Annotated in this window: 58 protein-coding genes and 1 pseudogene (1 of these 59 only partly in view); 23 read left to right on the forward strand and 36 right to left on the reverse strand. The window is 64.8% G+C overall.

Annotated features, from left to right (window positions below; translation table 11 throughout):
* The 3 genes and pseudogenes from AB6724_RS17095 to AB6724_RS17105 all read right to left on the reverse strand — a co-directional run.
* Positions 1-107, reverse strand: a pseudogene (locus tag AB6724_RS17095) (electron transfer flavoprotein subunit beta/FixA family protein); the annotation flags it as partial.
* Between the two features lie 311 nt (positions 108-418).
* Complete coding sequence (locus AB6724_RS17100; RefSeq protein WP_439329884.1) at positions 419-1,198, reverse strand: enoyl-CoA hydratase; 780 nt, start codon at positions 1,196-1,198, stop codon at positions 419-421.
* Between the two features lie 51 nt (positions 1,199-1,249).
* Positions 1,250-2,209, reverse strand: a complete 960-nt coding sequence (locus AB6724_RS17105; RefSeq protein ID WP_369339734.1) for a histone deacetylase family protein — start codon at positions 2,207-2,209, stop codon at positions 1,250-1,252.
* Between the two features lie 36 nt (positions 2,210-2,245).
* Between AB6724_RS17105 and AB6724_RS17110 the strand changes: the two genes are divergently transcribed.
* From AB6724_RS17110 to mltB, 4 genes are all read left to right on the forward strand, one after another.
* Entirely contained in the window at positions 2,246-3,166 is a 921-nt protein-coding gene (locus tag AB6724_RS17110) for an AAA family ATPase (protein ID WP_369339735.1), read from the forward strand.
* 32 nt (positions 3,167-3,198) lie between these two features.
* Positions 3,199-4,245 carry a DUF58 domain-containing protein gene (locus tag AB6724_RS17115; protein ID WP_369339736.1) on the forward strand — a complete coding sequence of 349 codons (1,047 nt, stop codon included), beginning with the start codon at positions 3,199-3,201 and terminating at the stop codon, positions 4,243-4,245.
* A gap of 88 nt (positions 4,246-4,333) precedes the next feature.
* Complete coding sequence (locus tag AB6724_RS17120) at positions 4,334-6,433, forward strand: transglutaminase TgpA family protein (protein WP_439329885.1); 2,100 nt, start codon at positions 4,334-4,336, stop codon at positions 6,431-6,433.
* Positions 6,430-7,557, forward strand: coding sequence for a lytic murein transglycosylase B (mltB, locus tag AB6724_RS17125; RefSeq protein ID WP_369339738.1), 1,128 nt, complete (start codon positions 6,430-6,432; stop codon positions 7,555-7,557). The genes AB6724_RS17120 and mltB overlap by 4 nt, the downstream gene beginning before the upstream one ends.
* 130 nt (positions 7,558-7,687) lie before the next feature.
* Here the strand turns inward: mltB and AB6724_RS17130 are convergent, their stop codons facing one another.
* The gene (locus AB6724_RS17130; protein ID WP_369339739.1) at positions 7,688-8,980 is read right to left on the reverse strand and encodes a branched-chain amino acid ABC transporter substrate-binding protein; all 1,293 of its coding nucleotides are present in this window, start codon (positions 8,978-8,980) and stop codon (positions 7,688-7,690) included.
* A 91-nt stretch (positions 8,981-9,071) separates the two neighbouring features.
* Here AB6724_RS17130 and AB6724_RS17135 point away from each other — a divergent pair, with 91 nt between their 5' ends.
* Positions 9,072-9,455 (forward strand): Hsp20/alpha crystallin family protein, encoded by a 384-nt coding sequence (locus tag AB6724_RS17135; RefSeq protein ID WP_369339740.1) that lies wholly within the window; start codon positions 9,072-9,074, stop codon positions 9,453-9,455.
* Positions 9,456-9,625: 170 nt separating this feature from the next.
* Here the strand turns inward: AB6724_RS17135 and metE are convergent, their stop codons facing one another.
* On the reverse strand, positions 9,626-11,932 hold the full coding sequence (gene metE / locus AB6724_RS17140; RefSeq protein WP_369339741.1) for a 5-methyltetrahydropteroyltriglutamate--homocysteine S-methyltransferase: 2,307 nt from the start codon (positions 11,930-11,932) through the stop codon (positions 9,626-9,628).
* Positions 11,933-12,033: 101 nt separating this feature from the next.
* Between metE and AB6724_RS17145 the strand changes: the two genes are divergently transcribed.
* Both AB6724_RS17145 and wrbA read left to right on the forward strand, forming a co-directional pair.
* Positions 12,034-12,930, forward strand: a complete 897-nt coding sequence (locus tag AB6724_RS17145) for a LysR family transcriptional regulator (RefSeq protein WP_369339742.1) — start codon at positions 12,034-12,036, stop codon at positions 12,928-12,930.
* Between the two features lie 132 nt (positions 12,931-13,062).
* Complete coding sequence (gene wrbA / locus AB6724_RS17150; RefSeq protein ID WP_369339743.1) at positions 13,063-13,665, forward strand: NAD(P)H:quinone oxidoreductase; 603 nt, start codon at positions 13,063-13,065, stop codon at positions 13,663-13,665.
* 167 nt (positions 13,666-13,832) lie between these two features.
* On the opposite strand, the gene AB6724_RS17155 is transcribed toward wrbA, so the two are convergent.
* The 3 genes from AB6724_RS17155 to AB6724_RS17165 form a co-directional block, all read right to left on the reverse strand.
* Positions 13,833-14,816, reverse strand: coding sequence for a helix-turn-helix transcriptional regulator (locus AB6724_RS17155; RefSeq protein WP_369339744.1), 984 nt, complete (start codon positions 14,814-14,816; stop codon positions 13,833-13,835).
* A gap of 115 nt (positions 14,817-14,931) precedes the next feature.
* Positions 14,932-15,702 carry a protoglobin domain-containing protein gene (locus AB6724_RS17160; RefSeq protein WP_369339745.1) on the reverse strand — a complete coding sequence of 257 codons (771 nt, stop codon included), beginning with the start codon at positions 15,700-15,702 and terminating at the stop codon, positions 14,932-14,934.
* 10 nt (positions 15,703-15,712) lie between these two features.
* Positions 15,713-17,245 (reverse strand): methyl-accepting chemotaxis protein, encoded by a 1,533-nt coding sequence (locus AB6724_RS17165; protein WP_369339799.1) that lies wholly within the window; start codon positions 17,243-17,245, stop codon positions 15,713-15,715.
* Positions 17,246-17,779: 534 nt separating this feature from the next.
* Between AB6724_RS17165 and AB6724_RS17170 the strand changes: the two genes are divergently transcribed.
* Positions 17,780-18,082: a cupin domain-containing protein gene (locus tag AB6724_RS17170; RefSeq protein WP_369339746.1), complete on the forward strand. Its 303-nt coding sequence runs from the start codon at positions 17,780-17,782 to the stop codon at positions 18,080-18,082.
* A gap of 206 nt (positions 18,083-18,288) precedes the next feature.
* On the opposite strand, the gene tsaD is transcribed toward AB6724_RS17170, so the two are convergent.
* From tsaD to AB6724_RS17200, 6 genes are all read right to left on the reverse strand, one after another.
* Positions 18,289-19,329 carry a tRNA (adenosine(37)-N6)-threonylcarbamoyltransferase complex transferase subunit TsaD gene (tsaD, locus tag AB6724_RS17175; RefSeq protein WP_369339747.1) on the reverse strand — a complete coding sequence of 347 codons (1,041 nt, stop codon included), beginning with the start codon at positions 19,327-19,329 and terminating at the stop codon, positions 18,289-18,291.
* 115 nt (positions 19,330-19,444) lie between these two features.
* Positions 19,445-19,894 carry a CBS domain-containing protein gene (locus tag AB6724_RS17180; protein WP_369339748.1) on the reverse strand — a complete coding sequence of 150 codons (450 nt, stop codon included), beginning with the start codon at positions 19,892-19,894 and terminating at the stop codon, positions 19,445-19,447.
* A gap of 154 nt (positions 19,895-20,048) precedes the next feature.
* Positions 20,049-20,735, reverse strand: coding sequence for a DUF937 domain-containing protein (locus AB6724_RS17185; protein WP_369339749.1), 687 nt, complete (start codon positions 20,733-20,735; stop codon positions 20,049-20,051).
* A gap of 262 nt (positions 20,736-20,997) precedes the next feature.
* Complete coding sequence (locus AB6724_RS17190; RefSeq protein ID WP_369339800.1) at positions 20,998-21,966, reverse strand: Bug family tripartite tricarboxylate transporter substrate binding protein; 969 nt, start codon at positions 21,964-21,966, stop codon at positions 20,998-21,000.
* Between the two features lie 38 nt (positions 21,967-22,004).
* Positions 22,005-22,724 carry a hypothetical protein gene (locus AB6724_RS17195; RefSeq protein WP_369339750.1) on the reverse strand — a complete coding sequence of 240 codons (720 nt, stop codon included), beginning with the start codon at positions 22,722-22,724 and terminating at the stop codon, positions 22,005-22,007.
* On the reverse strand, positions 22,721-23,770 hold the full coding sequence (locus tag AB6724_RS17200; RefSeq protein WP_369339751.1) for a zinc-dependent alcohol dehydrogenase: 1,050 nt from the start codon (positions 23,768-23,770) through the stop codon (positions 22,721-22,723). The genes AB6724_RS17195 and AB6724_RS17200 overlap by 4 nt, the downstream gene beginning before the upstream one ends.
* A 131-nt stretch (positions 23,771-23,901) precedes the next feature.
* Between AB6724_RS17200 and AB6724_RS17205 the strand changes: the two genes are divergently transcribed.
* Genes AB6724_RS17205 through cobA form a run of 3 tightly spaced genes read left to right on the forward strand, consistent with a single transcriptional unit; the run spans position 23,902 to position 26,706 of the window.
* The gene (locus AB6724_RS17205; protein WP_369339752.1) at positions 23,902-24,849 is read left to right on the forward strand and encodes a LysR substrate-binding domain-containing protein; all 948 of its coding nucleotides are present in this window, start codon (positions 23,902-23,904) and stop codon (positions 24,847-24,849) included.
* A 58-nt stretch (positions 24,850-24,907) separates the two neighbouring features.
* A complete protein-coding gene (gene ybiB / locus AB6724_RS17210; RefSeq protein ID WP_369339753.1) occupies positions 24,908-25,903 on the forward strand; it encodes a DNA-binding protein YbiB in 996 nt (331 codons plus the stop codon).
* A gap of 11 nt (positions 25,904-25,914) precedes the next feature.
* Entirely contained in the window at positions 25,915-26,706 is a 792-nt protein-coding gene (cobA, locus tag AB6724_RS17215) for a uroporphyrinogen-III C-methyltransferase (RefSeq protein WP_369339754.1), read from the forward strand.
* Between the two features lie 64 nt (positions 26,707-26,770).
* Here the strand turns inward: cobA and AB6724_RS17220 are convergent, their stop codons facing one another.
* Positions 26,771-27,277 (reverse strand): acyl-CoA thioesterase, encoded by a 507-nt coding sequence (locus AB6724_RS17220; RefSeq protein ID WP_369339755.1) that lies wholly within the window; start codon positions 27,275-27,277, stop codon positions 26,771-26,773.
* A gap of 132 nt (positions 27,278-27,409) precedes the next feature.
* Between AB6724_RS17220 and AB6724_RS17225 the strand changes: the two genes are divergently transcribed.
* Complete coding sequence (locus AB6724_RS17225) at positions 27,410-28,648, forward strand: BaiN/RdsA family NAD(P)/FAD-dependent oxidoreductase (protein ID WP_369339801.1); 1,239 nt, start codon at positions 27,410-27,412, stop codon at positions 28,646-28,648.
* Positions 28,649-28,736: 88 nt separating this feature from the next.
* On the opposite strand, the gene AB6724_RS17230 is transcribed toward AB6724_RS17225, so the two are convergent.
* Positions 28,737-29,786, reverse strand: coding sequence for a BMP family protein (locus tag AB6724_RS17230; RefSeq protein WP_369339756.1), 1,050 nt, complete (start codon positions 29,784-29,786; stop codon positions 28,737-28,739).
* 506 nt (positions 29,787-30,292) lie between these two features.
* Here AB6724_RS17230 and rpsU point away from each other — a divergent pair.
* Positions 30,293-30,505 (forward strand): 30S ribosomal protein S21, encoded by a 213-nt coding sequence (gene rpsU, locus AB6724_RS17235; protein ID WP_003052999.1) that lies wholly within the window; start codon positions 30,293-30,295, stop codon positions 30,503-30,505.
* A gap of 116 nt (positions 30,506-30,621) precedes the next feature.
* Entirely contained in the window at positions 30,622-31,068 is a 447-nt protein-coding gene (locus AB6724_RS17240) for a GatB/YqeY domain-containing protein (protein ID WP_369339757.1), read from the forward strand.
* Between the two features lie 144 nt (positions 31,069-31,212).
* Here AB6724_RS17240 and AB6724_RS17245 read toward each other — a convergent pair whose 3' ends face one another.
* Positions 31,213-32,136, reverse strand: coding sequence for a LysR substrate-binding domain-containing protein (locus tag AB6724_RS17245; RefSeq protein WP_369339758.1), 924 nt, complete (start codon positions 32,134-32,136; stop codon positions 31,213-31,215).
* Positions 32,137-32,230: 94 nt separating this feature from the next.
* Here AB6724_RS17245 and AB6724_RS17250 point away from each other — a divergent pair, with 94 nt between their 5' ends.
* Positions 32,231-33,319, forward strand: coding sequence for a tartrate dehydrogenase (locus AB6724_RS17250; RefSeq protein ID WP_369339759.1), 1,089 nt, complete (start codon positions 32,231-32,233; stop codon positions 33,317-33,319).
* 63 nt (positions 33,320-33,382) lie between these two features.
* Here AB6724_RS17250 and AB6724_RS17255 read toward each other — a convergent pair whose 3' ends face one another.
* Entirely contained in the window at positions 33,383-33,988 is a 606-nt protein-coding gene (locus AB6724_RS17255) for a DJ-1/PfpI family protein (protein ID WP_369339760.1), read from the reverse strand.
* Positions 33,989-34,109: 121 nt separating this feature from the next.
* Here AB6724_RS17255 and AB6724_RS17260 point away from each other — a divergent pair, with 121 nt between their 5' ends.
* A complete protein-coding gene (locus AB6724_RS17260; protein ID WP_369339802.1) occupies positions 34,110-35,426 on the forward strand; it encodes an aminotransferase-like domain-containing protein in 1,317 nt (438 codons plus the stop codon).
* Positions 35,427-35,497: 71 nt separating this feature from the next.
* Here the strand turns inward: AB6724_RS17260 and AB6724_RS17265 are convergent, their stop codons facing one another.
* The 7 genes from AB6724_RS17265 to AB6724_RS17295 form a co-directional block, all read right to left on the reverse strand.
* Positions 35,498-36,160 (reverse strand): YoaK family protein, encoded by a 663-nt coding sequence (locus tag AB6724_RS17265; RefSeq protein ID WP_439329888.1) that lies wholly within the window; start codon positions 36,158-36,160, stop codon positions 35,498-35,500.
* Positions 36,161-36,305: 145 nt separating this feature from the next.
* Entirely contained in the window at positions 36,306-37,007 is a 702-nt protein-coding gene (locus AB6724_RS17270; RefSeq protein WP_369339762.1) for a YoaK family protein, read from the reverse strand.
* Positions 37,004-37,450, reverse strand: a complete 447-nt coding sequence (locus AB6724_RS17275; RefSeq protein ID WP_439329886.1) for a DoxX family protein — start codon at positions 37,448-37,450, stop codon at positions 37,004-37,006. Before AB6724_RS17275 ends, AB6724_RS17270 begins: the two co-directional genes overlap by 4 nt.
* A gap of 192 nt (positions 37,451-37,642) precedes the next feature.
* The gene (locus AB6724_RS17280) at positions 37,643-39,541 is read right to left on the reverse strand and encodes an amidohydrolase (RefSeq protein WP_369339763.1); all 1,899 of its coding nucleotides are present in this window, start codon (positions 39,539-39,541) and stop codon (positions 37,643-37,645) included.
* A gap of 195 nt (positions 39,542-39,736) precedes the next feature.
* Positions 39,737-40,009 carry a XapX domain-containing protein gene (locus tag AB6724_RS17285; protein WP_369339764.1) on the reverse strand — a complete coding sequence of 91 codons (273 nt, stop codon included), beginning with the start codon at positions 40,007-40,009 and terminating at the stop codon, positions 39,737-39,739.
* Between the two features lie 85 nt (positions 40,010-40,094).
* Positions 40,095-40,790 carry a hydrolase gene (locus AB6724_RS17290; protein WP_369339765.1) on the reverse strand — a complete coding sequence of 232 codons (696 nt, stop codon included), beginning with the start codon at positions 40,788-40,790 and terminating at the stop codon, positions 40,095-40,097.
* A gap of 47 nt (positions 40,791-40,837) precedes the next feature.
* A complete protein-coding gene (locus AB6724_RS17295; RefSeq protein WP_369339766.1) occupies positions 40,838-41,548 on the reverse strand; it encodes a pirin family protein in 711 nt (236 codons plus the stop codon).
* 168 nt (positions 41,549-41,716) lie between these two features.
* On the opposite strand from AB6724_RS17295, the gene AB6724_RS17300 reads away from it, so the two are divergent.
* Complete coding sequence (locus tag AB6724_RS17300; protein WP_369339767.1) at positions 41,717-42,652, forward strand: LysR family transcriptional regulator; 936 nt, start codon at positions 41,717-41,719, stop codon at positions 42,650-42,652.
* 6 nt (positions 42,653-42,658) lie between these two features.
* Here AB6724_RS17300 and AB6724_RS17305 read toward each other — a convergent pair whose 3' ends face one another.
* The 5 genes from AB6724_RS17305 to AB6724_RS17325 form a co-directional block, all read right to left on the reverse strand.
* Positions 42,659-43,300 carry a Vgb family protein gene (locus tag AB6724_RS17305; protein ID WP_369339768.1) on the reverse strand — a complete coding sequence of 214 codons (642 nt, stop codon included), beginning with the start codon at positions 43,298-43,300 and terminating at the stop codon, positions 42,659-42,661.
* A gap of 32 nt (positions 43,301-43,332) precedes the next feature.
* The gene (locus AB6724_RS17310) at positions 43,333-44,553 is read right to left on the reverse strand and encodes a helix-turn-helix domain-containing protein (RefSeq protein ID WP_369339769.1); all 1,221 of its coding nucleotides are present in this window, start codon (positions 44,551-44,553) and stop codon (positions 43,333-43,335) included.
* A gap of 105 nt (positions 44,554-44,658) precedes the next feature.
* On the reverse strand, positions 44,659-45,009 hold the full coding sequence (locus AB6724_RS17315) for a carboxymuconolactone decarboxylase family protein (RefSeq protein ID WP_369339770.1): 351 nt from the start codon (positions 45,007-45,009) through the stop codon (positions 44,659-44,661).
* A gap of 58 nt (positions 45,010-45,067) precedes the next feature.
* Positions 45,068-45,265: a YgaP family membrane protein gene (locus tag AB6724_RS17320; protein ID WP_369339771.1), complete on the reverse strand. Its 198-nt coding sequence runs from the start codon at positions 45,263-45,265 to the stop codon at positions 45,068-45,070.
* Positions 45,262-45,480: a hypothetical protein gene (locus AB6724_RS17325; protein WP_369339772.1), complete on the reverse strand. Its 219-nt coding sequence runs from the start codon at positions 45,478-45,480 to the stop codon at positions 45,262-45,264. The genes AB6724_RS17320 and AB6724_RS17325 overlap by 4 nt, the downstream gene beginning before the upstream one ends.
* 25 nt (positions 45,481-45,505) lie before the next feature.
* On the opposite strand from AB6724_RS17325, the gene AB6724_RS17330 reads away from it, so the two are divergent.
* Positions 45,506-45,757: a VF530 family protein gene (locus AB6724_RS17330; protein ID WP_369339773.1), complete on the forward strand. Its 252-nt coding sequence runs from the start codon at positions 45,506-45,508 to the stop codon at positions 45,755-45,757.
* A gap of 14 nt (positions 45,758-45,771) precedes the next feature.
* Here AB6724_RS17330 and AB6724_RS17335 read toward each other — a convergent pair whose 3' ends face one another.
* Both AB6724_RS17335 and AB6724_RS17340 read right to left on the reverse strand, forming a co-directional pair.
* The gene (locus AB6724_RS17335; protein ID WP_439329889.1) at positions 45,772-46,659 is read right to left on the reverse strand and encodes an EamA family transporter; all 888 of its coding nucleotides are present in this window, start codon (positions 46,657-46,659) and stop codon (positions 45,772-45,774) included.
* An 84-nt stretch (positions 46,660-46,743) separates the two neighbouring features.
* Positions 46,744-47,274, reverse strand: a complete 531-nt coding sequence (locus tag AB6724_RS17340; protein WP_369339775.1) for a hypothetical protein — start codon at positions 47,272-47,274, stop codon at positions 46,744-46,746.
* Between the two features lie 113 nt (positions 47,275-47,387).
* Between AB6724_RS17340 and AB6724_RS17345 the strand changes: the two genes are divergently transcribed.
* Positions 47,388-47,741 (forward strand): winged helix DNA-binding protein, encoded by a 354-nt coding sequence (locus AB6724_RS17345; RefSeq protein WP_369339776.1) that lies wholly within the window; start codon positions 47,388-47,390, stop codon positions 47,739-47,741.
* A gap of 253 nt (positions 47,742-47,994) precedes the next feature.
* Here the strand turns inward: AB6724_RS17345 and AB6724_RS17350 are convergent, their stop codons facing one another.
* The 4 genes from AB6724_RS17350 to pmbA all read right to left on the reverse strand — a co-directional run bounded on the left by AB6724_RS17350 (position 47,995) and on the right by pmbA (position 51,991).
* Positions 47,995-48,438 carry a helical membrane plugin domain-containing protein gene (locus AB6724_RS17350; protein WP_369339777.1) on the reverse strand — a complete coding sequence of 148 codons (444 nt, stop codon included), beginning with the start codon at positions 48,436-48,438 and terminating at the stop codon, positions 47,995-47,997.
* A 32-nt stretch (positions 48,439-48,470) separates the two neighbouring features.
* Positions 48,471-49,661, reverse strand: a complete 1,191-nt coding sequence (locus tag AB6724_RS17355; protein ID WP_369339778.1) for an NAD(P)/FAD-dependent oxidoreductase — start codon at positions 49,659-49,661, stop codon at positions 48,471-48,473.
* A gap of 77 nt (positions 49,662-49,738) precedes the next feature.
* Positions 49,739-50,338: a TetR/AcrR family transcriptional regulator gene (locus AB6724_RS17360; RefSeq protein ID WP_369339779.1), complete on the reverse strand. Its 600-nt coding sequence runs from the start codon at positions 50,336-50,338 to the stop codon at positions 49,739-49,741.
* 231 nt (positions 50,339-50,569) lie between these two features.
* The gene (gene pmbA / locus AB6724_RS17365) at positions 50,570-51,991 is read right to left on the reverse strand and encodes a metalloprotease PmbA (protein WP_369339780.1); all 1,422 of its coding nucleotides are present in this window, start codon (positions 51,989-51,991) and stop codon (positions 50,570-50,572) included.
* A gap of 65 nt (positions 51,992-52,056) precedes the next feature.
* Between pmbA and yjgA the strand changes: the two genes are divergently transcribed.
* From yjgA to AB6724_RS17385, 4 genes are all read left to right on the forward strand, one after another.
* The gene (gene yjgA / locus AB6724_RS17370; RefSeq protein WP_369339781.1) at positions 52,057-52,749 is read left to right on the forward strand and encodes a ribosome biogenesis factor YjgA; all 693 of its coding nucleotides are present in this window, start codon (positions 52,057-52,059) and stop codon (positions 52,747-52,749) included.
* Entirely contained in the window at positions 52,742-53,353 is a 612-nt protein-coding gene (mog, locus tag AB6724_RS17375; protein ID WP_369339782.1) for a molybdopterin adenylyltransferase, read from the forward strand. The genes yjgA and mog overlap by 8 nt, the downstream gene beginning before the upstream one ends.
* Before the next feature lie 348 nt (positions 53,354-53,701).
* Complete coding sequence (locus AB6724_RS17380; protein ID WP_369339783.1) at positions 53,702-54,910, forward strand: ABC transporter substrate-binding protein; 1,209 nt, start codon at positions 53,702-53,704, stop codon at positions 54,908-54,910.
* Positions 54,911-55,099: 189 nt separating this feature from the next.
* A protein-coding gene (locus tag AB6724_RS17385; RefSeq protein WP_369339784.1) for a DUF2625 domain-containing protein crosses the window boundary here: on the forward strand, positions 55,100-55,149 show its 5' end (the start). 583 nt of this gene lie beyond the right edge of the window; 50 of the gene's 633 nt are visible here — the first part of the coding sequence; the start codon lies at positions 55,100-55,102; the stop codon falls past the right edge of the window.

Raw genomic sequence — 55,149 nt, forward strand, 5'->3', positions numbered from 1 at the left:
TTCATGCTCATCTTGACGTTGGCGATGTCCACACCCGTGCCGTCCGACTTCACGCGGACCTTGACGTTGTAGTCCACCACGCGCTTGACAGGGACCAATACCTTCATTGCTGCGGCTCCTTAATGATTACTGCATTGACGTTTACGTAAACTGGATTCATTTTATGCGGCGCTGCAACACACTCCACACAATTCCGGGCATTCTTTCCGGAGATGTGCGGGCTCGCATTGCATCGACTGCACACAACAAAAAGAACGACCGTTCTATTTTATGCATGACTTTGCCGAAACACGAGGTCATTCACGAGTCAGACTAGGGTAAAACCTAGGTTCGAAAGTGAGCGAACGCCGCGCCTGCTCCCAGCCAGCCCACACGCTAACACTGTGGCTGACGGCTCTCGTCGTTCAAATGGACGGGCTCAGGACGACCACTGCGGCTTGCGCTTCTGCGCAAAGGCCTGGGCACCTTCCTGCGCATCCACATCCATCATATTGGTGGCCATGGTCTGGCCCGCCAGCTGATAGGCCGACTCCAGCCCCATCTCGCGCTGGCGGTAAACCAGTTCCTTGCCCATGCGGATTGCCATGCGCGGTTTGCTCACAATCGCCGCCACCAAAGTCTCGACTGCCGCGTCCAGCTGTTCTGCGGGCACGGCACGGTTGAGCAGGCCGTGGTGCAGAGCCGTCGCCGCATCGATGAATTCGCCGGTCAGCAGCATCTCCATGGACTGCTTGATGGGCATGTTGCGCACCAGGGGCACGCTGGGGGTGGCACAGAACAGGCCGTACTGGATGCCGCTGGTCGCAAAGCGCGCCTCGCTGGCGGCCACGGCCAGATCGCACTGCGCCACCAGCTGACAGCCCGCCGCCGTCGCAATCCCTTGCACTCTGGCAATGACGGGCACGGGCAGCTTCTGTATCGACAGCATCACGCGGCTGCACTGGGCAAACAGCTGCTGGTAATAGGCGAGCTCGGAGTTGGCCGCCATGTCCTTGAGATTGTGGCCCGCGCAAAAAGCCTTGCCTTCGGCGGCCAGCACCACCACGCGCGCCTGCTCGTCCCGGGCCACAGCGTCCAGAGCGCTTTGCAGGGCCGCGAGCATTTCCGCGCTCAGCGCATTGAAGCGCTGCGGATCGTTGAGCGTCAAACGCACTACGCCGCGCTCGTCCCGGTCCAGTTTCACCAACGAATCATTCACCGCCGCCTCCATTCATGAGAGCAAAGTCCGGCCCGCATCCATCTCCTGGGACTAGATATCGGCCAACACCCTGATATGCGCCTCCACACTGCGCGCCAGCGGCTCCATCACATAGCCGCCTTCAAGGCAGGAAACAATGCGCCCCTTGGCAAAGCGCCGCGCGATGTCCTTCACCCGCGCCGTGATCCAGGCAAAGTCGTTTTCCGTCATGCCCAGCTGGCCCATATCGTCCTCGCGATGCGCATCGAAGCCGGCGCTGATGAAGATCAGCTCGGGCTTGAAGGCTTCCAGGCGCGGGATCCACATCATCTCCACGATCTCGCGGATATCCATGCCCTTGGTGTAAGCGGGCACGGGGACGTTCACCATGTTCGGCGCGGGATCCTTGTCGCCGCTGAACGGGTAGAACGGATGCTGGAATATGCCGCACATGAGCACGCGCTCGTCGCCCGCCAGAATGTCTTCCGTGCCGTTGCCGTGATGCACATCAAAGTCGATCACCGCCACGCGCTTGAGCTGATGGCGCTCCAGCGCATACTTGACGCCGATGGCCACATTGTTGAAAAAACAAAAGCCCATGGCCTGGTTGCGCGTCGCGTGGTGACCCGGCGGGCGCACCGCGCAGAACGCATTCTCCAACTCGCCGGCCAGCACGGCATCGGTCGCGGCCAGCGCCGCCCCCGCGGAGCGCAGCGCCGCCTTGAAGGTGTAGCGATTGATCGAGGTATCGGTATCCAGCTGTCGATGCTCGGGCCCGCCCGCAGCCAGTTCCTGCACCAGCCTGTCGGTCAGCCCCTGCAGGGCCGCGATATGCATGGGGTCGTGGGCCAGTTCGATATCGGCTAGCGAAGCCTCGGGCACCTCGCAGCGCTCCAGCGCATCGCCGACCCCCGTGATCAGCAACCGGTCCTCGATCGCGTCCAGCCGTGCCGGGCATTCCGGGTGACCCGGCCCCATCTCATGCAACCAGCAATCCCGGTGGGAGAAATATCCTGTCTTGCCCACTGTCATGTCTCCGCTATCGCCTATTTAGGATATGTTCGCTCCATGCATGCACAGAACACCATTGATGCGCTTTTAAGTCAGCTTAACACGGTAATGGAAGGCAAACCGGATCAGGTCAGGGATGGAGTCGCCTGCCTGCTGGCCGGGGGACATCTGCTGATCGAGGACGTGCCCGGCGTCGGCAAAACCACGCTGGCCCATGCTCTGGCCCACAGCTTCGGTCTGCAGTTCTCGCGCGTGCAGTTCACGGCCGATCTCATGCCCAGCGACCTCACGGGCGTCTCCATCTACGACCGCGGCCGCGAGGCCTTTGTGTTCCACCCGGGCCCGGTGTTCGCCCAGGTGCTGCTGGCCGACGAAATCAACCGCGCCAGTCCCAAGACGCAGAGCGCACTGCTGGAAGCCATGGAAGAGCGCCAGGTCACGGCCGAAGGCCGCACACACAGCCTGCCCGCGCCGTTTTTCGTGATCGCCACCCAGAATCCGCTGGAGCAGCTGGGCACGTTCCCCCTGCCCGAAAGCCAGCTGGACCGCTTTCTGATGCGCATCAGCCTGGGCTACCCTTCGCGCGATGCCGAGCGCCGGCTGCTGGCCGGCAACGGCCGCCGCGCCGCCGCCGATGCGCTGCAGCCCGTCATCACCCAGGAGCAGCTGCAGCAGTTGCAGGCCGCGGCCCTGGCCGTGCACACCAGCGATGCGCTGCTGAACTATGTGCAGGACCTGATAGAGGCCACGCGCAGCGGCCAGTGGTTTGCGCAGGGCCTGTCGCCGCGCGCCGGCATTGCGCTGCTGCGCGCCGCCAAGGCCATAGCGCTGATGGAAGGGCGCGACTATGTGGCGCCCGACGACGTCCAGGCCATACTGCCCCAGGTGATGGCCCATAGGCTGGTCCCTGTGGGCCATGCGGGCCGCGGCGCCGTGGAGCAGGTGCGCGCCATGATGCAGTCCGTGCCGCTGTCCTGAGAGCCGCCGCGGTGCAGCCTGAACCTCACAGCATGAAGCGCGCCTTGGGCAAGGGCCAGAAGCCGGAATCGTCGCCGGCCGGCGGCGGATTTTCCCTGGCCGCCAGCATCCGCCGCTGGGCACTGTCGCGCCTGACGCCCGGCGACCGACTCGCTCTGACCCAGGGCAATGTCTACATCCTGCCCTCGCGCGCGGGCTGGGCCATGCTGGCCACGCTGACCGTGCTGCTGATTGCGGCCATCAACTACCAGCTCAATCTGGGCTATCTGCTGACCTTTCTGCTGGCCGGCAGCGCCGCCGCCAGCATGGTCGTCGGCCATGGCAATCTGCGCGGCCTGCAGCTGCATCTGCAGCCGTCCGCAGCGCAGGGCTGCTTTGCCCATGCGCCCTGCCCCATGCATATAGTCCTGCACAACAGCCGCCGCTCGCGGCGCTGGGGCATAGGCCTGGCCCTGAGCGCGGCCCGCAAAAGCCGCAGCGATGCCGAGCTCTGGACCTGGGTGGACGTGCCCGAACTCGGCAGCACCATCGTGGAGCTGAGCTTTGTGCCCGCGCAGCGCGGCCTGCATGCGCTGCCCGCGGTCTCCATACTCACGCGCTACCCGCTGGGCGCTTTCCGGGTCTGGGCCATGTGGCGCCCGGCCAGCAAGGTCTGGGTCTACCCGGCGCCGGAGCCCCAGGCGCCGCCGCTGCCCGCGGCCAGCGCCGAAGCCGGCGGTCACAGCAGCGCCCAGGTGCGCAACGGCGAGGAATTCGACGGCGTGCGCGCCTATCGCAGCGGCGATCCGCTCAAGCTTGTGGTCTGGAAGAAAGCCGCGCAATCCTTCGCGGCCGGCGGACATCAGCTGGTGAGCCGCGACCGCCCCCTGGCCCACCACCACCGGCTGTGGCTGGATGCGCGCAGCACCGGCCTGGCCGACCACGAAGCGCGGCTGGCGCGCCTCACGGCCTGGGTGCTGATGGCCGAGCAGCAGGGCCGCACCTGGGGCCTGCGCCTGCCCGGCGGTCAGGAAATCGCGCCCGGCAACGGCCCTCAGCACACCACACGCTGCCTCGAGGCGCTGGCGGCCTGCCCATGAAGAGACACAGCTCCTACCTTCCCCGCTACGGATGGCCGCTGTCCCCGACATTGACAAGGGAAGTTAGCCATTCCGGAGGGGGCCGGCGATGACGATTTCCTCAATGCCTGCAAATTCTGGCAGCCCCTGGCTGCAGCGGCTGGCCGCCCTGCCGCGCGATGCGCGCGACACCCTGTTCCTGCTGACCGTCAGCGCCTGGATTCTGCTGCCGCAGATCCAGCATCTGCCCTGGTGGGCCAGCGCCTTTGCGGCCGGCCTGCTGCTGTGGCGGGCCCGCCTGGCCTGGAGCGGCGCGGCCCTGCCCGGCCGCTGGGCTCTGGCTGCAGCGCTGGCGGTCGCGATCGGAGCGACCTGGGCCACGCACAAGACCATAGTCGGGCGCGATGCGGGCGTGACCCTGGTCGTCATGCTGCTGGCCCTGAAAACGCTGGAGCTGCGTGCGCAGCGCGACGCCATGGTGGTCTTTTTCCTGGGCTTCTTCGTGCTGCTCAGCAATTTCTTCTACTCCCAGTCCCTGCCCACGGCGCTGGCCATGGTGCTGGGGCTGATGGGCCTGCTCACGGCCCTGGTCAATGCGCATATGACGGCCGGCAGGCCGCCGCTGCTGCAGGCGCTGCGCACGGCCGCCTGGCTGGCGCTCTGGGGCGCCCCTGTCATGGTCGCGCTGTTTCTGTTTTTCCCGCGCATGGCGCCGCTCTGGGGCGTGCCGGCGGACGACCTAGCCGGGCGCTCGGGCCTGTCCGAGAACATGCGCGTGGGCGAAGTCGCATCCCTGGCCCTGGACGACAGCGTGGCGCTGCGCATACGCTTCGACACCCCGGGCCAGGCCGCACCCGAGGCATCGGCGCTGTACTTCCGCGGCCCCGTGCTCAGCCGGTTTGATGGCCGCAGCTGGCAGGCGGACGACATGGCCGATGCCATGGCCTCGCCCCAGCTGCGCGTGAGCGGCGAGCCTGTGCGCTACCAGATGCTGATCGAGCCCAGCAAGCGCCGCTGGCTGACGCTGCTCGATGCAGTCAGGGACGAACCGCAGATCCCGCCCGGAGCCTCCGTGGGCCGCACGCGCATGGCCTCCCAGCTGCAGTGGCTGACCCAGCGCCCCATCACCGACGTGCTGCGCGTGGAGGCGCAAAGCTATACCCAGTTCAGCCACGGCCCGCTGCGTTCCACGCCGGAGCTTCAGCGCTATCTGCAGCTGCCGCCGGGCAGCAACCCGCGTACCCAGGAGCTGGGCCGGCAGCTCCTGGCCCAGGCCGGGACCGATGCAGCAGGCACCGCGGCGCTGATTGCCGCCGCAATGCAGCGCCTGCGCAGCGGCGGCTACACCTACACGCTGGAACCCGGCGTGGTGGACGACATCCACACCGCCGACGACTTCTGGTTTGAAAGCAAGCAGGGCTTTTGCGAGCACATCGCCTCGGCCTTTGCGGTGCTGATGCGCGGCATGGGCGTGCCCACGCGCATCGTGACCGGCTACCAGGGCGGGGAGCGCAACAGCGTGGACGGCTACTGGACGGTGCGCAACAGCGATGCCCATGCCTGGACCGAGGTCTGGATCGCCGATCGAGGCTGGACCCGCGTGGACCCCACGGGCGCCGTCTCGCCCGGTCGCGTGGGCCAGTTCCAGCGGCTGAGCGCGCCGCGCGGCGCGATTGCCGCAGCCATGGTCACCATGGTCGACGCGAGCACGCTGCAGCAGCTGCGCGCCGTCTGGGAGGCCGTCAACAATCGCTGGAACCAGTGGGTGATCAATTACACGCAAAGCCGCCAGCTCAATCTGCTGCAAGGCCTAGGCTTCGAATCGCCGAGCTGGACCGATCTGCTGCGCCTGCTGGCCGCCAGCCTGAGCGCACTGGCGCTGCTGTGGCTGGCCTGGAGCCGCGCCACGCGTCCGCGCCTTGACGGCTGGAGCCAGCTCATGCACGAGGCGCGCCAGCGCCTGCAGCGGGCCGGCATAGAAAGCGGCCCCAGCGTCCCGGCGCGCGGCCTGGCGCAGGCGGTGCAGCATCGCTGGGAAGGCGCGGCGGCCCCGCTGGCCAAAAACCTGTCCGGCTGGCTGCTGGACATGGAGCGGCTACGCTATGCGGCGCCATCCAGTTCCGCCGCACCCGAACTCAAGCCTTTGCGCGAGCGCTGGCGCGCCCTCAAGCGCCAGCACTGGCCCCAGAACAACAAAGCCCAACCATGAACCAGAATCCCAACACCCCGCCACGCCGAGCGCACCTGTCCCGCCTGATCGCCTCCGCCCTGGGCCTGGCCCTGCTGACCACGGCGACGCTGGCCGCCCCGGCCAAGAAAAGCCCGAAAAAGGCCGAACCCGTTGCCGTGGCCTATGCAGGCCGGGATGACGCCATGCAGCTGGCCGCCGACATTGCCGCGCGCCGCGACCTGCCCGCAGACTGGGTGCGCGCGCAGATAGCCGAGGCCCGCAACCTGCCCGTCGTCTCGCGCCTGGTCGCGCCCGCCGGCAAGACCTTTGTGAAGAACTGGACGGTGTACCGCAGCCGCTTCATCGACCCCGTGCGCATACGCGCGGGCGTCCAGTTCTGGCAAGCCAACCGTGCCGCGCTGGAGCGTGCCGAACAGCAGTTTGGCGTGCCCGCCGAAATCATCGCTGGCATCATCGGCGTGGAAACCATTTACGGCCGGAATATGGGCAACTTCCGCGTGATGGATGCCCTGGCCACGCTGGCGCTGGACTTCCCGCCGTCCCATCCGCGTGCCCAGGCGCGCAGCGACTATTTCCGCGGCGAGCTCGAACAGGTGCTGATCACCTCCTACCGCCTCGGCAGCGATCCGTTCGCGCTGCGCGGCAGCTATGCGGGCGCCATGGGCCTGGGCCAGTTCATGCCGACCAGCTGGGACAAATACGCGATCGACTTCGATGGCGACGGCCGCATCGACCTGTTCAACAGCGCCGCCGATGCGATTGGCTCGGTCGCCAACTATTTCGTGGGCCATGGCTGGAAGCCGGGCCTGCCCACGGTCTTCCCCGTGGACATGCGCGCCGAAGGCGAGAACCTGGCCGCGCTGCTGGCACCCGACATCAAGCCCAGCTTCAGCGTGGCGCAGATGGCGGAGCGCGGCGTGCGCGTGCTGGGCGCCGAAGGTTACGAGCACCCGCTGGCCTTGATCGAACTCAAGAACGGCAGCTCGGGACCCACGGAATACATCGCGGGCACAGAGAACTTCTATGTGGTGACCCGCTACAACTGGTCGGCGTTCTATGCGCTGTCGGTCATCGAGCTGGGACGCGAGGTGCACGAGGCCTATCTGGCAGGCCAGCAGGCCTTGAGTGCAAAAAGCCGGTGAACGCGGCGCGGGCGCTTGCCCGGCAGGCGCTGCCGGCTAGCAAATTGGCAGGGCCTGCGCCAAGCGGGTTGAGCCCAGGTCCCTGAGGACAAGGTCCGTCGCGGGCCGGATTTGCGCCGGCCGCGAGCGATCAATAGCGCTTCATGCGGCACATGCTGGGCATCTCGGCCTTGGCCGCTGCGATCTCGCGCACGACCTTGAAGCCATAGCCCGAGCCTTCCACATCGAAGTCCACGCCGGGGCTGCCCTGCTTGCCCATCATGCCCACCACCAGAGACTGCTGGAACTGGTGGTCGGCCGCGCGCATGGCGCCCGAGCGGCCCGCCAGCTGCACCTGCGCATGCTCCATGGCGCGGGCCACGGCCACCGTGTCGGTGGACTCCGCTTTTTCCAGGCTCTGTGCCAGCGCCTCGATCATGAGCTGCATGCGCATATGCACATAGTCGTCCTGGGATCTGGGAAAGCGCTGGCGAAACGACTGGTAGAAGGCGCGGCTTTCGGGGGTCGGCACATTGGGCAACCAGTCGGCCACGGCCAGCACCTTGCCCACCCCGGCCTCGCCCAGGGCCGCCGGCGCGCCCAGCGCATTGCCGTAGAAGGTGTAGAAGCGCCCTTCATAGCCGGCCTCGCGCGCCGCCTTGACCAGCAGCATCAGGTCGTTGCCCCAGTTGCCGGTGATCACGGCCTGGGCGCCGCTTTGCTGGATCTTGGCCGCATAGGGCGCGAAGTCCTTGACGCGGCCCACGGGATGCAGCTCGTCGCCCACGATGCGCACATCGGGGCGCTGCAGCGCCAGCTGGCGCCGGGCCTCGCGCAGCACGGCCTGGCCAAAGCTGTAGTCCTGGCCGATCAGATAGGCACTGTGCACGGCCTTGTCTTCCTTGATGACCTCCATCAACGCGGCCATGCGCATATCGGCATGGGCATCGAAGCGGAAATGCCAGAAGCTGCAGCGCTCGTTGGTCAGCGCCGGATCCACGGCCGAGTAGTTCAGATACAGCACACGCCGCGCCGGGTCGCGGCTGTTGTGCTTGTCTATGGCATCCAGCAGCGCCGCTGCCGTAGCCGAGGAATTGCCCTGCATGATGATGCGCGCCCCATCGTCGATGGCCGCGCGCAGCGCCGACAGCGCCTCTTCGTTCTGGCCCTTGCTGTCATAGCGCACGATCGCCAGCTCGCGCCGGCCTTCGGGCAGTTGCACGCCGCCGCGCGCATTCACACGCTCCGTGGCCCAGAGCAGATTGCGAAACACGGCTTCGCCGGTGTTCGCGAACGGACCCGAAAGACTCTCCACCAGCGCCAGCTTGATGGGCGGCTGCGCCTGCCTGGAGGCAGCTGTTGCGGCGGCATGGATCGCGATCAACGGCGCGCATAGTAGTGGCAACGGCAGGTATTTCAAGACATCACGGCGCAATTTATTCATCAAAAAAAACCTCTTGAAATGCGCTTGCAACCACCTACCTATGAGTCAAGCGGCAACAACGCAAGCCGCGCAGTGTATAGGAGTTAACACAATGATTTTTGCCCCTGTGATGAGCCGCAATGCCTTTGTTTCCCCCCGTGCAGCCGACCTGGCGCTGCAGCGTTTTCTGCAAGAAACCCTGGGCGCATCCAGCCCCGTGCAGCAACAGGTTCAGGTCAGCCGGGACGACAAGTCCACCACGCTGAGCCTCGATGTTCCGGGCCTGGCTCGCGAGCAGCTCAAGATCTCGCTGGAAGGCGCTGTTATCAAGCTCGAAAGCGTGGAAGGCGCTCCGCGCCAGCTCAAGCGGGCCTGGGAACTGGACCATGAAATCGACGCTGCAGCCAGCAAGGCCAAACTGGAAAACGGCGTGCTGACCCTGACCCTGGCCAAGCTGGAGCCCCAGTCCAAGGCCGTGGCGCTGAGCATCGAATAAGCTTGCGCGTTGACCCGCCTGCCGCCGTCCTTTCTTCCATTTCCTCTTAGCTCGGCAGGCTGGAAAACAGAAAGCCCGCAATGTCTTGCATTGCGGGCTTTTCTTTGCACTCTGCGGCGGGGCATGCGATGAGCGCGCTCATCTCAAGGCCTCGCCCTTCCGGCCCGGCCTCAGGCTGTCTCCAGCTCGCGCAGCTGCTTGGCCGCCTTGACCATGTTCTGCAAGGCCGGAATCACCTCGGCCCACTGACGGGTCTTGAGTCCGCAGTCGGGATTGACCCAGAGGCGCTTGGCAGGAATGCGCTCGGCCGCCTTGCGCATGAGCTGGACGATGTGCTCCTGCGTCGGAATGTTCGGCGAGTGGATGTCGTAGACGCCGGGCCCGATCTCGTTGGGATAGTTGAAGCTGTCAAAGGCATCGAGCAGCTCCATGTCCGAACGCGAGGTTTCGATGGTGATCACGTCGGCATCCATGTCGGCGATTGAGGCGATGATGTCGTTGAACTCCGAATAGCACATATGGGTGTGGATCTGCGTCTCGTCGGCCACGCCGTTGGCCGCGATGCGGAAGGACTCCACGGCCCAGTGCAGATAGCCTTGCCACTGCGATCTGCGCAGCGGCAGTCCTTCGCGCAGCGCGGCTTCGTCGATCTGGATCACGCGCACGCCGGCCCTCTCCAGGTCCAGCACCTCCTCGCGGATGGCCAGAGCCAGCTGCCTGCACGAGGCCGAGCGCGACTGGTCGTCGCGCACAAAAGACCAGTTAAGCATCGTGACCGGGCCGGTCAGCATGCCCTTCATGGGCTTGGGCGTCAGCGACTGGGCGTAGGTGATCCACTCCACCGTCATCGCCTTTGTCCCATTGTTCTGGCGGCTGATGTCGCCGAACAGGATCGGCGGCTTCACGCAGCGCGAACCATAGGACTGCACCCAGCCGAACTGGCTGAATGCATAGCCGTCGAGCTGCTCGCCAAAGTACTCGACCATATCGTTGCGCTCGGCCTCGCCGTGCACCAGCACGTCCAGATCCAGGGCCTCCTGCTCGCGCACGCTGCGCTCGATTTCGGCGCGCATCGCCAGCCGGTAGGCCTCGGCGTCCAGCCAGCCGGCCTTGAATTCGCGGCGTGCGCGGCGGATTTCGGCGGTCTGCGGAAACGAGCCTATGGTCGTCGTGGGGTAGGCGGGCAGCTGCAGCTGCGCGGCCTGCCTGGCGGCGCGCTCCGCATAGCCGCTGTGGCGCCGGCCGAGCTGGGCCGTGATCTGCGCCACGGCGGCCTGGACGGCGGGGTTGTGCACACGCGGCGAGGCGCGGCGCGCGGCCAGGGCTCTGGCGTTGTCGGCAAGCTCGCTGCCGACGGCCGCACGCCCTGAGCGCAGAGCCTGGCCCAGCACGCGCAGCTCGTCCAGCTTTTGCAGCGCGAACGCCAGCCAGGATTTGAACTCGGCATCGAGCTTCTGTTCGCTGCCCAGGTCCACGGGCACGTGCAGCAGCGAGCAGCTGGGCGCCAGCCACAGGCGATCGCCGAGGCGCTCGGCCAGCGGCTCCACCCAGTCGAGCACCGCGCCCAGATCGGTCTTCCAGATATTGCGGCCGTTGATCACGCCCAGCGACAGCACCTTGTGCGCCGGCAGCAGGCCCAGCAGCTGCTGCACATCGTCATGGCCGTTGATCGCATCGATGTGCAGGCCCGCCACGGGCAGATTCGCGGCGAGATACTTGTTCTCCGCCAGCTGGCCAAAATAGGTGGCCAGCAGAATCTTGAGCCTGGCGCTCTTCAGGTGGTGGTAGGCGGCGTTGAACGCATGCTGCCAGTCGGCGTCGAGCTCGGTCACCAGAATCGGCTCGTCGATCTGCACCCATTCCACGCCATGCGCGGCGAGCAGCTCGAGCAGCTCGGCATAGACGGGCAGCAGGCGCTGCAGCAGGTCCAGCTTGTTCGATTCGTCCTTGGCCTTGCCTATGGACAGATAGGTGACGGGGCCGACGATCACGGGCTTGGCCCGTATCCCCTGGGCCCTGGCTTCGGCCAGTTGCTCCAGCAGGCGCGAGGCATCGAGCTTGAACTGCGTGGCCGCCGTGAACTCGGGCACGATGTAGTGGTAGTTGGTGTCGAACCACTTGGTCATCTCGCCGGCCGCCACACCGCCGCAGCACTGCGCGTGTTCCGCCCCCTGAGCCGAGCGGCCGCGCGCCACGCGGAAATAATTGTCCAGCACATCGCCGTGGAAGTCCTGCACGCGCTCGGGCAGATTGCCCAGGGTGAAGCTCATGTCCAGAACCTGGTCGTAGAAGGCAAAGTCGCCCACGGGCAGCAGGTCCAGCCCCTGCTGATCGGCCCAGTGCTTCTCGCGCAACTGCGCGCCCAGAGCACGTAGGGCATCGCGCGAGATTTCGCCCTTCCAGTAGGACTCGAGCGCGAACTTGAGCTCACGCTTGGCACCAATGCGCGGAAAGCCGAGATTGTGGATGGTGGTCATGGAATTCTTCTCCCTGTCAAAGCGATGAAGACGAATGCTAGTGACCCAAACCCATGACGTAAAATGGTCAATTCTCACATATCCATGAATTCCATTCATATATGCTGGAGCGCATCCATCTCGCCATCATTCAGGAAGTCGAAAAGCAGGGTTCGTTGACGGCCGCGGCCGATGTGCTGTGCGTCACGCAGTCGGCGCTGAGCCACAGCATGAAGAAGCTGGAAAACCAGCTGGGCACCGGGATCTGGCTGCGCGAAGGCCGCAGCCTGCGCCTGACCCAGGCGGGCCAGTATCTGCTGGCCGTCGCCAACCGCGTGCTACCCCAGCTCGACCTGGCCGAGACCCGGCTCAAGCAGTTTGCGCAGGGCGAGCGCGGCGCGCTGCGCATAGGCATGGAATGCCACCCCTGCTACCAATGGCTGCTGAAGATCGTCTCCCCCTATCTGTCGGCCTGGCCCGATGTGGAGGTGGACGTAAAGCAGAAATTCCAGTTCGGCGGCATAGGCGCGCTGTTTGGCTATGAGATCGACCTGCTGGTCACGCCGGACCCGCTCTACAAGCCCGGCCTGGAATTCGTTCCGGTGTTCGACTACGAGCAGGTGCTGGTGGTCTCCGCCAGCCATGCTCTGGCTGGGGCCGAGTATGTGGAGCCCAGACATCTGAGCCAGGAGGTACTGATCACCTACCCCGTGGCCACGGACCGGCTCGATATCTACAACCAGTTTCTGCTGCCCGCAGGCATTGCGCCGCGCCGCCACAAGACCATAGAAACCACCGACATCATGCTGCAGATGGTGGCCAGCGGCCGCGGCGTAGCGGCGCTGCCGCGCTGGCTGGCACTGGAGTACGCGAGCAAGATGGCCGTGCTGCCCGTACGCCTGGGCAAGAAGGGCATCGCCAAGCAGATCCATCTGGGCGCGCGCGAAAGCGATTTCGAGATCGACTATCTGCAGGCCTTCATCACGCTGGCGCAGCAGCCCGTGGCCGGGCCCGCATAAGCGCCGACGCAATTTGGCGTTTTGGCCTACAGCCGCCCTGGCTTGCCCAAGTTGGCGTTTCCTGCGCGCCCACCTAAACTGCGCTGGCATATCCGGCTGCGGTGCAGCTTTCAACCTCTAGAGGAAACAAGCATGGCCAAGATTCTGGTTCTCTACTACTCCATGTACGGTCATATCGAAACCATGGCCCAGGCCGTGGCCGAGGGGGCACGCGGCGTCAGCGGCGCCCAGGTCACCGTCAAGCGCGTGCCCGAGACCATGCCCGCCGATGTCTTCAAGAACGCGGGAGGCAAGGCCGACCAGGCCGCCGAAGTGGCCTCTCCCCAGGAGCTTGCCGACTACGACGCCATCATCGTGGGCACGCCCACCCGCTTCGGCAATATGACGGGCCAGATGCGCAACTTCTGGGACCAGACCGGCGGCCTCTGGGTCAAGGGCGCGCTGATAGGCAAGGTCGCCAGCGTCTTCACTTCCACCGGCACCACGGGCGGCCAGGAAATGACGGTGGTCACCACCTGGGCCACGCTGGCCCACCATGGCATGCTCATCGTGCCCATAGGCTATGCCATGCCCCAGCAGATGGAGCTGTCCAGCGTACGGGGCGGCCACATGCCTTATGGCGCATCCACGATTGCCGGTGCCGACGGCTCGCGCCAGCCCGTGGCCGACGAACTGGCCATCGCCAAGAACCAGGGTGCGACCGTCGCCAAGCTGGCGGTCAAGCTGGCCGGATAAACAGCGCCGGCACAGCGTTTCCACGCGACGCGAGCAGATGGCGGAGGCAGTCGCCCTCCGCAATCTCATGAATACCCGTAGCCTCTCAATTCTGTGCGCGCAGACATACCCGCATCGCCAAGAGACTAAGGCCGGTCTTCTCGGCAAATGCCTGTATGTCGCGGCTTCTAGTGCTCTGCCTGCTTTGCCGTTCGGCGGGTTTCCGAAGGGGATTGCCCGAAGGCTCTGCGATAGTCCTGGGCAAACTGACCCAGATGGCCAAAACGCCAATGCCGGGCGATCTCCGCAATCGAGCGCTGCTCATTCGCGGAGCGGAGATCGGCATAGACCCCCTCCAAACGCACCTGTTTCAGATACGCCATCGGCGTCAGCCCCTTGAATCGGGAGAAGCCTGCCTGAAGAGTGCGCACGCTCACATGCGCCACGTTGGCGATCTCCTCCAGCGAGATCAGTAGATTTGCGTTGGCATGGATATAGTCCGTCGCTCGGCGTACATGCTTAGGCGCCAAACCCGCATGCCGGTGCGCCATATAGATTGAATAGTTGTGCGGTATTGTTTCAAGCATCAACTGCATCACCGCATCTTGCAGACTGCGCAGCACTTCCTGTGCGCAATGGAACTGGCTTGCATCGTGCGGTATGCACATACGTGCGGCCTTGATGATCTCGCGAGCCACCCCCACCCCTTGTGCCTGATACGGCACATTGCTCTCGAACTGGATCCGCTGGGCAACGGGCCGTTCGAGTAGCTGGGCAAGACGGGAATGCATGAGCACCGCATCGATCAGCACAATTTCATAGCGCCCTTGCCGCCAGCGCCAGCGGGAAACCCGTGCTGCTTCCACCATGATGCAGGCAGGCGCCGCATGCTCTCGCCATTTGCGCCCCATCTCCAGCTCCAGCCCGCCTTCGTCGAGAATAGCCAGAATATAGCCATCAAACTTCCCAGGAGAGCGGAACTTGACGCCCGTGGCCGTCGACAGCCTATGGGTCACCAAGCCTCCCATGTAGTCGGTTTGAAGATCCAGCTGCAGCTCCCCACTGGGGCCGGGGTGCACCGAGGCCCCCGGAAAGCTCTCTTGCAGAAGGTTGCGAGCCTCCACCAGATCGTCCGTGACGATCGTTTCCGTGCGAATGGGGGAGTGCGTCATAAGGTCGCCTCTGCTGCCATTACACACTCGATCCTGCCGCAAACCAAGACATTGTGCAGCGCTAGACCACCACGTTTTTTGCGCATGGAGGCGGGTCCCAATGCAGCCCTGCCATTCATGAACACTCTCCGCAGTCCGCGCGATATCTGCCGGGACCGGACACTGCCGCGCTTGCGACTGGGTCGCCGTCCAGGCTCTTGGCCTGATGCATGGCACGGCCGGCAGCGTTGATCGGCCGTTCGGGAAATTGCCTGTCTTCAGGGTCGAACTGAGCGCTCCCGATACTCAGCCTGAGCAAACCTGTCTGTTCCGCAACCATGTTCTCCAGCTTGTACGCATGTTCGAATACCTTGTCCCTGGAGGATTCGACCTCTGCGAGCAGGCCGCCGATATAGGTGTCGAGCACGAGCGCCATGTCGAAATAGAGCAGCTTGTCCAACGCCTGCCGCGTTGCCTCCCGGTCCGGATGCCCTCCGAGATGCGTTTCCAGTGCATCCATCAGCAGGCTCTTGAACCGGTGCATCTCGCAGAGGTAATGCGTGGGCGATACCCCGAGGCGCCCGTGGGCCAGGCCAATGCGCAAACGGCTGTTGGCATAGCTCTCGTCATAGACGCCAGAGAACAGCGTGCTCATATAGTCCATCACGGCCGGGCGAAGCCGCTTGCGCACACCTTCATCCCTGATCAGCAATGCGGTCTCGCTCGCCACGCTTGGGTGGCCGAGGAAAGCGGCAGCGAGATCGTGCCGCTGCGTCTGCATGAAAGGGCGGCATGCGACGAGCAGCGCGGCATCTCGTTCGGAAAACCCCAGCAGGGACTTTCTTCTGGAGATCTCGAGGTCGTGGATATACATCTGCTCCAGCAGATGTTTCCGAGCCGGATTCACGGATCACCCCTCAGGAGCGGAAGACCGACACCGCAGACACCAGCTGCGTGGCCTGATATGCTAGGCTTTGGGCCGCAGCTGCGGACTGCTCGACCAAGGCGGCGTTCTGTTGGGTTGTATGGTCCAGCTGAGACACGCCGGACGTGACTTCGCCGACTCCACGCGACTGCTCCAGCGTTGCCTGGCTGATTTCTGCTATCAGGTCTGCGACGCGCTGTACCTGTGACACGGCCTCTGCGATCATGCGACCGGCCTCATCAGCCTCACTTCCGCCGCGCGTAATGCGATCCACACTGTCCTGAATCAGCGATCTGATTTCCCTGGCCGCCTGGGCCGAGCGCTGTGCCAGATTGCGGACCTCGCCCGCAACCACCGCGAACCCACGTCCCTGCTCACCCGCGCGCGCAGCCTCCACCGCGGCGTTCAAAGCCAGAATATTGGTCTGGAACGCCAGGCTGTCGATCAGGCCGGTGATATCGGCTATGCGTTTGCTGGCCTCGGTGATGGCCCCCATCGTGTCAACCACCCGCTTGACCGACACTCCGCTATCCCCTGCTGCACGGCATGCGGATGCTGCCCACTCCGATGCCTGCTGCGCAGCCTCGGCATTGTTCTTGACGCTGTGGTTCATCTGCTCCATGGCCGCGGCACTCTGCTCGACACTCGCGGCAGACTGCTCGGTGCGGGCGCTGAGATCGTCGTTGCCCTTGGCAATTTCCGTGCTGGCCGACTGCACCGTCAGAACCTGATGGCTCACATCGTCAATGATCCAGCGGAACATCAGCCCGACCTGGTTGATGGAGCGCGCCGCCATGCCGATTTCATCGACCCGGTTCATGTGCAGCATCTGCCCGGACTCTCCTGCCGCCACACGACGCGCATGCTCTGCCAGGTGCTCGATGGGCTTGACCACCTGCCGCTCTATCGCCCAGAGCGCCGCGATCGCCGCCAGCACGAGGGCTGCGGCAACCATGGCCGGAGAGCTGGAATAAGACATCATGCCGATGCCAAGCAGTCCGGCGGCTAGCACCGCCATGACTGGCAGCCGCAGGCGCCACCGAACCGGTAAAGAGCCCCAGCGCCCCAGCAGGCCCTTGCGCAGTTTCAGGCCCTTGAAGAGCGTGTGCCTGGCCTTTCCGAGCTGCAGGTCGGCGTAGAAAGCCTCCGCCGCCTTCACCTCCTCTCGAGTGGGTTTGGTGCGTACCGAAACATAGCCCAGGTGCCGGCCATTGCGAACAATGGGAGAGACATTGGCACGAACCCAATAATGATCGCCATCTTTGCGCCGGTTCTTTACCACGGCAGTCCAGGGCTCCCCGCCCTTGATGGTCCGCCACATATCGGCATAGGCTTCCTTGGGCATGTCGGGATGACGCACTATATTGTGCGGTTCGCCATAGAGCTCCGCTGCATCGAAACCACTGGCGGCAATGAATGCCGCATTTGCATACGCAATATGGCTTTGCAGATTGGTCGTCGACATCAGGGTCGCCCCGTCGGAAATCTCAAACTCGCGCTGGGTGATTGGCTGATTAATTCTCATTTTTGCGTTGGCTGAACCGAGTTTGGCATTGGCTACAAAGCAAGCGGATGCAACAAAGTGCATCTATTCCGGCCGAATGTAGGGCCCGGCCGCGGAAGTCCAAATCACCAAGCACTCAATATCAGCGCAACTTCGATAGTCGGCGCGTTTTTTTGAGATCACCGTACTCGCAAGACGAGTGCACTCTCCTGCTTTCGCGGAGCCAAGTCCGGCTCGGGCACTCAGCCCAGAAAGTCTGGGGCACAGGCTGCAACGTGGAAGCCATCGTCCGAGTCTCAGCAGACGGTCACTGAAACGTCTCCCAAACCGGCAAGTGACTTGATTTCTCGTTGGCTCGGCCACGCCATATCAACAATTGCATGGACTATCTCTTCCCGACGCGTTGATCACAGATCACACTGCCTACGGCAGCACCGAGTGCGGATTGCGCCACGGTGCAACCAGCTCAGAACCCGAGGCCAGCAGATCCTGATATCCGGAAAGGAGCGCACCATGAGCAACGATCGAGCAACACCCGAGACCAAGGGTGTAACAGTGCAATTGCTAGCATCGCTTGACCTCGGCCCCGAAATCGAAGTCATGGAGGGACGCCGGCTGCGCATGCGCATGGTGACCATCGAGCCGGGAGGCGTCTTCGGACCGATTCACGACCATAAAGACCGGCCCGGTACCGTCTACATCCTGCAAGGCAGGATCACCGACCATAGAGACGGCATCGCTACCGACTATGGGCCCGGAGTCGGCTGGCCCGAGGATAGGAACACCACGCACTGGCTGGAGAACCGCGGTGCGATACCTGCGGTCGAAATCTCGGTCGATATAGTCCGGCAGGAGTAGGCCGAGACTTTAGGCCTCGTGGCTGGCTTGTGCCAACGCAGCCTCTCTACCGGAAGTTCCTGCAATCCCGGGCCCAGCTCGGCGAAGAGTTTTTGCTGCGTCATGAAGTCTGCCCTGGACTGCGTAGCTGCGAATCTGCCGGCCATCAACAGTGCAACATTGGGAAACAAGAGCGACAGGGTGCAAGCTTTCTTGGCTGTGCCTGCCTACTTGAGCGCATCCAGCGGCCAGCGCGGCTTCACATCGAATGCATAGTCGCGACTCGCCTCTTGACGCCCGGCCTGCAGGCGCATGGCCGCGGCCATGGCGATCATGGCGCCGTTGTCGGTGCACAGATGCAGCTCAGGGTAGTGCACGCGAATCCTGCGCTTGGCGCAGGCGGCGTCTAGCTGCTCGCGCAGCAGCTTGTTGGCCCCCACGCCGCCGGCCACCACCACGCGCTTCATGCCGGTCTGCTCCAGCGCGGCCAGGGTTTTCTTGACCAGCACTTCGACGATCGCGGCCTGGGTACTGGCCGCGAGATCGGCCTTGCGCTCTTCCAGTTCGTCGCCCAGCTTCTTGGCCTGGGTCAGCACCGCGGTCTTGAGGCCCGCAAAGGAAAAGTCCAGATCACCCGAATGCAGCAACGGACGCGGCAGCTTGAAGGCCAGAGGATCTCCGCCTTCGGCCAGCTTGGAGAGCACGGGGCCGCCCGGATAGGGCAGACCCATGAGCTTGGCCGATTTGTCGAAAGCCTCGCCGGCCGCATCGTCTATGGTCTCGCCGAGGATGGCGTACTGCCCCACGCCATCCACGCGCATCAGCTGGGTGTGGCCGCCCGAGACCAGCAGGGCCACGAACGGAAATTCCGGCGGATCGGCGCTCAGGAACGGCGAGAGCAGATGGCCTTCGAGGTGGTGCACGCCGAGCACGGGCTTGTCCAGCGCCGCAGCCATGGCACAGGCCGCGCCGGAGCCCACGAGCAAGGCGCCCGCCAGGCCCGGGCCACGCGTGAAGGCCACCACATCGACGTCATCGAGCTGGACTCCGGCATCGGCCAGCACCTTCTCGGTCAGCGGCAGCACGCGGCGGATATGGTCGCGGCTGGCCAGCTCGGGCACTACGCCGCCATAGGCGCGGTGCATCTCGATCTGGCTGTGCAGCGCATGACTCAGCAAGGCGGGTACGCCCTGCCCGTCCGGTGTGCGCACCAGGGCCACGCCGGTTTCATCGCAAGAGGATTCGATTCCCAGGATCAGCAAACTCATGGCCGCAAGTGTAGAACCTGCAGCCCGCAAACGCAGAAATAGCGGGCATTGGCCCTGCCCGCCTTTCGTCTACTTGGCGCCCTTCATCTACTATCGTATCGATAGCTGCTGGCGCTCAGCCTATCTGCCTGGTACCGGAAATATAGTGTTCCAGCTGCTGAATCGTGAACTGCTGCTCCGAAATGATTTCCTTGACGATGTCGCCGATCGAGATCAGGCCCAGCAGCTGGCGCTGCGCATTGACCACCGGCAGGTGGCGGATGCGGTTGCTGGTCATCAGCGACATGCACTCCTCGCTGGTCTGGTGCGGCAGCACGCAGTGCACCTTGCGCGTCATGACCTCGCTGACCTCGGTGTTGGCCGAGCTGCGGCCCTGCAGGGCTATCTTGCGCGCGTAGTCGCGCTCGGTCACGATGCCCGCAATCGCGCCGTCTTCCAGCACCATCAGCGCGCCTATGCTTTTGTCGGCCATGAGCTGCAGCGCAGCCAGCATGGTGTCGGAGGGGGCAACGCTGTGAATGGCGCTAGTGCCTTTGGCGCGCAGGATATCGGCTACGGTCGTCATCAGGTCCTCCTTTCGGGATCGGCAAATCATGCACCACTGCATGATGGCTGAAACCAGTGTGAGTAGCTGGCTGCCTTGCGGCAATCAGGCGATGCCCGCATGCAGATGTGGGAAAGGCAGCCGAAGCTGCCTTGATGCTGTCATCAAATGACAATCAGCGTCGTCCGCCGAGCAGGCTGCCGCCGAGCTTGAGCAGGTCGCCCATGTCCAGCTTGCCGTCGCCGTTCTGGTCCAGCAGGCTGCCCAGAATTCCGCCCGCCGCTCCTCCTTGGGCCTGAATCTGGCTGTGCTCCTGGCCCAGCGCATTGCCCAGATCGCCGGCCTCCATGCCCTGGGTCTGCACGCGCTTGGCCAGAAAAGACATGACGAGGGGAGCCAGCATGGCCATCAGCTGGCCCGCATTGGACCCCAGGCCCGTGGCCTGGCCCAGCTGGGACTCGGCCTGCTGCTGGTTGCCGCCGAAGATATGGCCGAGTATGGAGCCGCCATCCACCTGAGAGGCATTGGCGCCACCTGCCGCAGCTGCGCCGCCCAGCACCGAGCTCAGGATGCCACCCAGGCCGCCGCCGCCCGCTCCGCCGAGCAAGCCACCCAGCAGCCCCCCCAGATCCAGGGCGCCGCTGCTACTGCTATGGTCGCGCTGCAGCGCGCCGAGCAGGTCTGCGGCTCCTTGCGGCTGCGCGGCGTTCTGGCCCAGCGCGCCAAACAGCATGGGCAGGGCCACGCCCACGGCCTGCTCGGCCTGAGCGGAATCGATGCCCAATTGCTGCGCCAGCCCTTGCATGGGTTCGCCCTGCAGCTGGCCCATCAGTTCGTCGGTCATAGATGCGTTGCCGGTCATGTCGGATGCTCCTCAAAAACAGCGCACATGGTACGCGCGCTCCGTGTCCCGAAATGTGATCAATGTTCATCCACAGCACAAGTCCCTCTCGTGCTATAGACCATTGTGCGGGGCGGCCGTGGAGGTTCATGAAGTCTCTCTTTTTCTAATGGACGGGGCTCGCGGCAGAGTCCTGCCGTTGTCAAGCCGATGACAGCGGCATCCGCCGCAGCAACGGGGACGCTGTGTAGGATCCCGGCGCCTCAGATCGCGCCGGCCGCACTCATTCGAGGCGGATGTTCTTTTGCGTGATCAGCTTGCCGTAGATGCGTGCATCGTTTTCGATGCGCCTGGCCAGCGAGGCGGCACTGGTATCGTCAATGCGCCAGCCCTGAGCCAGCAGCTTGCTGCGAATGTCGGGAGCATGAAGAATCTTCTCCAGGGCCGCGGCCAGCTTGGCGCGATGCTCGGCAGGCATGGAGGCCGGTGCCATGACCGCATTCCAGACTTCGATGTCCACATTGCCGGCACCGATCTCGGGCATGGCCGGTACGCCGGGCGCCAGGGGGCTGCGCTTGCTGGAACTCACGGCCAGAGCAGCCAGCTTGCCGGACTGGACCAGGGGCATGACGGTGGAGGCCGGCAGCAAGGCCATCTGCACCTGATCGCCCATCAAGGCGTTGACCACAGCCGGGCCGCCGTTATAGGGCACATGCTGCAGATTCAGGCCCATGGCTTCCTTGATCAGCTCCACGCCCAGGTGACCGCCGGATCCCGTTCCCACCGAACCGTAGTTGCCCTGAGCTCCCGTCTTGAGCGCCTTGAAATAAGCCTCGGCATTCGCGGCCATGGACTTGGGAGCCACCAGCACCAGAGGCGCCGAGCCGATCATGGCCAGCGGCGCGAGGTCCTTGACCGGGTCGTAGGGCAGCTTGCTGTAGAGGAACTTGGAGCTGGTCAGCGGGCCGTTGCCGATCACGCCTATGGTATGGCCGTCGCTGGCCTTGGCCACGGCGTCGGCGCCGATATTGCCGCTGGCGCCCCCCTTGTTCTCAACCACCACGGGCTGCCCCAGGGCCTTGGTCAGGGGCTCGGCCAGCAAACGGGCCTGCACGTCGGGCGAGGAGCCGCTGGCATAGCCGACGATCAGACGTATGGGACGGGTGGGCCAGTCGGCCTTGCCCTGGGCCTGAGCCGACAGGGGCAGACAGGCGGCGGCGCACAGCAGCAGGGCAGCCCGGCGCACGGGCATGGTTTTTTTTGTCATCTTTATGTCTCCAGAATCTCGGATCAACAATCGGCGTATCCAGCCATCAGTTCCATCAATGGCGGCAGGCGTCCGCTGGCGGGCAGGGCAAGCTGCGAACGGTATACCCGGGTTTGCAGGGCAAACGCCTGCTGCGTCGGCTTTTCGAGGTGATGCGCCTGCATTCGGTCGGCCCACCATTGGGCACCCTGGGCGCATGTCGGTCCGTCCAGATGCTCGGCCAGCATGACCACCGTGACTTCCCCTTGAGCCTGCTCGGCAATGCGCTCCCCGCCAACGGGGTAGTACAAAGAGCGTTCGACGGGCGCCGCGCCCGCGGTGACACGCAGCAGCAGCCGCTGTTGCACCGCCTGGCCCGCCCAGCGGGCTGCCTGTGCGGCCCAGGCCTGCACGTCGGTGGTGACGGCCTTGAGCGTCGTCAGCGCCGCACCGCAGGACACTCCTGCCTGCACCTGCAGCCTGCAGGGCCTGCGCATAAAGGCACTCAGGCGCGGCCTCATGCGCGCCGACCAGGGGGTGGGATTGGCGATCACATCCGCATACTCGGCAGAGTCCAGGGCCGCCAGCGACTCCAGGCCGTAAAGCGTGAAGTACCCGGATGCGCCGACATAGCGGTAGCCGTAGACAAAGCCAGGCAGGCCCACGCGCTCGGGAACATGCTCGAAGGCATGCCAAGCCTCGTATTCTGCGCGAGCCTCGGGGCGGTCGATATCGTTCCACAAGGCCAGAAAAGCGGCGCTCATGATGCCCGCCCCGCCCGGGGTTGAATCAGCACCTTGCTCGCCAGGCGCGCGCGCGCCAGATCAAACCCCTGCCGGGCCTGCTCCAGCGGCACACGGTGGGTGATCATGAGGCGCAGCTGATCCTGATGGGTTTGCATGAATTCAACGACCTCCAGCCAGCAACGCTCGGGCGTGCGATAGGAGCCACGCAGCTGCTGGTGACGTCGCACCAGGGCCGTCAGGTCCAGCGCCACAGGGGCTGAATGAATGCTGGCAATCACCAGAACACCATGGGTCTTGAGCGCACGCAGGGCCGGTGCCAGCACGGCCGCCGCCCCCGTGGCTTCGATCACCACATCAAAGAGAGCATCTTGCGTATACGCGGCAAGGGCTTCGTCGATGTCCTGCCCCTCGAAGTCCAGCAAATCCTCGAACCCCATGGAGCGCAAAACCTCGAGCCGCGCGGCATCGCCATGACCGGCAACCACCACCTGGGAGGCGCCCGCGGCACGGGCAAACAGTGCAATGCCCTGACCGATATTGCCGGGACCCAGGATCAGCACCCGATCGCCGGGCTGCACATTGCCCGTGCGCACGGCCTCGAAACTCACCGACAGAGGCTCGGCCAATGCGGCAACCTCGGGGTCCACGCCATGCGGAATCGGCACGCAATTGCGCAGGGGTACGGCCACATACTCGGCAAAGCCGCCATGGCGCATGACGCCGATACCGCGGCGCGTGGTGCAGGCATCGAAGTCGCCCGCGCTGCAGCTGGAGCAGCGGCCGCAGGTAACAGAAGGCCGCACTGCCACCAACTGCCCCAGAGGCAGATGCTCGGCACCCTCGCCTCTGGCCACGATCTCGCCGCTGAACTCATGGCCCACGGTCACCGGCAGCGCAGCCTCAAGGAAGTGATAGCTCGCCGTCCAGGCATCGATATGCAGATCCGTGCCGCAGACTCCCGTGGAATGGACCCGCAGCAGCACCTCGCCTGCGGCAGGTGACGGCATTTCGACCTCGCGGAGGTTCAGTCCCTTGGCGGACACGGTTTTTTGCAAGGCTTGCATGAGACAGGCAATGCATGCCTGGACATGCATCTCAAAACGAACAAGACCGGCAGTGTTGCCTTGCTTAATTCATATATCCAACACCGAATTGATATAAAAATCATACTTTTAGAATATGGATAAATTCAGCCATGGAACTAAGACATCTGCGCTACTTCGTGGCGGTGGCCGAGCAGGGCAACGTCAGCCGAGCGGCCCGCAAGCTATTCATCGCCCAGCCGCCGCTGTCTCAGCAGCTCAAGCAACTCGAGGACGAAGTCGGCACACAGCTCTTCATCCGCCTGCCGCGCGGTATGCAGCTCACCGCCGCGGGCGAGTCGCTACTGGAAGATGCGCGCGCCATATTGGCGCGCGCCGAGCAGGCACCGCTGCGGGCACGCGAGCGCGAACGCAGCAGCCAGACCGTGCTGCGCCTGGGGCTGGTGCCCTCGACCATGCAGTCGCTGCTACCCGGTTTGCTGCAGGCCGTGGCACAGGCCGGCTGGGAGGTGCAGATCGAGGCCCGCGAAATGATTTCCTCCCAGCAACAGCGGGCCTTGCGTCAGGGGGAACTGGAACTCGGCTTTGCCCGCCCCGGCCACAAGGAAGCCGACGAACTGGAAATAGCCGGCATCGATGATCCCTATTGCCTGGCCGTTCCGGCCTCACACCCGCTGGCCGGAGGCAGCGGAATGCTGGATCTGCAGGCTGCCGTGCATCAGCCCTTTGTCGGCTTCACGCGCTATCAGGACACCGACTACTTTGACCGCACGGTCGCGCTGTGCGCCGAGGCCGGCTTCACGCCGCTGATACGCCACGAGGCCGGTCAGCTGGTGAATGTTCTGGCACTCGTGGCCTGCGGTTTGGGCGTGGCCATAGTGCCGGCATCGTTCGCGATGTTCTACCAGGAGCAGATCGTGTTCCGCCCTCTTCAGGCTTCGCGTCAAGTCAGCCGCCTGGCCGTCCTGGCCTCTGCCGAGGCCCTGAGGAACAACCGCATGCTGGGCCTTGTCGCTGAGCTTGCGCAATCCCAGCTGCAAGCCCTGGCAGCGCGGCTGACGCAGCAAGGTAGAACGGCAGGCGGACCGCAGCCGGTTTGATTTATATAACCAAATCGTCTGACAACCGATGGTTTTTATGGCGACAATTGCGTGAATCATGAGCATCAGCCACTACATCAAGGAAATCGGTCGCGGCAGCAAGGGCGCGCGCTCTCTGACGCGGGCCCAGGCCTGTGAGCTGATGGGGCTGTTGCTCGACGGCCGGGTCAGCGATCTGGAGCTGGGCGGCTTTTGCATCGCCATGCGCTTCAAGGGCGAAAGCGCCGACGAGCTCGCGGGCTTTCTCGACGCCACGCTGCAGCGCCTGCCAGCCTGGCCACAGGACGGTTCGGCCGGGCCCGTGGTCGTCATCCCCAGCTACAACGGGGCCCGCAAACTGGCCAATCTCACGCCGCTGCTCGCGGGCCTGCTGGCCCGCCAGGGCCTGGCCGTGCTGGTGCATGGCTGCGATACCGAAAGCCGACGCGTAGGCACACAAGCTGTATGGCAGGAGCTGGGCTGGAAGGTCATAGAGCGCCCCATGGCTCTGGAGCCCGGCGACATGGCCTGGATGCGGACCCGCCATCTGCTTGCGCCGCTGGAGCGGCTGCTGCAGCTGCGCCGCCAGATGGGACTGCGCAACCCGGCCCACAGCCTGGTCAAACTGCTGGACCCCATGCAGGGACCGGATCTGCGGCGCTGCGGCCTGGTGCTGGCCAGCTACACCCATCCGGCCTATGCCGAGTCCATGGCCCAGACCCTGGCTTTGCGCGGCACCAGCGCCCTGCTGCTGCGCGGCAGCGAGGGCGAGGCCGTGGCCCCGCCCCACAGGGAACCCGCCAGCATGGGCTTGATTGCGGGCCGGATCTGCTTCGAGCGCTCCGCCGTCCACAGCAGCCAGCTGGCCGACGACGGCGACAATACTGCGCCCGAACAGGACCTGGACGCCGCACAGACGGCCCGGCTGATTGAAGACATGCTGGCCGGCCGGCGTCCCGTACCCGCGCCGATTGTCGCGCAGATCCAGCAGATACTGGCCCTGCATGCGGCCATGCAAAACCCCGGCGCGCAGACTCACGCAGATCTGCAAGCGCTGCACCGCAACCCCGATTGAAGAGCACTCCCATGTCCGCCCTTTCCACGAATTCCCGCCCTCAGGGCAGTTGCACCCTGGTCGGCGCCGGGCCCGGCGATCCGGAGCTGCTCACCCTCAAGGCCGCCAAGGCCATCGCGGCCGCCAGCGTGCTGTTTGTGGACGACCTGGTCAGCGATGCCATCGTCGCCCATGCGGCGCCCACGGCACGCGTCGTCTATGTGGGCAAGCGCGGCGGCTGCAAGAGCACGCCCCAGGCCTTTATCGAAAAGCTGATGATCGCCGCCGTGCATGAGGGCGAGCAGGTGGTGCGCCTCAAGGGCGGCGACCCCTTCATCTTCGGTCGCGGAGGCGAGGAGGTCGAGCATCTGCGCGAAGCCGGCATCGAGGTGAGCGTGGTCAACGGCATCACCTCGGGCCTGGCCGGCCTGAGCAGCCTGGGCGCGCCTCTGACCCACCGCGACCGCGCCCATGGCGTGATCTTCATGACCGGCCATGCCAAGCCCGGCGACAGCGGCCCCGACTGGCGCCAGATCGCCACGACCGCCCATGCGGCCAAGCTGACCCTGGTGATCTATATGGGCGTCAGCGGCGTGCAGCGCATCAGCGACGAGCTGCTCGCCGGCCTGCCCGGCAGCACGCCCGTGGCCGTGATCCAGCACGCCAGCCTGCCCCAGCAGCGCCATGCGCTGACCTGCCTCCAGGACCTGCCGCAGTGCATTGCCGAGCAAAAGCTGGGCAGCCCCAGCATCATCGTGGTCGGCGACGTGGTGCGCGGCATTGCCGCCTGGCAGACGCAGCAGGGGCAGCGCATCGCGGCCTGAGCCTGCAAAAAACAAGGCCGCAGATGCGGCCTTGTTTCTTCTAGGGCGAGCCGTTCTATGGGCTTCAGGCAGTGGGCGCGATATTGGCGCTGGTCGTGACGCGGATCTGAGCAAAGCGCTCGGCCATGTCCTTGCGCAGCTGTTTGCGGATCAGGGCCGCCTGCCAGCGGCGCTTTTCATCCTCGGTCTGCGGCTGCAGCAGGGGCACGGGCACGGGCTTCTTGTTGTCATCCACGGCCACCATGGTGAAAAAGCAGCTGTTCACATGGCGCACCACCTGGCTGCGGATGTCCTCGGCCACCACCTTGATGCCGATTTCCATCGACGACTTGCCCGTGTAGTTCACGCTGGCCAGGAAGGTCACCAGCTCGCCCACATGGATGGGCTGCAGAAACATCACCTGGTCCACGCTCAGCGTCACCACATAACGGCCCGCGTAGCGGCTGGCGCAGGCATAGGCGACCTGGTCCAGCTGCTTCAAGATGGCGCCGCCGTGCACATTGCCGGAGAAATTGGCCATGTCGGGCGACATGAGCACGGTCATGCTGAGCTGATGCGATGGGATATTCATGGCCGCGATTCTAGAAATTTGCGGCTCTGGGCGAAAATAAGCGCTCTTTTGTCCCCCACGGGGACCCGTATTCAGCGCCGACGCCTGCACGCCGGCCGATTTTTCTGCTGCTCTCCTGCCGTGAATTCCTCCATGTTTGACGCCATCATCATCGGCGCCGGTGCTGCCGGCCTGTTCTGCGCCGCCCAGGCGGGCCAGCGCGGGCTCAAGGTGCTGCTCATCGACCATGCGGCCAAGGTGGCGGAGAAGATCCGCATCTCGGGCGGCGGCCGCTGCAACTTCACCAACCGCGATCTGGACGTGCGCGCGCCGCACAAGCATTTCGTGGGGCAGAACCCGCAGTTCTGCCGCTCGGCGCTGTCGCGCTTCACGCCCGCCGATTTCATCGCGCTGATGGACAAGCACGGCATTGCCCACCATGAAAAGCACAAGGGCCAGCTGTTTGCCGACCGCTCGGCCGAGGACATCATCGCCATGCTGCTGGCCGAATGCGCCGACGGCGGCGTCCAGCACTGGCAGCCCTGCCAGGTCAAAAGCATAGACGTATCCCCCTCCGGCTCCGACGGCGGCGAGAGCTATCAGATCGAGACCGAGCGCGGCAGGGTTCAGACCCCGAACCTGGTGATCGCCAGCGGCGGCCTGAGCATTCCCAAGATAGGCGCCAGCGACTTCGGCTATCGTCTGGCCCAGCAGTTCCGGCTGCCACTGGTGGAGCGCACGCCGGGCCTGGTGCCGCTGACCTTCGATGGCGCCTCCTGGCAGCCCTATGCGGAACTGGCCGGCCTGGCCCTGCCCGTAGAGATCAGCACCGGCAGCAAGAAAGAGCGCGTGAGCTTTCACGAGGACCTGCTGTTCACCCACCGCGGCCTCTCGGGCCCGGCCGTGCTGCAGATTTCCAGCTACTGGAAGCCCGGCACGCCGCTGCAGATCAATCTGCTGCCCGGCGTGGACATGGCCCAGGTGCTGAGCGAAGCCAAGCTGCATTCGCGCAAGCTGGTCGCAAACGAACTGGCCGCGCATCTGCCCGCGCGCCTGGCCGATGCCTGGGTGGCGCGGATGCCGGAGCTGCAGCGGCCCATCAACGAGGCCGGCGACAAGGCCCTGCTGCGGCTGGCCGAGCGGCTCATGCGCTGGGAAATCACGCCCACGGGCACCGAGGGCTATAAAAAGGCCGAGGTCACGCTGGGCGGCGTGGACACCAAGGTCTTGTCCCAGCAGAGCATGGAGTGCAAGACCCAGCCCGGCCTGTTCTTCATCGGCGAGGTGGTGGACATCACGGGCTGGCTGGGCGGCTACAACTTCCAGTGGGCCTGGGCCAGCGCCCATGCCTGCGCCCAGGCCATGGCCGAAAAGCAGTCAAACCTGCCTTAAGTGACCGCAAACAAGGCGATATCCGCCCTGAAAAAAGGATGGCTGGGCCAGCCTTTTTCGTGCCTGTCACCTGAAGCCGCCTCTGAAATCAGGCAGAGAACTCCTGGCCTTCATAGTGCTCCGGCACTTTGAGCTGCCCCGAGGCGATGGCGGCTGACGCCCTGGCCACGCGCTCGCGCACACCGGCCGCCACGCCCTGGCCCAGGGTCAGACGCACGGCAGCCGGGTCACTCAGACCGATCCTGCGAATACCCGGGCCGGGCGTGCCGCGCTCTTGCATGTCCTTGACGGCCAGAAACGCGCCAATGCCCACATCGGCCCAGGCGGATGCGACAAACACCTGCGGGTCCACCGTGGTCCAGTCGATCACATTGCCGATCTGGCGCGCGCCCGTCTCGCGGCAGGCCTGGGTCACGCCATCGCGGCCGGAGTTGAGCATGGTGAAGATCACATCGGCACCGGCGGCCATCTGGGCCCTGGCAATGCGGTGCGACAAGGCGTTGTCGTCCTGGTCGCCCGAGAAATTCGTCAGCAGCTTGACCCTGGCATCGGTATCGCGCACGCCGGCCGCATAGGCCGCACGCCCCTTGAGCCCCGGCGGCACGCGGATGCCCGACATATGGCCGACCACGCCGGTCTGGGTGGTCAGCGCCGCCAGCACACCGGCCAGATAGGCCGACTCCTCCTGCAGCACGTCGTAGCTGCAAAGATTCGCGCCCTGCACGGCTCCCTGAGTCACGACAAACTGGATCCGGGGAAAGCGCGCCGCGACCTCGGCCGCGGCCTGATTGTTCTGCCCGCCATGGGCAATCACCAGTTGCGCGCCCTGCTCGGCCAGTTGCGTGAGAGCCGGCTCCAGCAACTCCTTCCTGGGTGCCATGCCGTCGAGAAAACGGGTCTGCACGCCCAGCTCCTGGCGCGCTTTTTCCAGACCGCGCCAGCCGGCCTCCATAAAGCCCTTGTCGCTGCGCGAGCCCGCAAACAGACCGCCCACCACCAAGGGGCTGGCGGGCGCAGCAGCCCCGGAAATTCCGGCCCTGCCGGCACAAGCCGTGAGTGCCAGCAAGCTGGGTACGGCGACGGCCGAAGCCATCCATTGACGACGCGAAACAAATGACCGATGCACAGAACTGGACAAGATGGAAGCTCCTTGAACACAGAAAAACCGCCCCGCGCACTGGCACGAGGCCACCTGTTTCTTGACTTCGATCATGAAACAAGGCCTTCAAACTGTATGCAATTTCCGTGCACACAATCCTCCCCAAAAACCCCAGAGCCGCCTTCTGACGGCATGGCGTTTGGGCAGCACCGCCCTCTTGCATTTCGCCCCCCGGCCCGCCGGCCGACCTGACCCGCATTGCGAGCCCACAGTCCCAGAATACGGCGCACAATAGCGGCGCATGAATGCGGCGCCTCCTTGAGCGCCTGGCTGGTAGCGACAAGGCCGCGCCACTTTGGCCAGCCTCGGATCGCATCACGATCTGATTTAGCCGCGCCGCAACTCTTGGTCTATAATGCTCGACTTTGCTGGCATTACTCCGTCGGCCATACTAGTTACAAAGTGGCGGGGAAACCGCTGTTCATGGCTCTCAGGCCCGATCTTCCCGAGAACCCGCTGTCAGCACAGATATATCTGGAAATTAAATGACTACCATTCGCGTCAAAGAAAACGAGCCCTATGAAGTTGCCCTGCGCCGCTTCAAGCGCACCATCGAAAAGCTGGGTCTGCTGACCGATCTGCGTGCTCGCGAGTTCTACGAAAAGCCCACAGCCGAGCGCAAGCGCAAGAAGGCTGCTGCCGTGAAGCGCCACTACAAGCGCGTTCGCAGCATGCAACTGCCCAAGAAGCTGTACTAATTCGTTAGGACAGACGGCCGTCAAACGCCGCAAACCCGCGCTCGGGACGCCAGGCGCGGGTTTTTTGTTTTCTGGCCACTGCGATACGCAGTGACCTCTCACTGAAGGAGAGAGCTATGAGCTTGAAAGCCCAGATTACCGAAGACATGAAGACTGCCATGCGTGCCAAGGACAGTGCACGCCTGGGCACCATCCGCCTGCTGCAGGCCGCGATGAAGCAAAAGGAAGTGGATGAGCGCGTGGAGCTCGACGACGCGGCCGTGATTGCCATCGTCGACAAGCTGATCAAGCAGCGCAAGGACTCCATCGCCGCCTTTGAGAGCGCCAACCGCCAGGATCTGGCCGATGTGGAAAAAGCCGAAGTCGAAGTGCTCAAGGTCTACCTGCCCGAGCGCATGAGCGAGGCCGAGATCACCGCCGCCGTGCAGGCCATCGTGGCCGAAGTCGGCGCCAGCGGCCCCGGCGACATGGGCAAGGTCATGGGCGCGGTCAAGTCCCAGCTGGCCGGAAAGGCCGACATGGGCCTGGTCTCCGCGGCCGTCAAGGCCGCGCTGAGCAAGTAAGCGGCCCGCACCGTGCATTCCCGTCAAGGCGCCTGCGGGCGCCTTTTTCATGGCCATGAATTTTGATAGCCCGTAGCGCGCGATGGTTCATGGTTTCAGATGGATATAAACCCGAAACCAAGCATGAACGGGCGCTAGCAGCTATCAAGATAGTGTCTGCAGCTTCTCCAGGCCCTGGCGCGCAAAATGCGCCTGCAGAAATTCCACGGCCACGCGCACCTTGGCCGAGCGCCCCAGGCGGCCCGGATACACGGCCCAGACATTGGCCTCCTGCGTCCAGGCCGGCAGCAGCTGCACCAGGCGCCCCGCGTCCAGATCGGCCTGCACGTCCCAGATCGAGCGCAGCACGATGCCATGGCCGTCCAGCGCCCATTGCGCGGCCATCTCGCCGTTGTTGGCCGACAGCGGGCCCGTCACCTTGAGCGTGCGCTCCTCGGCACCCGCGCGCAGCTTCCAGACGCCGAACGGGTGGTCGCGCTCCTTGATGACCAGGCAGTCGTGCGCGGACAGCTCGGCGATGCTGCGCGGCAGGCCCTTGCGCGCCAGATAGGCGGGCGCCGCGCACAGCACGCGATGGTTGGCGGCCAGCTGGCGCGCGATCAGATGCGGCGCGATCTCGTCGCCCACGCGCACGTCCAGGTCTATGCCCTCGGCCGCCACGTCCACTAGGCGGTCGAACACCTCCAGCCGCACCTGCAGGCCCGGGTGCTGCGCCACCAGCCGCGACATGGCCGGCGCCACCACATTGCGGCCGAAGCCGAAGCTGCTGCTCACGCGCAGCAGGCCCCGCACCTCGCTCTGTGCCGTGCTCACTTCCTGCACCAGATGGTCGATGTCGTCGAGTATGCGCTGCGCCCAGTGAAACACGCGCTCGCCGTCCTCGGTCACCGTCACGCGCCGCGTCGTGCGGTGCAGCAGCTTCACGCCCAGCTCCTCTTCCAGCAGGCGCAGACGCTTGCTCACATAGGCGGGCGAGGCGCCCAGCTCCTGCGCGGCCGCGGCAAAGCTGGCGCGGCGCACCACGCAGAGAAACACGCGCAAATCCTCGGGCAGCAGGTTTTTAAACACGATATGTAAACAATCAGACCACAACCATGGGATTGTCTTCAATTCCTCATGGTTTGAAAATGCGGCCCAGCAAGATCAACGACGCAAACCATCCATGTCCACCATCTACAGAATCGGGGTTCTCGCCGGCGACGGCATCGGCAAGGAAGTCATGCCCGAGGGCCTGCGCGCGCTGCAGGCCGCGGCCAAACGCTTCGAGCTGCAGCTCGAATTCCACCATTTCGAATGGGCCAGCTGCGACTACTACACCGTGCACGGCAAGATGATGCCCGACGACTGGAAGCAGCAGCTCTCGGGCATGGACGCCCTGTTCTTCGGCGCCGTGGGCTGGCCGGCCACCGTGCCCGACCATGTGTCGCTGTGGGGCTCGCTGCTCAAGTTCCGCCGCGAGTTCGACCAGTACATCAATCTGCGCCCCGTGCGCCTGTTCGAGGGCGTGCCCTGCCCGCTGGCCGGCCGCAAGCCCGGCGACATCGACTACTACGTGGTGCGCGAGAACACCGAGGGCGAGTACACCTCGCTGGGCGGCATCATGTACGAGGGCACGGACCGCGAGATCGTGATCCAGGAATCGGTCTACTCGCGCAAGGGCGCCGAGCGCCTGCTCAAGTTCGCCTTCGACCTGGCCCAGAGCCGCGAGCGCAAGCATGTGACCCTGGCCACCAAGAGCAACGGCATCGCCATCAGCATGCCCTGGTGGGACAAGCGCGCCGAGGACGTGGCCCAGGCCTACCCCGAGGTCACGCTGGACAAGCAGCACATCGACATCCTGACCGCGCGCTTCGTGCTGCAGCCGGACCGCTTCGACGTGGTGGCCGCGACCAACCTCTTCGGCGACATTCTCAGCGACCTGGGCCCGGCCACCACGGGCACCATAGGCCTGGCGCCCTCGGCCAACCTCAATCCCGACCGGCTCTTCCCCAGCCTGTTCGAGCCCGTGCACGGTTCGGCGCCCGATATCTTCGGCAAGAACATCGCCAACCCCATCGCCATGATCTGGTCGGGTGCGCTGATGCTGGACTTCCTGACCCAGGGCCAGGGCGCGGGGCGCGCCGCGCACGACGCCATCGTGGCCGCCATCGAAGAAGTCATCAAGAACGGCCCGCGCACGCCGGATCTGGGCGGCAAGGCCAACACCACCCAGGTGGGCGAGGCGGTTGCGGCGCTGATTGCCCAGGGCTGATAGAAGAATCGCTTCTGTTTTGATAACTTCCAGCGACCGATTGGCAAGCGCTGGCGGCTTGACTTAAATCCCGGCCAGATACGGCGCGATGTTGCGCATGGCGTTATCCACATAGGCCTCTTTTTCGCCCACGGGCGCCACGTAATGCAGTGCGGAGGCCGCGGCCTCCAGGCCTTCCAGGCGCACCAGCAGCCAGCCTGCGATATAGGCCGACGCCAGGCATCCGCCCGCCGTCGCCACGTTGCCCTGGGCGTGGAAAGGCTGGTTCAGCACCTGTACACCGGCCTCCTGCACCCAGGGTTTGGTCGTCAGGTCCGTACAGGCCGGCACCTTGCCCAGCAGGCCCAGCCTGGCCAACACCAAGGTGCCGGAGCATTGCGCAGCGATCAGCTGGCGCGACGGATCCAGCGCCAACCTGGTCATCAGCAGCTCATCGGCCACCACCTCACGGGTACGCAGCCCGCTGCCCACGATGACGGCGTCGGCCTTGCAAGCCTCCTCCAGCAAGGATTGCGCGCGCACCGTGACGCCGTTCATCGAGGTGACCTCGGGCCCAGGGCAGCACAGGCTCACGCGCCAATCGGGCCGTCTGATGCGGTTCAGAATGCCCAGGGCGATGAGGGAGTCAAGCTCGTTGAAGCCGTCGAAAGTCAGAATGGCGATGTGCATGGTGGGCCGGCCGCCGGGCGACCGTCAAGCTGAAGAACAGCGCTCATCCTAGGCAGGGCATTCAATACAATCAAAAAATTGTCATGAATACATCTTTGCCGTGAACCCGACCCTGTACCGGATGCTGGTGGATACGCTGGCCGCGCAGATCCGCGGCGGCCAGCTGCCGCCTGGCACCCGCCTGCCCACGCACCGCCAACTGGCCCGGCAGCATGGCGTGGCACTGAGCACGGCGAGCCGCGTCTATGCGGAGCTGGAAGCCCTGGGCCTGGCGCGCGGCGAGGTGGGCCGGGGCACTTTCGTGCGCGAGACGGCCGTGCCGCCAGAGCTGGCCGTAGACCAGCAGGCAGTAACGGCCGGCATGGTGGACCTGAACTTCAACTACCCGGCCCTGCCGCAGCAGGCCCGCTTGCTGAGCCAGGGCCTGCGGTGGCTCGCCGCCGGCGGCGATCTGGAGGCGCTGCTGCGCTATGCCCCGCATGGCGGTCGGCCGCATGAGCGCGCCTGCGTGGCCCGGCACCTGGCGTCGCGCGGACTGGCCATGGATCCGGCCCAGGTACTGATCGTGGATGGCGCCCAGCACGGCCTCGCCGTGGCAGGCATGGCCTTGCTGCAGCCGGGCGACCTGGTGGCGGTGGATGCACTGACCTATCCGGGCTTCAAGGTACTGGCCGATCTGCTGCGCCTGGAACTGGCACCGCTGCCGGCCGCGGATCAAGGCTTCGATCTGGAGGCCTTGCAACGCCTATGCACGCGCCGCCGCGTGCGCGCCGTCTACACCATGCCCACGCTGCACAACCCTCTGGGCTGGGTGGGCAGCGCCGACTGGCGGCAGGGGCTGGCGGCCGTCGTGCGCCGGCATGGACTGATCGCCATCGAGGATGCTGCCTATGCGTTTCTGGCCGACAGCCCACCCGCGCCCTTGGCCGCGGCAGCGCCGGAATCCACGCTCTACGTCTCAGGCCTCTCCAAGAGCGTTGCCACCGGACTGCGCTTCGGCTTCGTCGCCGCTCCGACGCCCTGGGTGCCTTTGCTCGAGCGCGCCATCCGCAGCACCACCTGGAACACCCCCGGCCTGGTGACCGCGCTGGCCTGCGCGTGGCTGGAGGACGGCACGGTGCAGCGCCTGGAAGCGGAGAAACGGCGCGACGCCGCGCAGCGCCAGGCCATCGCGCGCGAGGCGCTGGCCGGCCTGGACTGCATCAGCCATCCGAGTTCCTATTTCGCGTGGCTGCCGCTACCCGCCGAGGTGCGCGCCGGCAGCGTGGCGGCCGAGTTGCTGCGCCAAGGCATTTCCGTTTCGACGGCAGAGCCTTTCGCCGCTTCGCGGCAGGTGCCGCATGCGATCCGCCTGGCTCTGGGATCCGTGCCGCCAGACCGGCTGCGCACGGCCTTGCTGGCCGTCAGGCATGTGGTACAGGATCAGACGGACCGATAAGGTCAGCGACCGATAAAACGGCCGCCGGGCCAGCACCGCATGCCGGCCTTCGGTGTTCAGCCTCTCCACCGCTATACGCTGCTGTAGCGCAGCGTCAGCGCCGCCACCAGCGGCGGCAGCGCAAAACACCACATGCCCAGGGTCACATAGGCCAGGGCCGCCAACGCGCAGCCCACGGCAAAGCTCACAATGGCGGGCAGCATCTTGCGCAGCCTCCCCATGGCCGCGCTGCGCTCATCGCCGCCCAGGCCCTTGAGCAGATCGGCCAGATCGATCATCACCTGGGTGGTATTGCCCGTCATCAGCGTCGAGGGCGGGAGCTGGGGCAGGTGCATACGCTGCATGGCGTTCTGCACGGCCATGGCGCAGACCATCAGCATGCCGGCCGCAAACGCGGGCGCCATGTCACCGTCTTCGAACGGCCCCCAAACCTGCATCAGCGCCGCAGCCAGCGCCAGCAGCAGCACCTGGGCCACGACAAGGCTGAACATGGGCGCTTTCTGCCGCGCCACCAGCGCATTGCTGGCCAGGCGGGTCAGCAGCACGGCCACGCAGAACACGGGCAAGGCCAGCAGCTTGGAGAGCGCGCCCGCGCTGCCATGGATCAGCGCCGCGCCCAGAGTGACAAAGTTGCCCGTCACATGTGCGGTGAACAGACCGCCCAGCGCCAGAAAGCCCGCCGTATCCACATAGCCGGCATTGAAGCCCAGCAGATGGCTCAGAGGGGCGGGAATGCTGCGGGCATCGGACATGGCGTCTCCAGGGAAGATGGGCGCTCAACACGGCTTGAGGCCTGCAGCGCCGGAGTATTCGCTTGGCGCGAGCCGCGCAGATACCTGGGCGCGGCCATCGCCATGAGCATCAAGAAACCGGCCGGCATCAGATGAACTGCCGGCGAAAGGACAGCCCGGCCAGGTACAGCACGGCCAGCACAAAAGGCAGCACGCTCCAGAAGCCGATGTGCATATAGAGCACCGCCCCCAGGAAAGCGCCCGCGACAAAGCCAACGATGATGCTGCCGCTCTTGAAGACCGCCTGCCGGTTTGCGCTGCCCGGCTGGCGCACGTAGTTTGACAGGTCGATGCCGAACTGCGTGGTGTTGCCCGTCATCATGGTGCTGGGGCTGATGTGCTTGATCAGCGTCTTGCTGGCCGTGTTGCGTATGGCCAGAGCCACCAGACCCAGGCCACCGGTCAGGGCAAGCGTGCCGGCGCCAGGATCGCGGAACGGCTCCAGCCACAGGCCGGCCAGCATGAATCCCGTGAGAAACAAGGCCTCGGCCACAAACAGCCAGCCCAAAGTCACATGGGATTGGCGGCAATGGTCGACCCAGGTCTTGGTGACCATGACCGTGGCGATGAACAGCGGAATCGCGCCGAGCTTGATCCACAGGCCCGCGCCACCCCTGACGAAAGCCGCGCCGGCCAGCACCAGGTTGCCCGTCACATGGGCCGTGAAAAAGCCCAGCAGCGCGATAAAGCCTATGGTGTCTATGGCGCCGCCCACGATGGTGAGCAGCACCGGCGCGCGGCACTGCGCCCAGAGCCCCGGGGTCTGCTCCGCATTCCCTGCAGCCGTCATACAGCCTCCTTTTCCCGCAAGTCCAGCCAGGCCACGAGCAGGAAGCCGCCGGCCAGGCCCAGGTGTTCAAAAAACGAATTGGCCGCCATAAAGCGCTGCTGGCCCGCGGGCAGCTCCCAGAAGCGCAGCGCCAGCAGCGTGGCCAGCAGGGTGAAGCCGGCCAGGGCCAGTGCGCCCAGCCAGCGCAGCCGCCCGGAGAGGATCAGCGCCGAGGCCCCGAGCTCCAGCACTATCACCAGCACCGCAAACACGGGGGCCGGAGCCAGGCCGAAATGCTGCATCTCGCCGATGGCGCCGGAGAAGTCGGCAAGTTTGACCAGCCCACCCTGCAGATAGGCCGCGCACAGGCCCAGATAGGCGACAAAGCGCATGGCGGCGCTGCCGAAGACGGGGCGCGCCAGACCAGCCAGACGCGCCGAAAAACCGGATACGGAAGTATTCATGGCACATCTCCAATCAAGCGCCCCATCCAAGACCACTATGCCAAAAACTGGCACCAACCAAGCCAGAGATGCCGAGCAAGAGCCGCCTCGCGGCGGGGCCGCCCAGGCGATGGCATCGTCCCCCTCCCGCGCAGCGAGAGAGGGCGACGTGCAACGGGGAAGCCGCGCAGCGGCTCAGGGGGAGCTTCAATGTCAAGCCATCCAGCAGGAGCAGCCCAGCGCGCCGAAAAAGCTCTTGGGATCGGAGGCCGGCACGTTCGACGCCCAGGCATCGGCATGGCTGTGACCGTGCATGCCGCAGCTCGTGCCGCAGCCGCAGGCCGCGGCCATGCTGCGATAGCGGGCCGGGTTGAGCGAGTTCTTGCCCGCACCGTCCGGCTCGCCCCAGGCCGCATAGCCGCCGAACAAGCGCGTGGGCGACCAATCGGGCATGGCGGGCGGCAGCGGGTTGTCGTCATGCTGGGCAAACTCGCCTTCGCCGTAGACCACACGGCCACCGACCACCGTGAGGTGCGAGCTCAGGAACGAGATCTCGTCCTCGGGCACCTTGAAGAAGTCCTTGCTCGGCACAATGAAGTCGGCGAGCTGGCCTACCGAAATCCGGCCCCTCTGACCTTCCTCGTTGCTGAACCAGGCCACGTTTTCCGTCCACATGCGCAAGGCAGTCTCGCGATCTAGCAGGTTGCGCTGCGGGTACATCTGCGTGCCGCCCACGGTCTTGCCGGTGATTATCCACGACAGCGACACCCAGGGGTTGTAGGAAGCGACGCGCGTGGCGTCGGTGCCGGCCGAGACCTTGACGCCTTTTTCCAGAATGCGCTTGACGGGCGGCGTGGCTTCCGCCGCACGGGCGCCGTAGCGCTCGATGAAGTACTCGCCCTGGTAGGCCATGCGGTGCTGCACGGCAATGCCGCCGCCCAGCGCCGCGATGCGGTCTATGGACTTGTCGGAGATGGTCTCGGCATGGTCGAAGAACCAGTTGATTCCCGTCAGCGGCGTGTCGCGGTTGACCTTCTCGAACACATCAAGCGCACGCGAGATGGTCTCGTCATAGGTCGCATGCAGGCGCCAGGGCCACTTGTTCTGCACCAGCACCCGCACCACTTCTTCGAGCTCGCTTTCCATCTGCGGCGGCATGTCCGGGCGCTCCACGCGGAAGTCCTCGAAGTCGGCGGCCGAATACACCAGCATCTCACCCGCGCCGTTGTGGCGGAAGTAATCGTCGCCCTGCTTGTACTTGACCGATCGGGTCCAGTTCAGGAAGTCTTCCTTCTCCTGCTTGGGCTTTTGCGTGAACAGGTTGTAGGCCAGGCGCACGGTGATCTGGTTGGCGTCGGCCAGCTTCTGGATCACCTCGTAGTCTTCGGGATAGTTCTGGAAGCCGCCGCCCGCATCGATCACGCCGGTCACGCCCAGGCGGTTGAGCTCGCGCATGAAATGGCGCGTGGAGTTGATCTGGTAATCCAGCGGCAGCTTGGGGCCCTTGGCCAGGGTCGCATAGAGGATGGTGGCATTGGGCTTGGCCAGCAGCAGACCGGTAGGGTTGCCGCCTGCATCGCGCACGATCTCGCCTCCCGGGGGCGCTTGCGTGTCCTTGGTATAGCCCACGGCACGCAGCGCGGCGGCGTTGAGCAGCGCACGGTCGTACAGATGCAGCAGGAACACCGGCGTATCGGGCGCGATGGCGTTGATTTCTGCCAGCGTGGGCAGGCGCTTTTCAACGAACTGGTGCTCGGTGAAGCCCCCCACCACGCGCACCCACTGCGGCGCAGGGGTAATGGCTACCTGGCGCTTGAGCATGTCCAGCGCATCGGCCAGCGAGCGCACCCCGTCCCAGCGCAGCTCCATGTTGTAGTTCAGGCCGCCACGCACCACATGGGTGTGGTTGTCGAACAGGCCGGGCAGCACGCTTTTGCGCTGGAGGTCGATGCGCCGGGTCCTGTCGCCCGCCAGCGCCATGACTTCCTGGTCATCACCGACGGCGACAAAGCGGCCGGCCTTGACGGCCACGGCACTGGCCACGGGTTTGCTGCGGTCCAGCGTGGTGATCTGGCCGTTGAAAAAAATGATGTCGGGGTGGGGATCGGACATGGCAGATGCTCCTTGGTGATCGGCTGCGGAGGCGTTGCGCCCCAATAAGCTACCCAGCGCCAGCGTCGTCGCGGCGCCCAGGATGTCTCGACGGGATGTCATGCGTTTTCTCTCTTGGAATATGGATGCCCGTCGTATGGATGGGACTGTGGTTCTGGGTGATACGCGGTGGTAACGCGGGTCGGCGCAACGCCATCAGGCCCGCTTGTCTTCGGCCGGTTTGTCCGCTAGCTGCCGGCCAGGCAATTGGCCAAGCACCGAGGCCGTAGCCCGGGTCTCGCTGCAAGCGGTGCTAAAGGCGCTGCCGCCGAGCAACTGCTTGCTCACGGGAATGACCTGCTCGCCCACCAGAATGCCCAGCAGGCCTACCAAGGCCACCAGCGGCGGTGCCGGCGAGCGCACGCTCAGCAGGCTGTAGATGATGCCGACCAGCAGGCCGGCGCCGAGTGATAGTGCATAGAGTTTCATGGTTGGCCCCGCGGGTCTGGAGATGGGTGGCACCCGTGGCCCGGCGACATCTGCCGCGCAGGCCACGGGACGGAGTGGCCTGCGCTTACTTGGCGGGATTGGGGCCGATGCGCTGGCCGTGCTGCACGCGCTCGGGAGCCTTGTGCACCATGGTGTAGGCATAGTCCACGCCCATGCCGTAGGCCCCCGAGTGCTCGCGCACGATGTTCATCACCGCGTCGTAAGTGCTCTTGCGTGCCCAGTCGCGCTGCCACTCCAGCAGCACCTGTTGCCAGGTCACGGGCACCACGCCGGCCTGCACCATGCGGTCCATGGCGTAGTTGTGCGCGTCCAGCGAGGTGCCGCCCGAGGCGTCGGCCACCATATAGATCTCGTAGTCGGTGTCATGCATGCACGACAGCGCAAAGCCCAGATTGCAGACCTCGGTCCACAGGCCCGACACCACGATCTTCTTGCGGCCCTGGGCTGCATGGACGGCCAGCGCATCGCGCACATTCTGGTCGTCCCAGGAGTTCATCGAGGAGCGCTCAAGGAGCTTGTTCTCGGGAAACACGCCCAGCAGTTCCGGATAGGTGTGGCCCGAGAAGCCCTCGGTTTCCACCGTGGTGATGGTGGTCGGGATGTTGAAGGCCTTGGCCGCCTTGGCCAGACCCACGACGTTGTTCTTCAGCACCTGGCGGTCGATGGACTGCACGCCGAAGGCCATCTGCGGCTGCTGGTCGATGAAGATGATCTGGCTGTTCTGGGGGGTCAGGACTTCGGTGTACTGGCGATTGGACATGGCTGTCTCCTTGGTGGTGGGTGGAAAAAGTGAAAGCAAGTTGTGGCTCAATGCACTGCAGCGGCATCGACCAGCACGACCTCGGTGTCGGCGCTGGCCGTGACGCGAATGCTCTTTTCATCGTGTACGGCGGCGCCGTCGCGAGCGCTCAGGCGCACGCCGTTGACCTCGGCACTGCCCGCGGCCAGCACCAGATAGCCATAACGGTCGCCTTGGGCAAACTGGTACTCGGCGCTCTCGCCGGCCTTGAGCGTGGCGCCCAGCACGCGGGCATCGGCGCGGATCGGCAGGGCGTCTTCGTCGCTGTCGTCGCCGCTGGCCAGGGTCACGAAATGACCTGCACGGTCATGTTTGGGAAAGGGTTTGGTGCCCCAGGCCGGCAACTCGCCATGGCGGCTGGGCAGGAGCCAGATCTGGAAGATGCGCGTGACTTCGGGCTCGAGGTTGTATTCGGAATGGCGGATGCCCGTGCCCGCGCTCATGACCTGCACGTCGCCGGCCACAGTGCGCCCCTGGTTGCCCAGGTTGTCACGGTGGGTGATGGCGCCTTCGCGCACATAGGTGATGATTTCCATGTCGGCATGCGGATGGGGGGGAAAGCCCGAGCCCGGCGCAATGCTGTCGTCGTTCCACACCCGCAACGCTCCCCAGTGCACACGCTCGGGGTCGTGGTATTCGGCAAAGGAAAAATGGTGCTTGGCGTCAAGCCAGCCATGGTGGGCTGCTCCCAGGCTTTCCAGGGGACGGCGTTCGATCATGGTCTTCTCCTGTGGGCTCGTTGATGACAATGGCGCCAGTCTAGAAACCGGGAATCATGCTGAGAAGACAAAAAATGGAATTCCATTCTTTCCATTTCTGACATGCGCCTAGATGCCCGCCTGCTGGCATATTGCGAGCTGTCCTACCCCATCAGTTCCACAACGAACATGAACAAACTGCCAGACCTGGAAGCGTGGGCGATCTTTGCCAAGATCGCGGAAACCGGCTCGTTCGCACGCGCTGCGGCCGAGTTCTCGCTGTCCCAAGCCACGGTGTCCAAGGCCGTCTCGCGGCTGGAGGCGCGCATGAAGACCGTGCTGTTCCACCGCACTTCGCGGCGCATCTCGCTGACCGCCAACGGCCACGCGGCACTGGAGCGCGCCGCGCGCATACTGCGCGAGGGCCAGGCCGTGGAGGCCGAGGTGACCGAGCAATCCAGCAGCCTGCGCGGCGTGATACGCCTGTCCGCCCCCATGTCCTTCGGCATTGCGCGGCTGGCGCCGGCATTGCCCGGCTTTCTGCAGGCCCACCCCGATGTGGAGCTGGACGTGCAGTTCAACGACAAGCAGGTGGACCTGGTGACCGACCGCTTCGATCTGGCACTGCGCCTGGCCAACCTCGAAGACTCCAGCCTGCTGGCGCGCCAGCTATGCCGGGTGCAGATTGTGCTCGTGGGCTCGCCGGCCTATTTCGAGCGGCACGGACGGCCGCGGCACCCGCGCGATCTGGCCCACCACAAGGCACTGCAATACAGCTATCAGAGCAGCGGCACCCACTGGCGCTTCAGGCATGCGCAGCATGGCGAGTTCACCCAGTCCATGGCCGTGCAGATGCAGGCCAACAATGCCGAGGCACTGACGCCCGCGCTGCTGGCCGGCCTGGGCGTGGCGCTGCAGCCGACCTTTCTGGTCTGGCAGCAGCTGCAGACGGGGGTGCTGGAAGCGGTGATGGAGGACTGGCAGGTCGAGCCCATAGCACTGCACATACTGACCCCGCCGGGCCGCAACCGCCCCGCGCGCGTACAGGCCCTGATCGCGCATCTGGCCAGCTCCTTCGCCAACGAACCCTGGGCCGGTGTCGCGGAGCTGGTGAAGTCTCTCTGAGCCGGATTAGCGGCCGTGCCTGGGCCGGCGCACGGCCCTGAGCTTGCCGCTGGCCCCACCGCCGCAAAAGAAGCGCTCGCCGCCATCGGACTCCAGCCCCGACACGCCAGCGCCCTCGGGCATCTCCAGCCGCTCCAGCACCGCCCCGCTGTCCGGGTCTACGCGCCGCAGCTCGCTCTGGTCCTCTTCCCAGGTGCCGTGCCACAGCTCGCCATCCACCCAGGTGACACCGGTGACGAAACGGTTCGAATCAATCGTGCGCAGCACCGCCCCGGTCTCGGGGTCAATCTGGTGAATCTTGCGCTGCCGGTACTGCCCCACCCACAGCGAGCCCTCGGCCCAGGCCAGGCCCGAGTCGCCGCCGCCTCCGGGCGCCGGTATCGTGGCCAGCACGCGGCTGGTGGCCGGGTCTATCTTCTGGATGCGGCTCTCGGCAATCTGGAACAGATGCCGGCCGTCGAAGGCCGTGCCCGCATGGCCTTGAACATCGATGCTGCGCACGATCCGGCCGCTTTCGGGATCCATGGCCTGCACCTGGTCCCCGGTGGCAAACCAGACCCGGCTGCCGTCGTAGGACACCCCATGCACATGCGTGATGCCGGGAAAGGGCCCGTACTCGCGGATGACTTCTGCGGTAGCTGCTTTCATGCGGAACTCCTGAGTGATGTGGTCAGCCCATGCTAGTCACCCGGCAGCGCAGCAGGGAGTAACAAAGTCGTCGCGAATCCCGCCACGGGCCGGCTCATCCAGCGGCGCGCCCGCCCCTGGCCCAGGGGCTGCACCAGGCCGTCGGCCGCCAGCGCATCCAAAGCCCTTTGCACGCTGCGCTGACTGGCATCCAGCGCCAGGGCCAGGGCCGAACTGGCCCAGGCCTCGCCATCGGACAGCAGAGCCAGCACCGCCCCATGCGCGCTCTCCACGGGCCGCTCCAGCACGGCCACGGGCCCGTGGTGAGGTACCAGCGCAAAGCCTTGCGAGGTGGCGCGCACCTCGGCCAGCGGCCGCAGCAGCCGCCGCAGCCGCCCCAGCTCGACGCGCAGGCGCGCACGGTAGGACTCGTCGGCCTGCCGGGCTCGGAACACCCGCGCGGCCAGCGCATCGCGCGACACATCGGCCGGCCAGGCCTCGCCCAGCACTCGCGCGAGCGCAAACAGCACCGGCCGGCCCGCCAGCGAAACCACCACCGCGCCCTCTCGCAGCGCATGGCGGCAGGCATCGACCACCAGCGAGCCCGATGCGAACAAGGCCTCGACCTCGTCCAGCGCCAGCAAGCGCTCGGCCTGTTCTTTCTGCAGCAGCCGTGCCGCGGGCGCGTGCAGGGCGTCCACCGCACGCTCCACCTCGGCCGCCAGTGCCGCAATGCCCGCGCTGTCTGCGGCCTGGGCCGCAAATCCCAGCGCCGCGCGCGCGGCCTGGGTATCGAGCCGCCGCATGGCGATGCCGGCCACGGCCAGTTCGTGGACCGCTCTCAGGGCCGGCGGCAGCAGCCCCGGCTGCAGCCCATCGAGCAGGCGTGCGGCTTCACCCAGGCGCCCCACCAGCAGGCAGTGGCGGATCTCGAGATAGCGTGCATGGGCGGCATTCACCTGGTCGCCATGTACTTCGAGCGTGGCGCGTGCCGCGTCCAGCCTGCGGGCCGGCCAGGCCAGGTCGCGCAGGGCCAGTGCAATCTCGGCCTCGGCCACCACGCAACGGGCGCGAGCCACGGCCTCCCGGGCGCCGAAGGCTTGCGCCGCGCTGCGTACCAGAGCCTTGGCCCGTACCAGATCGCCCAGCTGCGCCATGGCAATGCCGCGCAACGCGAGCGCGGGCGCGTCGCTGCGCAACGCCACCCGGTTCAGCGCGCCAAAAGGGTCACCGGCAGCCAGCGCGCGGGCCGCAGCCGTGATCAAGGAGTCCATGCCAATCCCATCACATCAGTCGCTCCGAACATGACACGCAGGGAATTTATTTTGATAGCTGCAAGCACTTGCTGGACAGGCGCTTACAGCTGATTTCATTCAAAGCTAGACTGCTTCCACCAACTTGTCCCAGGCGGACAAGGCCTCTGCCGAATACATCAGGGCCGGACCTCCACCCATATAGACGGCAATGCTCAGCATTTCCTCCAGCTCCAGCCGTGTGGCGCCGAGCCTGTGCAGGGCCTTGGTGTGAAAACCGATACAGCCCGAGCACTTCTGCGTCACGCCGATGGCCAGAGCAATCAGCTCTTTGTGTTTGGCACTGATGGCCCCTTCAGCCATCGACGCCTGGGCCAGTTGCGCAAATCCCTTCATCACCTCGCTCTGTGACTTGCGAAACGGCGACAGCGCGGAGTTGATATTGCGAATCAGATGATCATGTTCAAACGTACTCATGATGGTTTCTCTCAACACTCAATGTGCAGGCCTTGCATCGCACACAGGCCTGGCGAGCTTATTTGCCTTCCTTGACAGGACAACTGCTGATGCCGAGTAACGGGTACAGCGGGCAGAAACGGAACAACCCAGTCAACAGGGGTATCGCTCCCAGCCAACCCCACCACCCTACCGCCCCCGTGGCAGCCAGCGCCATCAACGCCAGGCCTACGACGATCCGCAGCACACGGTCCAATCCACCGACATTGGTCTTCATGACTCTTCCCCTTTCCTGAAAACAGGTACAGCCTGCACGCCCTGGCCTTTGAATTGGCCTTCGCAATCAATATATATATTTGTATAATATACAAAGAAAAAATAGATGCAAGAGCCTTCGCCGCAAAGCTGATTCAGATCAAAACCAGGAAAAAAGGCAGCTGATTTGACCTCGACACTCCGCCCTTGCAGACAAATCCCCTCAGTCAATGCCATGCGAGAAGTCCACGACAATGTCGGCATGAATACTTCCGCGCAACCGCGCAATCCTCTGCACGGCATCACGCTGGAGCGCATCGTCACCGAACTCGTGGACTACTACGGCTGGGATGGTCTGAGCGAGTGCATTCCCCTGCGCTGCTTCAGCGTCAATCCCAGCGTCGGCTCCAGCCTCAAATTTCTGCGCAAGACGCCCTGGGCGCGCGAGAAGACCGAAAGCCTGTATCTCTATACCTTGCGCAAGCAGCAGCGCCGGGACCAGCGCGGGCGCTGAGAGCCCCTCCCCCTTCAGCGCCGCATCCAGCGGCCGCCGAACTGGTTGACCACCATGCCCAGCAGCACGCCCAGCGTGCCCAGCCATTGCAGCCCCGAGGGGAATTCGCCCAGTAGCAGCATGGCCGACAGCAGGCCTATCACCGGCACCAGCAGGGACAGCGGCGCCACGGTGCTGGCCGCATAGCGCTGCAGCAAACGCGTCCACAGGCCATAGCCCAGCAGGGTGGACAGCAGGGCCAGATAGGCAATCACGCCCAGCTCGCGCCAGCCTATGAGGCTGAGCTGGGAGACCATGGCTGCGCCGCCCTCCAGCCACCAGGACAGCAGCAGCAGCGGAACAATGGGAAACACGCTGGTCCAGACGATAAAGGACGCGGGCTCATAAGAGCCCTGCCGCGCGGCCAGGCGCGTCAGCAGATTGGAGCTGGCCCACATGGCGGCAGCTCCCACGGTCAGCACAAAGCCGATCAGGGTCATGCCCGCAGCCCCGTTGCCATTGGCCGCACCGATCAGCACCAGGCCCGCAATGGCGATCAGCAAGCCTATCCACTGCCAGCGCTGCGGCTTCTCGTGCAGAAACACGGCCGCCAGCAACATGGTGATGAAGGCCTGGGTCTGCAGCACCACGGAAGCCATGCCGGCCGGCATGCCCAGCTTCATGCCCGTGAACAGCAGGCCGAACTGCCCCACGCCCTGCACCAGCCCATAGGCTGCCAGCAGACCCCAGGACAGATTTCGCGGCGGACGTACAAACAGCAGCAGGGGCAGCGATGCCGCGGCAAAGCGCAGCGCGCACAGCAGCAGCGGCGACAGCGTAGCCAGGCCCCACTTCATGACCACGAAATTGAGTCCCCAGACCACGATGACGATGATGGCGCTGAACCAGTCCGCCCGGCTCATGCCGGAAGCAGGCAAGGATGCTGAAGTCATTGCTCCGACCGTTGTTGCAAGTTAGTAGTCAAGTCCTGGCCCCGGCAGCCGGACTCATTTGAGCCCATGGCGATCGCCGGGCTCGGGCATCAGCATCAAGGCCGCCTTGAACGCATAGAGCACGATCAGGGTCCCGCTGAAGTCCCCCAGAATCGTCACCAGAAAGCGCTCCAGGTCCATGCCCTGCCCTCTGAAAACCAGCCAGAGCTGATGCGCCGAAGCATTCGCCAGCGCATAGATCAGGCCCAGCCACAGCAAGCGCCTGGGAGTGAGGCTGACCAGGGACCGGCTCAGGCCCATATATCTGCGGGCCGCGCAATACATGCCATAGGGTGCGAGCGTGGCCACGATGGCCCCCGAAAACGAGCGCCACCAGTCGCCGGGAAAAAAATAGAAAAATCCGGTCAGCCAGGCGCCGATTAATAACCCTGCGGCTCCAGCTTCGGCAAACAGCAAGGTGCACAGCAGACGCGCGCCCGCAGGCAGGTAAATCCAGTTAGCCCCCTTGGTGAATATCAGGGAGGCGAACACCCATTCATTCACGACCAGCATCAATACAAATAGCAAGGCCGTAACCACGGCCATTGCAAATTGCGTGAAAATATTCTTCATTGGTATTGATAGTCTCACGCGCAGTATTATCAGTGCTGGTTATCTCTCCCGCACCGAAAACGGCGCCTCCTCTCTCTTTGCTCCCGATGAAAAAGTCTTTGTCTGCCGATATCTATCTACGCTTTCTGCAGTTGGCCGAGACTATCCGCGGCCTGCCCACACTGCCCGCACTGGACCCACTGGAAGAGCGCCTGCTGGAACAGATTGCCAATGCCGGCACCCGCCAGGAGCGCCTTTGCGTGCGCGACCTGATGGCCCAGCGTGAGCTGAGTTCGCCGGCCACGATTCACACCCGCCTCAAATCCATGCGCCAAAAAGGCTGGATTCTGCTGGCCGATACCGAAGACGCGCGCCGCAAACAGATCGAGCTCAGCGAGGCCGCGCACAAGCACTTTGAAAAGCTCTCGGCCTGCATCGTTCAGGCTGCCGCCGAAAACTGAGTCGCCCTCCGGAAAGACCGGCTCGCCGCAGTGCGGGCCTATTGAACCCGCAGCGGCCGCAGCGATGCAGGCCCATGCATGCAAAATGCCAGCCGGCACGACGCCGGCTGGCATTGCTTTTTTAAGGCCGCCGGCTTCCCGGCCAAGCCGTTGACGCGCCAGCGATTGACTACAAGTCCGGCCGCTCCCGTAGCCCGGCAGCGAACCATCTGGCCCATGGCGCTAAACGGCCGGCCCATCCGGCCGCAGGCTCTCAGTCGGCCGTGTAATCGATGGGGTCGTAAGCATGTTTGCGCCCCAAGGCTCCAGCCATGGCCAGCAAGAAGGCCAGCCCGCGCCGCACTTCGGGCTCCTTGGTCATACGCAGCAGGCCGATCAGCGTGGGCGTCTCTTCCATGCGCTCCATCCTAGCGGCGGCCAGGCGCGCCGCATTGCCGGCCGACCATGCGGCCCCCACGCCCTCCTCGAAGGCTCTGGAGAGCTTTTCCACCATATAGGCATCGCTCATATCCACAACATCGGCCGTCACGGACAGCAGATCGACCACACGGTTCAGGCGCCGCCCCGCGAGCAGGGGCTCCAGCTTGGCCATGAGTTCGGCCAGTCCCTGCAAAGCAGCATCGTCCTGCAGCAGGCCCGCCGCAGCACCAAGGCCTGACCGGCTCTCGGTCACGGGAATATCGGAAACCTTATTCATCTCGATTCTCCTTTTGCGTGAGCTGCTGCCGTTCAGACCAAGGCCCGCGCCACGGCCCAGTACATGCCGCGGTTGAAACCCTTGCGCATCATTCCGCCGAGCTTGTTGGGTGGCGTGGGCTTGACGTCCACCTTGTAGTCGTACCACAGCGGCATGCCGTCCTCGAGTCCCATCTGGGCAATGGCCACGACTCGTCCGTCATAGGCATCCGAGGTACGGCCGAAGCGGATCTGCGAGGCGATGTTGTTGACGACCACAGGCGACTGACTGTGGCAGGAGCCACCGGCCTTGCTGACGGGCAGGTCCACGGTGTCTCCGAGCACATAGACATTGCTCAGGCCCAGCACCTGCATGGTCTCGTGATCGGTGGGCAGCCAGCCCTCGCCGTCCTCGGCCTGGGACAAGCCGCAGTCGCGCACCGCCTGCACCGCGCGTATCGGCGGCGTGGCCATGAGGATGTCGAAGTTCTCGGCCTGCCCTTCCTCGGAATAGGCGACCTTGGCACCGGGATCGACATGCGACAGCGTGAAGCCGCGCTGAAAACGTATGCCGCGCTGCTTGAACACCGTGGGCAGCATCTCGCAGGTGTCCTTCTGCAGGAACAGGCAGTTGCGCAACAGCTGCGAAATCGTCGGGTAGGTGTAGACGATCTCCACCTTGTCGCGCACCCCGCGGCGGCGCAGCAGATCGTCGAGCATCAGCGTGGTCTCTATGGGCGCGATGCCGCACTGGTGCGGCACATTGGGCGTCTTGGGAAAGGTCACGGTGACGAACACCCGGCCTTTTTCCAGGCGCGCCAGCTTGTCGGCCAGTTGGCGCGCCGGCGCATGCTGGTAGAAGTGGTCACCGCCTTCGGCCAGGCCTTCGATGCGCTCGGGCGAGGGCACGCAGCCCGTGGAGATCACCAGATGGTCGTAGCCGAAGCTCTTGCCGCTCTTGCAGCCAACGCGCTGCGCGGCAAAGTCGAAGCTCTCGACCTCCTCGACCTGGAAGTCGATCTCGGGCCTCAGCAGGCTGCGCTGCTTGCGCTGCAGTTCGTCGCGAAAGAAGGCGTTGAAGGCCACATACATGAACGCCGGCTTGTAGTAATGCCAGGGCGAGTTCGAGAGCATGGTGATGCGGACCTTGCCGGCCAGCAGCTCCGGATACAGCTTGGTGACCAGGTGATTGGCGGTCATGGTTCCGCCAATGCCGCCGCCTATGATCAATATGTGATGCGCCATCCCTGCTACTCCTGTCTGCTTCCAGTCGAACAACAGCCGGCAGCCTCGGGGGCACCGGCACGGATAAGCTTGCAATCTCAGTCGGGTCTGAGTGAGCGCCAGACCCCGTCCCACAGCGAATCGAAAAGTTGCCCTATGGGCGTGTCCACCAGCCCGTCCAGACGCAGGCAGATCATGCGGATCGCGCTGCCATACATCAGGCTGGCAGCGACCATGGGATTCATCTCGCGGATCTCGCCATCAGCCATGCCCGCAAACACAAAGCCGCGCATGCGCACAAAGGCCGAAGCCGAGCAGATGGCCTGCTCCTCGGGCAGAAATTCGCGATGGCGCGCATTGACGACAAAACCCATGGCTTCCGGTTCGGCCTCGGCCAGCCCGAACAGCATGCGCAGTACGGCTTCGCAGCGCTCGCGGTTGCTGGTCTGCCGCTCCTCGATTTCATCGAGCAGCATATTCATGCGCGCCAGCAGATGCCGGTACAGCTCGCGCGCGATGCCTTCCTTGTCGGCAAAGTGGTTGTAGAAGAAGCCTATGGACACCCCGGCTTCGGCGCATAAATCCTGGATCGAGGTATTGAAGAAGCCGTTTTGCACGAACAGCCTGAGCGCCACGCGCAGCGTCTGCACATGGCGCGAACCGGCATGGGGGAAGAAAGTCCAGGTTTCGTGCGTCACGATCAAAAGTAGAACGAATCTTCATTCTATTTTTGCCGCGCATCCCACGACCCGTCCCAAGGGCTTCCCCGGATGACAACAGCCAGCCATCAGTCCTAGGGGAAACGGGCGGCTCCGCGCCCTGCCCCGGCACTTCGGGTTGGTGCCAGGCCCCACCTCGCCGCAAGCTCCGGATCACGCGCCCATGAAAAAGGCGGCCCTCGGGCCGCCTGCCTATCCAAGCCTCAGGGCTCAGCTGCCCGCCACCTTCATGCGGTTGATCAGCATGGAGCCCACGGTCTTGGCACCGTAGTTGTAGACATCGGCGCCTATGGCCTCTATGCCCTTGAACATGGTCTTGAGGTTGCCCGCGATCGTGATCTCGTGCACGGGGAAGGCGATCTCGCCGTTCTCCACCCAGAAGCCCGAGGCGCCGCGCGAATAGTCGCCCGTCACATAGTTCACGCCCTGGCCCATGAGTTCGACCACGAACAGACCCGTGCCCAGCTTCTTGAGCATGGCGTCCAGGTCGTCGCCGGCCTTGGTGCGGCGCGAGCTCATGGTCAGATTGTGCGAGCCGCCGGCATTGCCCGTGGTCTTCATGCCCAGCTTGCGTGCCGAGTAGCTGGAGAGGAAATAGCCTTCCACGCGGCCGGCGTCCACCACCTTGCGCGCCTGCACGCGCACGCCTTCCTCGTCGAAGGGCGAGCTGCCCTTGCCGCCGAGGATGAACGGGTCTTCAGCTATGTCGATGTGCTTGGGGAAGATGGGCTTGCCCAGCGAATCCAGCAGGAAGGTGCTCTTGCGGTACAGAGCGCCGCCGCTGACGGCCTGCACAAAGCTGCCCAGCAGGCCGGCGGCCAGCGGGGACTCGAACAGCACCGGGCATTCGGTGGTGGCAATCTTGCGGCTGCCCAGACGGCTCAGCGTGCGCTCGGCCGCATAGCGGCCCACGGCCTCGGGCGAGGCCAGATCGGCCGCGCGGCGCTGCGAGCTGTACCAGTAGTCGCGCTGCATCTCACCGTTCTTGCCGGGCAGCTTGGCGATCGGCGCCACCGACAGGCTGTGGCGCGAGCTCGCATAGCCGCCGCGAAAGCCATTGGTGTGCGCGCTGAAGAAATGGCTTTGCTGGGCCGAGACGCCCGCGCCCTCGCTGTTGCTCACGCGCTTGTGGGTCTTGAAGGCCGCGTCCTCGCAGCGCAGCGCCATCTCGGCCGCTTCCTCGCTGCTGATGTCCCAGGGATGGAAGAGCTGAAGGTCGCGGTGGGTGCCGGGCGGCGCGATATCGGCGCTGTCGGGCAGGCTGGCAAACGGGTCTTCGGCCGTGAAGCGGGCGATGTCGTAGGCGGCCTGCACGGTCTGCCGGATGGCGGCCTCGGAAAAGTCCGAAGTGCTGGCATTGCCGCGGCGCTGGCCCAGGTACACGGTCACGCCCAGCGACTTGTCGCGGTTGCGCTCCACGGTCTCCAGCGCCCCCTTGCGCACGCTGACCGACAGGCCGCAGCCCTCGGATGCCTCGGCTCCGGCGTCCGTCGCTCCCAGCTTTTTGGCATGCTGCAGAGCCTGGTCCACCAGGCCTTCAAAAAAGGATTGGCTGAAGCTGAAACCGGCTTGCGGTTCGGATTGGGCCTGTGCACCGGAAGTGCTTGTGTTGCTGGAGCGAGGTTTTTTCATAGCGGCGGCTATGATAGCCGCCACTGCGGCACGCCCTGTGCTGCCACCGATATTGCCCCCTTACCATGTCACGCAAACCCACCAAAGGCTATTTTGTTCGCGGAAAGTTCGTTGCCGAAGGCAGCGAGCTGGACCTTGAGCTGAAGGCCGAACTCAAAGGCACTTACGACTCCACCAAGACCGACCTCAAGCGCGAGATGGATGCGCTGCAGGACTTGGGCAAGGAGCTGATGACGCTGCGCAGCGATCTCTTCAAGCGCCTGCAACTGTCCGACCAGCTGGTCGACGCCCTGGCCGAAGCCAAGCGCATCACCAATTTCGAAGGCAAGCGCCGCCAGCTCCAGTATGTGGGCAAGCTGATGCGCAAGCTGACCGAAGACCAGGTCGCAGCCATCAAGCAGGCCATGGACGAGCAGCGCAACGGCTCCGCCACCGAAAAAATGGCCCTGCAAGTGGCCGAGCAATGGCGCGACCGCCTGATCGTGGAAGAGACCGCGCTGTCCATCTGGCTGGACCACTTTCCGTCCACCGATGTGCAGCAGCTGCGCTCGCTGATCCGCCAGGCCCGCAAGGACATCGAGAAAGCCAAGGAACAGGCCGCCGCCGCGGCCCAGGCAGCCGGCCCCGATGCCGCGCCCAAGGAAGTCAGCAAGGGCCGCGCCTATCGCGACCTGTTCCAGCTGGTGCGCGAGCAGCTGGCGAGCACCGATAAGGCCGGCAAGGCCGATGCGGCGGCCGAGGACGACGGCGATGAGTGATGTGCAGCAGAATCTTCACGATGCCGTGAAGGTCGGCATTGTCTCCATCAGCGACCGCGCCAGCAGCGGCGTCTATGAGGACAAGGGCCTGCCCGCTTTGCAGGACTGGCTGACCCGGGCGCTCAAGAACCCCATCCAGTTCGAGCCGCGCCTGATCCCCGACGAGCAGGCCGGCATCAGCGCCGCCCTGGTTGAACTGGCCGATGCCGGCTGCTCCCTGGTGCTGACCACGGGCGGCACCGGCCCTGCGCTGCGCGATGTGACGCCCGAGGCCACGCTGGCCGTGGCCGACAAGGAAATGCCGGGCTTCGGCGAGCAGATGCGCCAGATCAGCCTGGCCTTCGTGCCCACGGCCATCCTCTCGCGCCAGGTGGCGGTGATCCGCGGCCACAGCCTGATCATCAACCTGCCGGGCCAGCCCAAGGCGATTGCCGAGACACTGGAAGGCCTGAAGAATGCCGACGGCACGCAGGCCGTGAACGGCATCTTCGCAGCCGTGCCCTACTGCATAGACCTGATAGGCGGCCCCTACCTCGAAACGCATGAGGCGGTCTGCAAGGCCTTCCGCCCCAAGAGCGCGATCCGCGCGCCGCGCGGCGCCTAGGTTGCGCCAAGCGCCAATTCACCCACCAAAGCAGCCTGACGGCTGCTTTTTTCATGGCCTGCTCCGGGCGATCTTCACGGCTGCCTGTCCAGGCATCACTCTCAAAAACAGAGCACTTCCCGCTTGCCAGCACTTGAACCCAATGGCACAGCAATATGAATTGCAGGGATGCCTAGCGCAACCAGCTATGAAATCTGAGGGCTGGCGTGGGATTTCCCGCAAGTGCTTGCCCCAATGCAGGCCCGCGCGGCCGGTCCTAGCATGATTGGTGCAATGCAGCGTCGGCGGCCACCAGCCGTCGGCGCCATGCATTCTTACTCCATCCTCCCGTCACTTTCAGGAGACTTCATGCATCGCTTGTCCAAGTCCGTTCCTTCCGCTTCCCTGCTGGCTCTGGCGCTGGCCGCGGCCTTTGCGGCGCCCGCTCAGGCGCAGGAAAAAGTCAAGATCGGTTTCATCACCGACATGTCCAGCCTCTACGCGGACGTGGAAGGCAAGAATGGCGCCGTGGCCATACAGATGGCCATCGACGACTTCGGCGGCAAGATCCTGGGCAAGCCCATAGAACTGCTGACGGCCGACCACCAGAACAAGGCCGATATCGCGGCCAGCAAGGCGCGCGAATGGATAGATACGCAAGGCATCAGCCTGGTGTTCGGCGGCACCAACTCGGCCACGGCGCTGTCCATGGCCAAGGTGGCGCAGGAGAAAAAGCGCGTCTTCGTCGACAACGGCGCGGGCTCCTCGGCCCTGACCAACGAGCAGTGCAGCCCCTATACCGTGCACTACGCCTTCGACACCGTGGCCCTGGCCAAGGGCACGGGCAGCGCCGTGGTGGACAACGGCGGCAAGAGCTGGTTCTTCGTGACGGCCGACTACGCCTTCGGCCATGCGCTGGAGGCCGATACCAGCAAGGTCATCGAAGCGCGCGGCGGCAAGGTGCTGGGCTCGGTCAAGACCCCGCTCAACGCCAGCGACTTCTCCAGCTTCATGCTCCAGGCCCAGAACTCCAAGGCCCAGATCCTGGGCCTGGCCAATGCGGGCGGCGACACCATCAACTCCATCAAGGCCGCGCGCGAATTCGGCGTGACCAAGAACATGAAGCTGGCCGGCCTGCTGGTCTTCTTCACCGACATCCACAGCCTGGGCCTGAAGACCACCGAAGGCATGCAGTTCACCGCGCCCTGGTACTGGGACATGAACGACGCCTCGCGCAAGTTCGCCGACGCCTTCATGGCCAAGACCCAGCGCCGCCCCAGCGAAATCCATGCGGCCGACTACTCGGCCACCATGAACTACCTCAAGGCCGTGGAAAAAGCCGGCACGCTGGATGCCGACAAGGTCATGGCCGCCTGGAAAGGCATGAAGATGGACGACTTCTTCGGCAGCGGCCATATCCGCGAGGACGGCCGCTATGTGCACGATATGTACCTGATGCAGGTGAAGTCGCCGGCCGAGTCCAAGGGCACCTGGGATTACTACAAGATTCTCAAGAAACTGCCTGCCGAGCAGATCTGGACCACCAAGGCCGAGAGCAAGTGCCAGTACTGGCGTTAAGCCGGGTCGCTGTTTTGGACAGGAAAAGGGCTTTGCCTCGACGGGCAAAGCCCTTTTTGCATGCGCCATGCCGGCCCGCCCAGGTTCCTGCTTTAGCCGCACCGGCCTTGCATCGCCATCGCTCCATGGCAGACAGTCGCCAAGATGCCAGAATGCTGACATTGTCTATGGCTCTGAAGGGAGAGAGGGATGCGCGCACTGGAGGAACTGCTGGACCATCGCGAGCCGGCTTTGCCGTT

Origin of the sequence: Comamonas guangdongensis, from assembly GCF_041079535.1 — a bacterium.
Lineage (GTDB): Bacteria > Pseudomonadota > Gammaproteobacteria > Burkholderiales > Burkholderiaceae_C > Comamonas > Comamonas guangdongensis.

Coding starts and splice junctions, on each gene's coding strand:
- AB6724_RS17105 (WP_369339734.1), bottom strand. CDS start 2,209: ATGACAGTGGGCAAGACAGGATATTTCTCCCACCGGGATTGCTGGTTG.
- AB6724_RS17110 (WP_369339735.1), top strand. CDS start 2,246: ATGCATGCACAGAACACCATTGATGCGCTTTTAAGTCAGCTTAACACG.
- AB6724_RS17115 (WP_369339736.1), top strand. CDS start 3,199: ATGAAGCGCGCCTTGGGCAAGGGCCAGAAGCCGGAATCGTCGCCGGCC.
- AB6724_RS17120 (WP_439329885.1), top strand. CDS start 4,334: ATGACGATTTCCTCAATGCCTGCAAATTCTGGCAGCCCCTGGCTGCAG.
- mltB (WP_369339738.1), top strand. CDS start 6,430: ATGAACCAGAATCCCAACACCCCGCCACGCCGAGCGCACCTGTCCCGC.
- AB6724_RS17130 (WP_369339739.1), bottom strand. CDS start 8,980: ATGAATAAATTGCGCCGTGATGTCTTGAAATACCTGCCGTTGCCACTA.
- AB6724_RS17135 (WP_369339740.1), top strand. CDS start 9,072: ATGATTTTTGCCCCTGTGATGAGCCGCAATGCCTTTGTTTCCCCCCGT.
- metE (WP_369339741.1), bottom strand. CDS start 11,932: ATGACCACCATCCACAATCTCGGCTTTCCGCGCATTGGTGCCAAGCGT.
- AB6724_RS17145 (WP_369339742.1), top strand. CDS start 12,034: ATGCTGGAGCGCATCCATCTCGCCATCATTCAGGAAGTCGAAAAGCAG.
- wrbA (WP_369339743.1), top strand. CDS start 13,063: ATGGCCAAGATTCTGGTTCTCTACTACTCCATGTACGGTCATATCGAA.
- AB6724_RS17155 (WP_369339744.1), bottom strand. CDS start 14,816: ATGACGCACTCCCCCATTCGCACGGAAACGATCGTCACGGACGATCTG.
- AB6724_RS17165 (WP_369339799.1), bottom strand. CDS start 17,245: ATGAGAATTAATCAGCCAATCACCCAGCGCGAGTTTGAGATTTCCGAC.
- tsaD (WP_369339747.1), bottom strand. CDS start 19,329: ATGAGTTTGCTGATCCTGGGAATCGAATCCTCTTGCGATGAAACCGGC.
- AB6724_RS17180 (WP_369339748.1), bottom strand. CDS start 19,894: ATGACGACCGTAGCCGATATCCTGCGCGCCAAAGGCACTAGCGCCATT.
- AB6724_RS17185 (WP_369339749.1), bottom strand. CDS start 20,735: ATGACCGGCAACGCATCTATGACCGACGAACTGATGGGCCAGCTGCAG.
- AB6724_RS17190 (WP_369339800.1), bottom strand. CDS start 21,966: ATGCCCGTGCGCCGGGCTGCCCTGCTGCTGTGCGCCGCCGCCTGTCTG.
- AB6724_RS17195 (WP_369339750.1), bottom strand. CDS start 22,724: ATGAGCGCCGCTTTTCTGGCCTTGTGGAACGATATCGACCGCCCCGAG.
- AB6724_RS17200 (WP_369339751.1), bottom strand. CDS start 23,770: ATGCAAGCCTTGCAAAAAACCGTGTCCGCCAAGGGACTGAACCTCCGC.
- AB6724_RS17205 (WP_369339752.1), top strand. CDS start 23,902: ATGGAACTAAGACATCTGCGCTACTTCGTGGCGGTGGCCGAGCAGGGC.
- ybiB (WP_369339753.1), top strand. CDS start 24,908: ATGAGCATCAGCCACTACATCAAGGAAATCGGTCGCGGCAGCAAGGGC.
- cobA (WP_369339754.1), top strand. CDS start 25,915: ATGTCCGCCCTTTCCACGAATTCCCGCCCTCAGGGCAGTTGCACCCTG.
- AB6724_RS17220 (WP_369339755.1), bottom strand. CDS start 27,277: ATGAATATCCCATCGCATCAGCTCAGCATGACCGTGCTCATGTCGCCC.
- AB6724_RS17225 (WP_369339801.1), top strand. CDS start 27,410: ATGTTTGACGCCATCATCATCGGCGCCGGTGCTGCCGGCCTGTTCTGC.
- rpsU (WP_003052999.1), top strand. CDS start 30,293: ATGACTACCATTCGCGTCAAAGAAAACGAGCCCTATGAAGTTGCCCTG.
- AB6724_RS17240 (WP_369339757.1), top strand. CDS start 30,622: ATGAGCTTGAAAGCCCAGATTACCGAAGACATGAAGACTGCCATGCGT.
- AB6724_RS17250 (WP_369339759.1), top strand. CDS start 32,231: ATGTCCACCATCTACAGAATCGGGGTTCTCGCCGGCGACGGCATCGGC.
- AB6724_RS17255 (WP_369339760.1), bottom strand. CDS start 33,988: ATGCACATCGCCATTCTGACTTTCGACGGCTTCAACGAGCTTGACTCC.
- AB6724_RS17260 (WP_369339802.1), top strand. CDS start 34,110: ATGCTGGTGGATACGCTGGCCGCGCAGATCCGCGGCGGCCAGCTGCCG.
- AB6724_RS17270 (WP_369339762.1), bottom strand. CDS start 37,007: ATGACGGCTGCAGGGAATGCGGAGCAGACCCCGGGGCTCTGGGCGCAG.
- AB6724_RS17275 (WP_439329886.1), bottom strand. CDS start 37,450: ATGAATACTTCCGTATCCGGTTTTTCGGCGCGTCTGGCTGGTCTGGCG.
- AB6724_RS17280 (WP_369339763.1), bottom strand. CDS start 39,541: ATGTCCGATCCCCACCCCGACATCATTTTTTTCAACGGCCAGATCACC.
- AB6724_RS17285 (WP_369339764.1), bottom strand. CDS start 40,009: ATGAAACTCTATGCACTATCACTCGGCGCCGGCCTGCTGGTCGGCATC.
- AB6724_RS17290 (WP_369339765.1), bottom strand. CDS start 40,790: ATGTCCAATCGCCAGTACACCGAAGTCCTGACCCCCCAGAACAGCCAG.
- AB6724_RS17295 (WP_369339766.1), bottom strand. CDS start 41,548: ATGATCGAACGCCGTCCCCTGGAAAGCCTGGGAGCAGCCCACCATGGC.
- AB6724_RS17300 (WP_369339767.1), top strand. CDS start 41,717: ATGAACAAACTGCCAGACCTGGAAGCGTGGGCGATCTTTGCCAAGATC.
- AB6724_RS17305 (WP_369339768.1), bottom strand. CDS start 43,300: ATGAAAGCAGCTACCGCAGAAGTCATCCGCGAGTACGGGCCCTTTCCC.
- AB6724_RS17310 (WP_369339769.1), bottom strand. CDS start 44,553: ATGGACTCCTTGATCACGGCTGCGGCCCGCGCGCTGGCTGCCGGTGAC.
- AB6724_RS17315 (WP_369339770.1), bottom strand. CDS start 45,009: ATGAGTACGTTTGAACATGATCATCTGATTCGCAATATCAACTCCGCG.
- AB6724_RS17320 (WP_369339771.1), bottom strand. CDS start 45,265: ATGAAGACCAATGTCGGTGGATTGGACCGTGTGCTGCGGATCGTCGTA.
- AB6724_RS17325 (WP_369339772.1), bottom strand. CDS start 45,480: ATGGCATTGACTGAGGGGATTTGTCTGCAAGGGCGGAGTGTCGAGGTC.
- AB6724_RS17330 (WP_369339773.1), top strand. CDS start 45,506: ATGAATACTTCCGCGCAACCGCGCAATCCTCTGCACGGCATCACGCTG.
- AB6724_RS17335 (WP_439329889.1), bottom strand. CDS start 46,659: ATGAGCCGGGCGGACTGGTTCAGCGCCATCATCGTCATCGTGGTCTGG.
- AB6724_RS17340 (WP_369339775.1), bottom strand. CDS start 47,274: ATGGCCGTGGTTACGGCCTTGCTATTTGTATTGATGCTGGTCGTGAAT.
- AB6724_RS17345 (WP_369339776.1), top strand. CDS start 47,388: ATGAAAAAGTCTTTGTCTGCCGATATCTATCTACGCTTTCTGCAGTTG.
- AB6724_RS17350 (WP_369339777.1), bottom strand. CDS start 48,438: ATGAATAAGGTTTCCGATATTCCCGTGACCGAGAGCCGGTCAGGCCTT.
- AB6724_RS17355 (WP_369339778.1), bottom strand. CDS start 49,661: ATGGCGCATCACATATTGATCATAGGCGGCGGCATTGGCGGAACCATG.
- pmbA (WP_369339780.1), bottom strand. CDS start 51,991: ATGAAAAAACCTCGCTCCAGCAACACAAGCACTTCCGGTGCACAGGCC.
- yjgA (WP_369339781.1), top strand. CDS start 52,057: ATGTCACGCAAACCCACCAAAGGCTATTTTGTTCGCGGAAAGTTCGTT.
- mog (WP_369339782.1), top strand. CDS start 52,742: ATGAGTGATGTGCAGCAGAATCTTCACGATGCCGTGAAGGTCGGCATT.
- AB6724_RS17380 (WP_369339783.1), top strand. CDS start 53,702: ATGCATCGCTTGTCCAAGTCCGTTCCTTCCGCTTCCCTGCTGGCTCTG.